The organism is Thioclava sp. DLFJ4-1, from assembly GCF_002020145.1.
In the GTDB taxonomy this organism is placed as follows: Bacteria; Pseudomonadota; Alphaproteobacteria; order Rhodobacterales; family Rhodobacteraceae; genus Thioclava; species Thioclava sediminum.
The window spans coordinates 389,646-442,902 of sequence record NZ_MPZT01000006.1; the positions used below are offsets into that span (position 1 = coordinate 389,646).

At 64.4% G+C, this 53,257-nt stretch carries 53 protein-coding genes and 1 riboswitch (1 of these 54 running past the window's edge); of the genes, 28 read left to right on the forward strand and 25 right to left on the reverse strand.

The genetic code is table 11. The annotated features are described in order from the left end of the window. Positions 1 to 2,060 carry the 3' portion of a translocation/assembly module TamB domain-containing protein gene (locus BMI85_RS19605; RefSeq protein WP_078602468.1) on the forward strand. 1,852 nt of this gene lie to the left of the window's left edge, so 2,060 of the gene's 3,912 nt are visible here — the last part of the coding sequence; its start codon lies off the left edge, out of view; it ends in the stop codon at positions 2,058 to 2,060. 44 nt (positions 2,061 to 2,104) lie between these two features. Here BMI85_RS19605 and BMI85_RS19610 read toward each other — a convergent pair whose 3' ends face one another. After that, a complete protein-coding gene (locus BMI85_RS19610) occupies positions 2,105 to 2,998 on the reverse strand; it encodes a YihY/virulence factor BrkB family protein (protein ID WP_078570556.1) in 894 nt (297 codons plus the stop codon). 319 nt (positions 2,999 to 3,317) lie between these two features. On the opposite strand from BMI85_RS19610, the gene BMI85_RS19615 reads away from it, so the two are divergent. The 4 genes from BMI85_RS19615 (at position 3,318) to BMI85_RS19630 (ending at position 8,496) form a co-directional block, all read left to right on the forward strand. Continuing rightward, positions 3,318 to 5,126 (forward strand): alkaline phosphatase PhoX, encoded by a 1,809-nt coding sequence (locus tag BMI85_RS19615; protein WP_078551082.1) that lies wholly within the window; start codon positions 3,318 to 3,320, stop codon positions 5,124 to 5,126. An 80-nt stretch (positions 5,127 to 5,206) separates the two neighbouring features. Further along, a complete protein-coding gene (locus tag BMI85_RS19620) occupies positions 5,207 to 6,841 on the forward strand; it encodes a hypothetical protein (RefSeq protein ID WP_078602469.1) in 1,635 nt (544 codons plus the stop codon). Positions 6,842 to 6,930: 89 nt separating this feature from the next. Beyond that, positions 6,931 to 7,710 carry a MipA/OmpV family protein gene (locus BMI85_RS19625; protein ID WP_078522741.1) on the forward strand — a complete coding sequence of 260 codons (780 nt, stop codon included), beginning with the start codon at positions 6,931 to 6,933 and terminating at the stop codon, positions 7,708 to 7,710. Positions 7,711 to 7,833: 123 nt separating this feature from the next. Beyond that, complete coding sequence (locus tag BMI85_RS19630) at positions 7,834 to 8,496, forward strand: CerR family C-terminal domain-containing protein (protein ID WP_168174820.1); 663 nt, start codon at positions 7,834 to 7,836, stop codon at positions 8,494 to 8,496. 51 nt (positions 8,497 to 8,547) lie between these two features. Here BMI85_RS19630 and BMI85_RS19635 read toward each other — a convergent pair whose 3' ends face one another. After that, positions 8,548 to 8,721 carry a DUF1328 domain-containing protein gene (locus BMI85_RS19635; protein ID WP_075776656.1) on the reverse strand — a complete coding sequence of 58 codons (174 nt, stop codon included), beginning with the start codon at positions 8,719 to 8,721 and terminating at the stop codon, positions 8,548 to 8,550. A 177-nt stretch (positions 8,722 to 8,898) separates the two neighbouring features. On the opposite strand from BMI85_RS19635, the gene BMI85_RS19640 reads away from it, so the two are divergent. The 3 genes from BMI85_RS19640 (at position 8,899) to BMI85_RS21500 (ending at position 10,815) form a co-directional block, all read left to right on the forward strand. Beyond that, positions 8,899 to 9,093, forward strand: a complete 195-nt coding sequence (locus tag BMI85_RS19640; RefSeq protein WP_093477206.1) for a PLD nuclease N-terminal domain-containing protein — start codon at positions 8,899 to 8,901, stop codon at positions 9,091 to 9,093. 109 nt (positions 9,094 to 9,202) lie between these two features. Then, on the forward strand, positions 9,203 to 9,622 hold the full coding sequence (locus BMI85_RS19645) for a phage holin family protein (protein WP_078541429.1): 420 nt from the start codon (positions 9,203 to 9,205) through the stop codon (positions 9,620 to 9,622). Beyond that, positions 9,619 to 10,815, forward strand: a complete 1,197-nt coding sequence (locus BMI85_RS21500) for a hypothetical protein (RefSeq protein WP_078602471.1) — start codon at positions 9,619 to 9,621, stop codon at positions 10,813 to 10,815. The genes BMI85_RS19645 and BMI85_RS21500 overlap by 4 nt, the downstream gene beginning before the upstream one ends. A gap of 169 nt (positions 10,816 to 10,984) precedes the next feature. Here the strand turns inward: BMI85_RS21500 and BMI85_RS19655 are convergent, their stop codons facing one another. Next, positions 10,985 to 11,182 carry a CsbD family protein gene (locus BMI85_RS19655; protein WP_078522745.1) on the reverse strand — a complete coding sequence of 66 codons (198 nt, stop codon included), beginning with the start codon at positions 11,180 to 11,182 and terminating at the stop codon, positions 10,985 to 10,987. Between the two features lie 158 nt (positions 11,183 to 11,340). Between BMI85_RS19655 and BMI85_RS19660 the strand changes: the two genes are divergently transcribed. After that, positions 11,341 to 12,402 carry an AI-2E family transporter gene (locus BMI85_RS19660; protein WP_078551086.1) on the forward strand — a complete coding sequence of 354 codons (1,062 nt, stop codon included), beginning with the start codon at positions 11,341 to 11,343 and terminating at the stop codon, positions 12,400 to 12,402. A 42-nt stretch (positions 12,403 to 12,444) separates the two neighbouring features. Here the strand turns inward: BMI85_RS19660 and BMI85_RS19665 are convergent, their stop codons facing one another. The 4 genes from BMI85_RS19665 to BMI85_RS19680 all read right to left on the reverse strand — a co-directional run bounded on the left by BMI85_RS19665 (position 12,445) and on the right by BMI85_RS19680 (position 16,659). Next, on the reverse strand, positions 12,445 to 14,016 hold the full coding sequence (locus BMI85_RS19665; protein ID WP_078602472.1) for a phospholipase D-like domain-containing protein: 1,572 nt from the start codon (positions 14,014 to 14,016) through the stop codon (positions 12,445 to 12,447). 62 nt (positions 14,017 to 14,078) lie between these two features. Then, positions 14,079 to 15,929, reverse strand: coding sequence for a sensor histidine kinase (locus BMI85_RS19670; protein ID WP_078602473.1), 1,851 nt, complete (start codon positions 15,927 to 15,929; stop codon positions 14,079 to 14,081). Further along, positions 15,926 to 16,516 (reverse strand): RNA polymerase sigma factor, encoded by a 591-nt coding sequence (locus tag BMI85_RS19675; RefSeq protein WP_078522749.1) that lies wholly within the window; start codon positions 16,514 to 16,516, stop codon positions 15,926 to 15,928. Before BMI85_RS19675 ends, BMI85_RS19670 begins: the two co-directional genes overlap by 4 nt. Further along, positions 16,513 to 16,659, reverse strand: coding sequence for a NepR family anti-sigma factor (locus BMI85_RS19680; RefSeq protein WP_078522790.1), 147 nt, complete (start codon positions 16,657 to 16,659; stop codon positions 16,513 to 16,515). Before BMI85_RS19680 ends, BMI85_RS19675 begins: the two co-directional genes overlap by 4 nt. Before the next feature lie 97 nt (positions 16,660 to 16,756). Here BMI85_RS19680 and BMI85_RS19685 point away from each other — a divergent pair, with 97 nt between their 5' ends. After that, on the forward strand, positions 16,757 to 17,554 hold the full coding sequence (locus tag BMI85_RS19685; protein WP_078522750.1) for a response regulator: 798 nt from the start codon (positions 16,757 to 16,759) through the stop codon (positions 17,552 to 17,554). Between the two features lie 94 nt (positions 17,555 to 17,648). Here the strand turns inward: BMI85_RS19685 and BMI85_RS19690 are convergent, their stop codons facing one another. Continuing rightward, entirely contained in the window at positions 17,649 to 19,547 is a 1,899-nt protein-coding gene (locus BMI85_RS19690) for a glycoside hydrolase family 15 protein (protein WP_143595193.1), read from the reverse strand. Positions 19,548 to 19,718: 171 nt separating this feature from the next. After that, the gene (locus BMI85_RS19695; protein WP_078602515.1) at positions 19,719 to 20,423 is read right to left on the reverse strand and encodes a GntR family transcriptional regulator; all 705 of its coding nucleotides are present in this window, start codon (positions 20,421 to 20,423) and stop codon (positions 19,719 to 19,721) included. Positions 20,424 to 20,790: 367 nt separating this feature from the next. Here BMI85_RS19695 and ehuB point away from each other — a divergent pair, with 367 nt between their 5' ends. From ehuB to BMI85_RS19730, 7 genes are all read left to right on the forward strand, one after another. Further along, a complete protein-coding gene (gene ehuB / locus BMI85_RS19700) occupies positions 20,791 to 21,633 on the forward strand; it encodes an ectoine/hydroxyectoine ABC transporter substrate-binding protein EhuB (RefSeq protein ID WP_078570546.1) in 843 nt (280 codons plus the stop codon). Positions 21,634 to 21,709: 76 nt separating this feature from the next. Beyond that, complete coding sequence (gene ehuC / locus BMI85_RS19705; protein ID WP_078551092.1) at positions 21,710 to 22,375, forward strand: ectoine/hydroxyectoine ABC transporter permease subunit EhuC; 666 nt, start codon at positions 21,710 to 21,712, stop codon at positions 22,373 to 22,375. Positions 22,376 to 22,378: 3 nt separating this feature from the next. Next, on the forward strand, positions 22,379 to 23,050 hold the full coding sequence (ehuD, locus tag BMI85_RS19710) for an ectoine/hydroxyectoine ABC transporter permease subunit EhuD (RefSeq protein ID WP_078602475.1): 672 nt from the start codon (positions 22,379 to 22,381) through the stop codon (positions 23,048 to 23,050). Then, on the forward strand, positions 23,050 to 23,865 hold the full coding sequence (gene ehuA / locus BMI85_RS19715) for an ectoine/hydroxyectoine ABC transporter ATP-binding protein EhuA (RefSeq protein ID WP_078522757.1): 816 nt from the start codon (positions 23,050 to 23,052) through the stop codon (positions 23,863 to 23,865). The genes ehuD and ehuA overlap by 1 nt, the downstream gene beginning before the upstream one ends. A gap of 102 nt (positions 23,866 to 23,967) precedes the next feature. Continuing rightward, on the forward strand, positions 23,968 to 25,014 hold the full coding sequence (locus BMI85_RS19720; RefSeq protein WP_078602476.1) for a pyridoxal-phosphate dependent enzyme: 1,047 nt from the start codon (positions 23,968 to 23,970) through the stop codon (positions 25,012 to 25,014). Beyond that, the gene (locus BMI85_RS19725) at positions 25,007 to 26,182 is read left to right on the forward strand and encodes a Xaa-Pro peptidase family protein (RefSeq protein ID WP_078602477.1); all 1,176 of its coding nucleotides are present in this window, start codon (positions 25,007 to 25,009) and stop codon (positions 26,180 to 26,182) included. Before BMI85_RS19720 ends, BMI85_RS19725 begins: the two co-directional genes overlap by 8 nt. Further along, entirely contained in the window at positions 26,182 to 26,895 is a 714-nt protein-coding gene (locus BMI85_RS19730; protein WP_078602478.1) for an aspartate/glutamate racemase family protein, read from the forward strand. Before BMI85_RS19725 ends, BMI85_RS19730 begins: the two co-directional genes overlap by 1 nt. A gap of 43 nt (positions 26,896 to 26,938) precedes the next feature. Here BMI85_RS19730 and BMI85_RS21220 read toward each other — a convergent pair whose 3' ends face one another. From BMI85_RS21220 to BMI85_RS19800, 15 genes are all read right to left on the reverse strand, one after another. Continuing rightward, entirely contained in the window at positions 26,939 to 27,103 is a 165-nt protein-coding gene (locus BMI85_RS21220) for a peptidase M23 (RefSeq protein WP_143595195.1), read from the reverse strand. Continuing rightward, a complete protein-coding gene (locus BMI85_RS19735) occupies positions 27,100 to 27,588 on the reverse strand; it encodes a hypothetical protein (RefSeq protein ID WP_078551097.1) in 489 nt (162 codons plus the stop codon). The genes BMI85_RS21220 and BMI85_RS19735 overlap by 4 nt, the downstream gene beginning before the upstream one ends. Positions 27,589 to 27,591: 3 nt before the next feature. Continuing rightward, a complete protein-coding gene (locus tag BMI85_RS19740; RefSeq protein WP_146673635.1) occupies positions 27,592 to 28,866 on the reverse strand; it encodes an agmatinase family protein in 1,275 nt (424 codons plus the stop codon). Positions 28,867 to 28,969: 103 nt separating this feature from the next. Next, the gene (locus BMI85_RS19745; protein WP_078602479.1) at positions 28,970 to 29,761 is read right to left on the reverse strand and encodes an ABC transporter ATP-binding protein; all 792 of its coding nucleotides are present in this window, start codon (positions 29,759 to 29,761) and stop codon (positions 28,970 to 28,972) included. Beyond that, entirely contained in the window at positions 29,758 to 30,570 is an 813-nt protein-coding gene (locus BMI85_RS19750; RefSeq protein WP_078522763.1) for an ABC transporter permease subunit, read from the reverse strand. The genes BMI85_RS19745 and BMI85_RS19750 overlap by 4 nt, the downstream gene beginning before the upstream one ends. A 56-nt stretch (positions 30,571 to 30,626) precedes the next feature. After that, positions 30,627 to 31,694 (reverse strand): putative urea ABC transporter substrate-binding protein, encoded by a 1,068-nt coding sequence (locus BMI85_RS19755; RefSeq protein ID WP_078602480.1) that lies wholly within the window; start codon positions 31,692 to 31,694, stop codon positions 30,627 to 30,629. A gap of 96 nt (positions 31,695 to 31,790) precedes the next feature. Then, positions 31,791 to 31,899: riboswitch (guanidine-I (ykkC/yxkD leader) on the reverse strand. 209 nt (positions 31,900 to 32,108) lie between these two features. Next, positions 32,109 to 33,326: an HlyD family efflux transporter periplasmic adaptor subunit gene (locus tag BMI85_RS19760; RefSeq protein WP_078602481.1), complete on the reverse strand. Its 1,218-nt coding sequence runs from the start codon at positions 33,324 to 33,326 to the stop codon at positions 32,109 to 32,111. 3 nt (positions 33,327 to 33,329) lie between these two features. Further along, the gene (locus BMI85_RS19765; RefSeq protein ID WP_168174821.1) at positions 33,330 to 35,693 is read right to left on the reverse strand and encodes an ABC transporter permease; all 2,364 of its coding nucleotides are present in this window, start codon (positions 35,691 to 35,693) and stop codon (positions 33,330 to 33,332) included. Between the two features lie 4 nt (positions 35,694 to 35,697). Beyond that, positions 35,698 to 36,402 (reverse strand): ABC transporter ATP-binding protein, encoded by a 705-nt coding sequence (locus BMI85_RS19770; protein ID WP_078602483.1) that lies wholly within the window; start codon positions 36,400 to 36,402, stop codon positions 35,698 to 35,700. A 139-nt stretch (positions 36,403 to 36,541) separates the two neighbouring features. Next, a complete protein-coding gene (locus BMI85_RS19775; protein ID WP_078602484.1) occupies positions 36,542 to 37,036 on the reverse strand; it encodes a hypothetical protein in 495 nt (164 codons plus the stop codon). 146 nt (positions 37,037 to 37,182) lie between these two features. Then, positions 37,183 to 37,569, reverse strand: coding sequence for a DUF302 domain-containing protein (locus BMI85_RS19780; protein ID WP_078602485.1), 387 nt, complete (start codon positions 37,567 to 37,569; stop codon positions 37,183 to 37,185). 28 nt (positions 37,570 to 37,597) lie between these two features. After that, a complete protein-coding gene (locus BMI85_RS19785; RefSeq protein ID WP_078602486.1) occupies positions 37,598 to 38,983 on the reverse strand; it encodes an MBL fold metallo-hydrolase in 1,386 nt (461 codons plus the stop codon). Positions 38,984 to 39,120: 137 nt separating this feature from the next. Next, positions 39,121 to 40,485 (reverse strand): HAMP domain-containing sensor histidine kinase, encoded by a 1,365-nt coding sequence (locus BMI85_RS19790; RefSeq protein ID WP_078602487.1) that lies wholly within the window; start codon positions 40,483 to 40,485, stop codon positions 39,121 to 39,123. Next, positions 40,485 to 41,150, reverse strand: a complete 666-nt coding sequence (locus BMI85_RS19795) for a response regulator transcription factor (RefSeq protein WP_078602488.1) — start codon at positions 41,148 to 41,150, stop codon at positions 40,485 to 40,487. Before BMI85_RS19795 ends, BMI85_RS19790 begins: the two co-directional genes overlap by 1 nt. Then, the gene (locus BMI85_RS19800) at positions 41,150 to 41,500 is read right to left on the reverse strand and encodes a PepSY domain-containing protein (RefSeq protein ID WP_078602489.1); all 351 of its coding nucleotides are present in this window, start codon (positions 41,498 to 41,500) and stop codon (positions 41,150 to 41,152) included. The genes BMI85_RS19795 and BMI85_RS19800 overlap by 1 nt, the downstream gene beginning before the upstream one ends. Positions 41,501 to 41,625: 125 nt before the next feature. Between BMI85_RS19800 and BMI85_RS19805 the strand changes: the two genes are divergently transcribed. The 8 genes from BMI85_RS19805 to BMI85_RS19835 all read left to right on the forward strand — a co-directional run bounded on the left by BMI85_RS19805 (position 41,626) and on the right by BMI85_RS19835 (position 47,320). After that, positions 41,626 to 42,096 carry a PepSY domain-containing protein gene (locus BMI85_RS19805; protein WP_078602490.1) on the forward strand — a complete coding sequence of 157 codons (471 nt, stop codon included), beginning with the start codon at positions 41,626 to 41,628 and terminating at the stop codon, positions 42,094 to 42,096. Between the two features lie 460 nt (positions 42,097 to 42,556). After that, positions 42,557 to 43,024, forward strand: coding sequence for a GNAT family N-acetyltransferase (locus BMI85_RS19810; protein WP_078602491.1), 468 nt, complete (start codon positions 42,557 to 42,559; stop codon positions 43,022 to 43,024). 168 nt (positions 43,025 to 43,192) lie between these two features. Next, on the forward strand, positions 43,193 to 44,080 hold the full coding sequence (locus BMI85_RS19815) for a LysR family transcriptional regulator (protein ID WP_078602492.1): 888 nt from the start codon (positions 43,193 to 43,195) through the stop codon (positions 44,078 to 44,080). A gap of 106 nt (positions 44,081 to 44,186) precedes the next feature. Continuing rightward, positions 44,187 to 44,810 (forward strand): NAD(P)H:quinone oxidoreductase, encoded by a 624-nt coding sequence (gene wrbA / locus BMI85_RS19820; protein WP_078602493.1) that lies wholly within the window; start codon positions 44,187 to 44,189, stop codon positions 44,808 to 44,810. Next, positions 44,810 to 45,448, forward strand: coding sequence for a DsbA family protein (locus tag BMI85_RS19825; protein WP_078602494.1), 639 nt, complete (start codon positions 44,810 to 44,812; stop codon positions 45,446 to 45,448). The genes wrbA and BMI85_RS19825 overlap by 1 nt, the downstream gene beginning before the upstream one ends. Before the next feature lie 12 nt (positions 45,449 to 45,460). Continuing rightward, entirely contained in the window at positions 45,461 to 45,610 is a 150-nt protein-coding gene (locus BMI85_RS21505) for a hypothetical protein (RefSeq protein WP_168174822.1), read from the forward strand. Between the two features lie 92 nt (positions 45,611 to 45,702). Beyond that, the gene (locus tag BMI85_RS19830; RefSeq protein WP_078602495.1) at positions 45,703 to 46,602 is read left to right on the forward strand and encodes an EamA family transporter; all 900 of its coding nucleotides are present in this window, start codon (positions 45,703 to 45,705) and stop codon (positions 46,600 to 46,602) included. Between the two features lie 25 nt (positions 46,603 to 46,627). Next, entirely contained in the window at positions 46,628 to 47,320 is a 693-nt protein-coding gene (locus tag BMI85_RS19835; protein ID WP_143595198.1) for a DUF4386 domain-containing protein, read from the forward strand. An 82-nt stretch (positions 47,321 to 47,402) separates the two neighbouring features. Here the strand turns inward: BMI85_RS19835 and BMI85_RS19840 are convergent, their stop codons facing one another. Next, positions 47,403 to 48,515: a zinc-binding dehydrogenase gene (locus BMI85_RS19840; RefSeq protein WP_078602496.1), complete on the reverse strand. Its 1,113-nt coding sequence runs from the start codon at positions 48,513 to 48,515 to the stop codon at positions 47,403 to 47,405. A 329-nt stretch (positions 48,516 to 48,844) separates the two neighbouring features. On the opposite strand from BMI85_RS19840, the gene BMI85_RS19845 reads away from it, so the two are divergent. From BMI85_RS19845 to BMI85_RS19855, 3 genes are all read left to right on the forward strand, one after another. Next, positions 48,845 to 50,221 carry an NAD-dependent succinate-semialdehyde dehydrogenase gene (locus BMI85_RS19845; protein ID WP_078602497.1) on the forward strand — a complete coding sequence of 459 codons (1,377 nt, stop codon included), beginning with the start codon at positions 48,845 to 48,847 and terminating at the stop codon, positions 50,219 to 50,221. Further along, positions 50,218 to 50,832, forward strand: a complete 615-nt coding sequence (locus tag BMI85_RS19850; RefSeq protein ID WP_078602498.1) for a glutathione S-transferase — start codon at positions 50,218 to 50,220, stop codon at positions 50,830 to 50,832. Before BMI85_RS19845 ends, BMI85_RS19850 begins: the two co-directional genes overlap by 4 nt. A gap of 175 nt (positions 50,833 to 51,007) precedes the next feature. Continuing rightward, a complete protein-coding gene (locus BMI85_RS19855) occupies positions 51,008 to 52,651 on the forward strand; it encodes an NAD(P)/FAD-dependent oxidoreductase (RefSeq protein ID WP_078602499.1) in 1,644 nt (547 codons plus the stop codon). The last annotated feature ends 606 nt before the right edge of the window (positions 52,652 to 53,257 follow it).

A 53,257-nucleotide genomic window follows, 5' to 3' on the forward strand; every position in this document is an offset into this window, starting at 1 on the left:
ATGACCTGTCGCTGCTGGGCGATCAATATGGCGGCAAGTTGGCCGCCGATGCGACTGTGACGCTGAATGGCGGCACCTATGGCGTGACGCTCAAAGGCACCGGAAATTCCCTCGCGATTGGTATCCCCGAGGTGGACCGCGCGCTGGCGGGACGGTCGGAGTTTTCCGTCACTGGCACCCGCAGCGATGCCAGCATGACGCTCGACTCGCTCGATGTGAAAACCGCGGCAGGCGAGCTGCAGGCGCAGGGCAATCTAGATGGCGACAAGGGCAAGGTGACCGCCCATCTCGACACCAAGGATCTGTCGGTGCTGGGCGCGAAATATGGCGGCACGCTCGTGGCCGACGCGACGGCGACGATGGATGGCGCGACCTATGGGCTGACGCTCGACGGCACCGGCAAATTCCTCGCCATCGGTCAGCCCGAGGCGGACAAGCTTCTGGCGGGAACGACGAACCTCTCGCTGCAGGCCAAATATGCGAACGGCGCGGTCGAAGTGCAGAACCTCGACCTGAAGAACCCGCAGCTCGACGTCTCCGCCAAGGGGACCGCGGGCGAGACCTCGCGCAAGGTCGACCTGAACGCGCGCCTCGCCAATGCCGCGCTGCTCGCGCCGGGCTTCCCGGGACCGGTGACGGTGTCGGGCACGGTCACCGAGGATGGCTCTGGGTATAATCTGAACCTCTCGGGCACCGGGCCGGGCGGCTTGGACGCGAAGGTCTCGGGGCGCATGGCGACGAATTTCGCCGATGCCGATCTCTCGATCACCGGGCAGGCGCAGACCGCGCTCGCCAACAGCTTCATCGAGCCGCGCTCGGTCCAGGGCCCGCTTAGCTTCGATCTGCGGATGAACGGCAAACCGGGGCTCGCGGCACTGTCGGGCACGGTGACGTCGAATGGCGCGAAGGTTGTCGCGCCCAATCTCGGCATGGTTCTGGAAAACGTCGACACGCGCGTGCAGCTTTCGAATGGCAGCGCGCAGCTTGGCGTGACCGGGCGGCTGGGCACGGGCGGGCAAATCACCGTCAACGGCCCGATCAACCTCTCCGCGCCCTATAACGGCAATCTGACGATCCGTTTCGACCGCGCGCGGCTGAAGGATCCCGAGCTGTATGACACGCGCGCCTCGGGCACGATCACGATGGACGGGCCGCTGACCGGCGGTGCGAAAATCGCCGGGCGCATCACGCTGAGCGATACCGAATTGCGGGTGCCCTCCTCGGGCGTCGGCGGCGGGGCTTCGGTCCCCGACGGGATCCAGCATGTCGGCGAGAGCGGTGCGGTGCGCGAGACGCTGAAGCGTGCGAGCCTGCTGAACAATGGCCAGAGCGATGCGAGCGGTGGTGCGAAGGCCTCCGGTCCGTCGTTCCCGCTCGATGTCACCATCGCCTCCGAACGCGGCATCTTCGTGCGCGGCCGGGGTCTGGATGCGGAGCTTGGCGGTTCGCTGAGGATCACCGGCACCACGGCGAACGTGATCCCGATCGGGCAGTTCTCGCTTGTGCGCGGTCGGCTCGACATTCTGGGCCAGCGCTTCACGCTCGATCAGGGCCGGATCGCGCTGCAAGGCGCGCTGGTACCCTATATCGACTTCACCGCGACGACGACGCAGGAAGATTACACGATCTCGATCAACATTCAGGGGCAGGCGAATGCGCCGCTGGTGACGTTCGCGTCCTCGCCCGACCTGCCGCAGGACGAGGTTCTGGCGCGGCTGATCTTCGGGCGGTCCATCGACAATCTCTCGCCCTTGCAGGCGGCGCAGTTGGCCTCGGCAGTCGCGACGCTCGCGGGCAAGGGCGGCGAAGGGATCATCGGCAAGCTGCGGAAGAATTTCGGGCTGGATGATTTCGACGTCTCGACCGATGCGCAGGGCAACACCCAGCTCAAGGTCGGGAAATACCTGTCGGACAATATCTATACCGATGTCACGGTGGGCGGCGACGGCACCTCGCAGATCAACCTCAATCTGGATGTGACCAAGAGCCTCACCGCGCGCGGCACCGTCGGCTCTGACGGCAAGAGCGGGGTCGGCCTCTATTTCGAGAAGAACTACTGATCCATAAGTTTCACTTCATTTCCGCGCCCGGAAATAAGTGAAACTTATGACGAGGAGGCTTCCTTGGCCTTAGCCTCGTCGTCGCCCTCAATCGCGTCGCGGAGTTTCTCTTGCGCGCGACGCTTGCGGAAGGCGGCGAGCTCTGCGTTCAGCGCGGCCCCCATCAGCACCGAAAAGGCGCTGAGATAGAGCCAGACGAGAAGCGCGATTACCGCCCCGATCGAGCCGTAGATCTTGTTGTAATTGCCGAAATTCGACAGGTAAAAGGTCAGCCCGATCGAGCTGAGCCCCCAGAGCGCCGTCGCCAGAACCGCGCCGAGCGTCAGGATCGGATCGCGCTTGCCCTCGGTATTTGGCCCGTAGCGATAGAGAATTCCGAGCGCGGTCAGCATCAGCAAAAGCATCGCCGCCCAAGGCAGACCCGAGAGCAGAATCTTGGAATATTCGTGGAAGGGCAGGAAGTTGATGGCGACGGGGACGACGACCACCGTCGCCATCGCGGCCAGCATCACGCCGACCAGCGCGATCGTCATCAGGTAGCCCATGATGAAGCTCCAGATCGTCGCGCGGGGCCGGGTGCCGTGGATCACGTTGAGGCTGAGCACCAACGCCGCGACACCCGCGCGGGCCGAGAACAGGGTCACGGCGGCAGAGAACATCACGCCGAGCCCGATTGTCGCGCGCGGCCCGATCAGCCAGTTCTGAATCTGGTCGTTGATCAGCGCATAGGCTTCGGGCGGGATGAAATCATCCGCCACGTTGAGATAGGTGCGGATCACGGTCGGATCGGCAAACGCGCTCCAGAGGGCGATGGTCGCGGAGATGCCGGGGAAGATCGCGAGCATGGAATAGAAGGCGACCCCCGCCGACACGAGGGTGATATTCGATTGGAACAGCCGCCCGAACAGGCTGACCGCGAATTTCGCCGTTTCTCTCACGCGCTACTCCTCGTTTCATTCACCATTGCTCAAGCCCCGCGTGATCGCAACGCAGGGTCCGCGCTTTGCTGAAAGCTGTTGCGTCTCAGGCGCTTGGCGCCGCGCGCGCCGGATCGTGTCTGTGCCAGACAGGGCCGGAAACACGAAAACATGCTGGAATAGGGTCTATTTTTGGCCAAGGCGCATATCAGTACGGGCCGAGCCACGCGCGCCCTCCGCCCGTGGTCGGGGCCAGGATCACGAAAGCGCCAGATTGTCACAAAAGGGAATCACTTCGCCGTTAGGAGCGTCGTGAACGCAACTAGCCAAGGGATCAGCCATGTCGCTTCGTACGACCCTCCTCCAAGCCACCGCTATCGCTGTGCTGCCGTTTGCGGCGCATGCCGGTGACATCTCTTTCTCGCCCGTTCCTTTCGCCAAGGACGACGCCGCCAAACGTCAGGCCATCGCCTCCGACACGGTCACCATCGACGGCAAGGATTACAAGATCGGCTATCACGTGATGGCGCGCTCGGGCGACAAGATCGGTGACAACACCTTCGCCCTGCTGACCGACAAGGACGGCAACCCGGTCAAGTCGGCCGACGGCTCCGAGCATATCTCGGACTCCGCCGATTTCACCTCGCTCCTCCGCCAGGGCGACAAGCTTTATTCGGTGACGCATTTTGAATCGCGCCCCGGTGCGATGTATCTCAGCGAAGTCGAGCAGGATGCGGACGGCAACCTGAAGCTGGTCTCCACCAAGCCGATCGACTTTTCCGAATATCACGGTCTCTGGGTGCCCTGCGCGGGGTCCGTGACGCCGTGGGAGACCCATCTGGGCTCGGAAGAATACCCGGCCGATGCGCGCGCGATCGAAGCGGCGACCTCGCTCGACGAGATCGACGATTACGACTTCCCGATGGTGCGCTATGCGGGCGTGAACCCCGAGGGCATGAGCCTCGAGCAGTTCCGCGACGCGTATAAGCCCTATCGCTATGGCTACCCGACCGAGATCACCGTCTCGGAAGACGGCTCGGCCAAGGCTGACAAGCATTTCGCGATGGGCCGCGTGGCTGTCGAGCTGGCCTATGTCATGCCCGACCAGAAAACCGCCTATATCTCGGATGACGGCACCAATGTGGGCCTGTTCCGCTTTGAAGCCGACACCGCAGGCGACCTGAGCGCCGGGACGCTGTACGCGGCCAAGTGGAACCAGACCTCGGCAGAAAATGGCGGCGCGGCCGATCTGGAATGGGTCGATCTGGGCCATGCCGACGATGCGACGATCCAGAAGGCGATCGAAGCCGGCACCCAGTTCTCGGATCTCTTCGAGACCGCCGAGATGGGCGAAGACGGTTCCTGCGCCGACGGGTTCTCTGCTTCGAACGCCGAAGGCAATCCCGAGTGTCTGAAGGTCAAGGACGGCATGGATGCGATTGCCTCGCGTCTCGAAACCCGTCGCTACGCTTCGATGAAGGGCGCCACGACCGAGTTCCGCAAGATGGAAGGCATCACCTACGATGCCGACAAGCATCAGATGTATCTGTCGATGTCGGCTGTCGAGAAGGGCATGGAAGACGGTGCCAAGCAGGATCTGGGCGGGATGAACGCGATCAAGCTGCCGAAGAACAAGTGCGGCACGGTCTACTCGCTCTCGCTGGACGACAAGTTCACCGCGACGAAGATGATGGGTCTGATCTCGGGCAAGCCGCTCACCGAAGAGCACAAGGTCAAAGCACAGGACGCAAGCTGCGATCCGGCCCATGACATGTGCGGCGACACGGCCGAGCTGAACAGCTGCGATATCAATGGCATCGCGAACCCGGACAACATCACCTACATCCCGGGCTACAACACGCTGATCATCGGTGAAGACACCGGTTCGGGCCACCAGAACGACGCGATCTGGGCGATGAACACCGACACCAAGGAGCTGACCCGCATCGTGTCGACGCCCTACGGTTCGGAAACCACCTCGACCTACTGGTACCCGAACGTCAACGGCCACGGCTACCTGATGGCGGTCATCCAGCACCCCTATGGCGAGAGCGACGAAGACAAGCTGACCGACCCGGCGCAGGCGCGTGCCTATGTGGGTTACGTCGGTCCGTTCCCGCAGATGGATGCCACCGCGAAGACCCAGTAACGGGCGCTCGCGAGACATTTCTGGCGAGGCCCGGCGGAGACCCGGGCCTCGCCTTTTCTTTCAAGACTGAGGACTGACGCATGCTGCGGATTTCGATTTTGGCGCTGCTGAGCACGACCACGATGGCGGGGGCGGTCGATCTGAAGACCACGGTGCTGGACAATCCGACGGCCTATATTCCTCCGCAATGCTATACCAAGACGGAAGACACGGCGGGCGAGGTGCATAACCCCTGCCAGACCTGTCACACCTATCCGCGGCATCCCAATTACGTGCGCGATGCCGATCTGCAGACCGAATATGCGTTTCCGGGACCTGCGCTCGAGAACCCGTGGCGCAACCTCTTCGTGGATCGCCGCGCCGAGGTGGCCGCGACCGACAGCGCGGAGATCCGCGCCTATGTGCGGCAGGACAATTACCACGATGCCGAGGGCGGGATCGCCTTGGCTAAGAGGCTCGCTGCTCCGCCTGCGGCGTGGGACGTGAACGGCAATGGCGAATGGGACGGCTACATCCCCGACGTGCAATTCACCTTCGACGAGGAGGGGTTCGACCGCAGACCCGATGGACGCCTGACCGGCTGGCGCGCCTTCGCCTATCAGCCGCTCCCCGGCACATTCTGGCCGACGAATGGCTCGACCGATGACGTGATGATCCGTCTGCCGGAGGCGTTCCGTCAGAGTGCCGACGGGGTCGAGGATGTCGTCACCTACAAGACCAACCTCGCGATCGTGCAGGCGCTGATCACCCGTGCCGATGTCGCGATCGAGCCCACCGATGAGGCCGCGATGGGCGTCGATCTGGACCGCGACGGGATGATGGGGCAGGCGGAGGTGGTGAAATTCGCCTTCGCGCCGCTCGACGGGATCACGATGCATTGGGCCGGGCGCGCGGGTGCCGAAGACGCTCAGCTTGCCGCGGGGCTTTATCCCAAGGGTACGGAATTCGTGCATTCGGTGCGCTATATCGACCCGACGCCCGCTGGCATCGAACTGGCGGCGCGGCTGAAAGAGCTGCGCTACATGGTCAAGACGGATTGGGAGAGCTATGCCGATCTGGAAGAGACCGCGCTGGCCGAATTGAAAGAAGACAGCGCCTTTCCCGACCGCACCAAGCAGTTCTTCGGCAGTTCCGAGACCGGCGTGCCCAACACGTTCGGCTGGCGGCTGCAGGGGTTCATCGAGGATGCGACGGGCGATCTGCGCCCGCAGAGCTTCGAGGAAACCGTGTTCTGTGTCGGCTGCCACGGCACGCTGGGCGTGAACGACGATTCCACCTTCGCCTTCGCGCGCAAGCTGGGGAAAAGCGCCTATCGCGGCGGCTGGTATCACTGGACGCAGAAGGGGCTGGCGGGCACGCCCGACCGGGTCCGCGCCGATGGCAGCGGCGATTACGCCCATTACCTGCACACCAACGGGGCAGGGGACGAGTTCCGCGCCAATGCCGAAGTTATCGAGGAGTGGCTCGAGGCGGGAAAGCTGCCGCCCGAGAAAGAGGCGGCTCTAGCCGAGGATATCGGCCCGCTGATCCTGCCCTCGCCTGAGCGTGCCGATGCACTGAATGCGGCCTACCGGATGATCGTGCGCGACCAGAGTTTCACCCAAGGCCGCGACGCGACGGTGGCTCCGGTCGACGGCACGGTCTGGCGTGAAGTGGAGCAGGATCAGCCCACAGGGATCGAGGAAATCGCCCAGCCGTGGTATAAGCGCCGCTAATCTGAACCAATCTGCGCCAGCCGATTGCGTTTTTCGCCGTCAATTGGCAGTGTTTGCGCAAATCGGTACATTTTTTCGGGAGCGCCATCATGGCAAAAGTCATCCGCCAACTTTCCGCAAGCGCCGCAATCGCGGTCGCTGCTGTCTGCACCGCCGCGAGCGCGCAGGCAGAAAGTGGCGTGACCTTCACCATCGGCGCGGGCGCACGCTATGCCCCGTCCTATTTCGGCGCGGATCATTACGACACCAGCCCCACTGCGAAGGTGAAGCTCAACAGCTTCACGCTGCAGGGGATGCGGTTCGGCTCGGACGATCCGAATTACGAAAAGCTCGGCCCGAACGTGCATGGCTCCTTCCGCCTCGTCGGCGGGCGTAATTCCAGCGATTATTCCGAGATCGCGGGTCTCGACGACGTCACCACGTCGCTCGAACTGGGTCTCGGGCTTGGCTATCAGGCGCCGCAATGGGGCGCTTTTGCCGATATGCGTTACGGCGTGGTCGGGCATAACGCCGTCGTCGCGGAAATCGGCGCCGACTGGAAACCGATCAAGACCGACAATTTCAAGCTGAGCATCGGGCCGCGCGTCTTCTATGGCTCGGGTCTCTACAACCGCACCTATTTCGGCATCAGCCCGTCGGAATCCACGGCGAGCGGTCTGGCGGCCTATTCGCCCGATGGCGGCCTCGTCTCGACAGGTCTGGAACTGTCGGCGACCTATCAGCTGGGCAATGACTGGGCGGTCGAGGGCAAGCTGAACTACGATCGCCTGCAGGGCGATGCGGCGGACAGCCCGATCGTGCAGCAAGGCTCGCGCGAGCAAAGCTCGGTTTCGCTGATGCTGACCCGCCGGGTGAGCTTCCCGTTCTGATCGGGCCAAAGCTTCCTACGAGACACGTAAAGCCAAGCCGCATGGGTCGCCCGTGCGGCTTGCTTTTTTCGCGCTGCGCCGCGCATGTTGGCGGCAGATTTCCTCTCCAGACGTGATGCGCCGATGACCCAGACACAGCCACCCGCCCGTGATCGCACCGCGCGCGCCCTGATTGAAGCCGGGATGCGCCTGTTCGGGACGAAAGGGTTCGCGGCCACCTCGACGCGGGAACTGGCCGAGGCGGCGGGCGCGAATGTCGCTGCGATTTCCTACCATTTCCAAGGCAAGGAAGGGCTGCGCCGCGCCTGCGCGTTGGAATTCGTGCGGCGCATGGAAGAGGTGATGCGGCCTCTTGGGCTCCCGGAGGCGCTCTCGCCCGAGGCGGCGGAGGCGGAGCTCAAGGCGCTGATGGAGGCGATGATCTCGCGCATCCTTACGCAGCCGGATGCGGCCTCGATGATCGGCTTCGTGATGCGCGAAGTGACCGAAGGCGGCGAGACGCTCGATATTCTTTATGACCGCCTGATTTCGATCGTGCATGGGCGGCTGCTGGGGCTTTGGGCGCGGGCGAGCGGTACCTCGGAGGACGATCCGGAGAGCGCGCTGCGGGTTTTCGCGATGATCGGGCAAGTGCTTTATTTCCGGCTCGGCGCGGAGGTCGTGCGCCGGAAGATGGGCTGGTCTGAAATCGGCGCGGCGGAGGCTGCGCAGATTTCCCGGGTCGTCACAGACAATCTGGATGCGATGCTGGTGCAGGCGCGCGCCAAGACCGCCCCCGACGCATGAAAAAGGCCGCCCCGGCGGGAGCGGCCTGAAATATTCCTAGCGTCTTCGCAGTTACACCGGCGGTTTGCCTTTTACCGCCCGGGCGACCATGGCCACCACGAACAGGATCAGGAAGACCACGAAGAGGATCTGTGCGATCCCGGCAGATGCGCCTGCGATGCCGCCAAAACCGAGCGCCGCGGCAATCAGCGCGATAACGAGAAAGGTCAGAGCCCAACCAAGCATGGGTATTCTCCTTCGGATGTTGCGTACATTAGCGCTGAGTGCTGCGCTTTCATGACATCCAAACGTGCCGTTTTCCCGAAAGTTCCATTACCCTGAGTCAGTAAATCCGCGGAACATCGTGCGCTTTCCGGCGTTTGGGCGGCGATTCACAACCTCACGAAAAAGGGAGATGGGGACATGGAAATGAATATGACGGGCCTCGGCGGCTTTTGGGGTATCTTACTTCTCGCACTTGATATCTGGGCGCTGGTCTCGATCGTCGGGTCGAATTCCAGCACCGGCAAGAAAGTGCTCTGGGCGCTTCTCGTCTTCTTCCTGCCGCTGATCGGTTTCCTGATCTGGCTGGTGGCCGGGCCGCGCGCCTCGAAGTGACGAAATCAAGGGGGGCGGCTGCGGAGAGCCTCAAGGAACCGCATTCCCCAACCCGCGTTGGAACCACAGAAATCGCGGCAAGAGGCCGTGACATGTTTGGGAGAGGTCGATGAGTTACCACGAGACCGAAGAACCTGACGGCCACGAGGGCCGGGGAACGGTGACCGATTTGCTGAACCGGGTGATCGAGCAGACGCGCGAGATCGCACGGACCGAGGCGGAATTGGTGCGCGCCGAAGCTGCCCATCGGGCGGGTCTTGCGCGCAATGCCGTCATTCTCGGCGCGGTTGCCCTGGTTTTCGCGCTCGGTGCGATCTTCCCCCTGACGCAATCCGCCATCTACGGGCTGGAATGGGCCGGCCTCGACCGGGGCCCCGCGACGTTGATCGTCGGCGTGGTGCTTCTGATCCTCGGCATCATCGCGGCGCTCATCGCTGCGTCGAAGCTGCGCAAAGTGTCGAGCCCACCCACCCGTCTCAAGGAAAACCTGTCTGCTGACGCGCAGGCGCTTAAGGAGAGCTTCAAATGACCGAGAAGAAAACCATTGAGGAAATCGAGAACCGTCTGCGCCAGGACCGTGCCGATCTCGCATCGACGCTCGGCGATCTGACCGGCCGCATCGCGCCGGACTATCTCTCCGATCAAGTGTCGCAAGTCGTGCGCGACTACGCGGCGCCGGCGGCGCGCAGTGCCGAACAGGCCGTGCGCAAGAACCCCGTGGCCTTCGCCCTCGCGGGTGCCGGTATCGCATGGTTCCTGCTGCGCCAGCGCAACTCCGCCACCGTCGAGGAAGAAAATCTCGTGGCCGATGCCGATCCGCTCGTGATGCCGAGCGAAGCGGGTGCCGATGGCTGGATCGACGAGATCGACACGCTGCGCCACGATGCGTCGGTGCGTCTCGAAGATCTCGAGGCTGAGCAGCGCAGCTCGACCGACAAGGCGCGCGACTTCGTCAAGGAGCGCTCCGAGGTGATGCAGAAATTCGCGAGCGACCTGCGCAACTCGCTGTCCTCGGGTCTGAGCGACCTCAATGAGGATGCGCGCGACCGCGTGGTGCGGGCCCGTGAAAGAGCCTATTCCGCCCGGATTCGCCTGCAGGACGGTGCGACCCAAGCCGGGTCGACGAGCAAGCAGATGGTCAAGGATCACCCGCTGATCGCCGCCGCTATCGGCTTCGCAATCGGTGCCGCGATCTTCAACGCGGTGCCCAAGCCGGACGTCAATGTCAGCCGCCGCAGCTTCGGCCCGCGGGCGAACCGTCTGTTCGACGAGGCCGAGCGCCTCTACCGCGACGAGAAGCGCCGCGCGGGCAAGGTTGCCGACCAGTTCACCGACGAACTGAAGCGTACCGCCCGCTCGGTGATGAGCTCGGCAGGTGACGAGGCACGCAGTGCTGCACGCGACTTCGGCGATCAGGCGATGGCCGCAGGAGAGCAGCTGATCGACCGCCTCTCGCGCCAGCTTGCAGAGGAAGCCAACCGCGCGCTGCGCGATGTCGGCCAGTCGCTGCAGAAAGGCGAAGAGGAAGTGCGCGCCGGGGCCGAAGAGGCCAAGGATGCCGCGAAGTCCAAGGCCGAAGAGGTCGCGTCCAAGGCTGAGGCGAAGACCCACGAGGCGGCCGAGAAGGTGAAGGCGAACCATTCGTCGTCGTCCTCCTCGTCCACGTCGAGCGCGTCCTCGACCAACCCGACGTCCTCGTCGGCGCCGAAAACCACCCACTGATCCGATCGGTGGACCTAATTGGAAAAGGCCGGGCCTCGTGCCCGGCCTTTTTGCTTGGCGGTCATGGCGCTCGCTGCCCGTGACCGACCCGCAAAAGGGAACCGGCGCCGCAATCTCTGCGACGCCGGTTTATGCTGTTTTACGCTGGAATAGGGTCTAATTCCGAAGATCAGACCGAGCTCGACCAGGTGTCGACTTCGCGCTCGGCGTCCTCTTTCGTCTTGCCGTATTTCTTCTGGATCAGGCCGACCATCTGCTCGCGATGGCCTGCGGCCTCCTCAAGTTCGTCGTCGGTCAACTCGCCCCAGTTCTCGCGGGCCTTGCCCTTCATTTCTTTCCAGCTGCCTTTAATCTGATCCCAATTCATGGCGTCACTCCTTTCAAGATGAAGACGCGGGTCTCGGCGTCGTCCATCAACGTTTCGCCGGGGGCGATGTTCCTGTGTGTGAGGGCGCAAAAACTCGGGAACTGCGGGGGCTCCAGCGGCGTTAGCTCGCGAAACCCAAGAGGGAAGTAATTCTCGAAATGCATCGCCTGGAGACCCTGTCGCGCATCGCCATGATCGCGATCGCTGTAATCGCTGTCGTGGCTGCGCTTAGCCAGGTGGAAAGCTTGCTTGCCCCCGTCGTGCTCGCGCTCGTCGTTGGGATCGTGCTTTCACCGATTTCCGATGCATGGGAGAAAAGAGGTCTGTCGCCTGTCTGGGGGGCACTTACCTCGCTCGTTATCTCTCTGATGATCGCCGTGTTGCTGGTTCTCGTGATCCAGCCGGTGATCGCGGAGCTGATGCGTCAGGCGCCGAAGGTGATGGACGACATGCGGTCCACCATCATTCATATGCGTCACATGTTCCAAGGTATTCAGGACGCCTCGAAGGAGGTGAGCGATGCGATCACGCCGGCAAAGGATGCCGCGCAGGATGGCGGTGGCAATGGCGACAAGAGCGCCGTGCCGGACGCCAAGGATCTCGTCATGCTCGCCCCGGCCATCATTGCGCAGGGGCTGATCTATATCGGGGCGCTGTTCTTCTTCCAGCTCTCGCGGACCGAGATTTACAACTGGATCGCGAAGCATCTCGCGGAGCCGGCGAGCCGCGGCGCCACCGCTGCCCGGCTGCGCAAGGCTGAGACGCGGGTGTCGCATTATTTCCTCACGATCACCGTGGTGAATGCCGGCCTCGGGCTGGCGGTGGGCGTCGCGATGCAGCTGATCGGGCTGCCGAATGCGCCGCTCTGGGGGCTGGTGGCCTTCCTGATCAACTATATTCTCTATCTCGGCCCTGCGGCGCTGATCATCGCGCTGGGATTTGCAGGCGTGGCGACGTTCGACGGGATCCGGGTGATCCTGCCGCCGCTGATCTACGTCATGCTCAACGCGACCGAGGCGCAATTCGTGACCCCGGCCGCAATCGGGCGGCAGATGCGGCTCAATCCGCTTCTGGTCTTCCTGTCGCTGACCTTCGGGATCTGGCTCTGGGGGCCGCTGGGCGGGATCGTGGCGATTCCGCTGCTGCTCTGGGCGTTGGTGCTGACCGACAGCCTGCCGGATCCGAAATCCGAGGCGGAGCAGAAGCTCGAAACCAACTGAAAAGCGAACTGATCCGGCGCGGCCCTTGGCTGCGGGTGCGGATCAGACCATCTCTTCCGGAATGAACGGCAATTTGCGCGCAATTTTGCGTGCGGCTTCCATGTCGTAAGGGAGCACGAAGCCCTCCCGGTCCTCGGGAGCTTTGGTGCCGTTCGCACGGGCAAGCTCGGACCAGGCCGAGACCGCGCGCGTCGGGTCGAAGAACGCCTCTTCCGGCGCGGGCGGCAGCCAATGGCGCATCAGGCGACGGCGCATGGCCGGGATGCCGTCGTTACGGCGTAGATAGACGCCCGCCTCGCTGTCCCAGTGCAGCGACCGTCCGTTGAGGTTGGCCGAGGTGATCAGCGCCGCGTCCTCGTCGAAGATCGAGACTTTCGCATGGACGTAGATCAGCGGCGCGCCACCGGTGCGCATCGCCCCGTCATCGTCGGGAGCGGCGAGGCGCGGCTCCGCCGGGCAGCCGATGAACAGGCGGCTGCCGAAGGCTTCCCGGATCGTATCCAGCGCGCGGACCTGAAGATACTCGCCATAGCGCACGTCGCTGGTCGGGCGGTCGGCCAGCATCAGCGTCTCGGGCACGGCGGGCAGCATCAGGATCAGGTTGAGATTGGGGTTCTCGCGCGCGGCGCGGGCCAGATGATTTGCGAGGTTGCGCGAGCGGAAGAACTGGCTTTCGAGATAGATCAGCTTCTGCGCGCGCGCGATCAGCATCTCGTGCGCGTTCTCGATCTCGGTCCGATAGAGCTTCGGCCCGATCCGGAGGGTCGCGAATTTGCGCCGCTGCGAGATCGTGCGGAGCAGGCGACGCGGCGGCTTTGCGAGTTTGTCGCCGGCACAGCTTTCGTGGAAGGTTTCCAGATGGGCCTTCGCCTCGGCGACCACGGGGCCGGTCATCATCAGCTGCACATCGTGCCAGGTCATCTCGCCGTCGCGCTCGTGGAGGGGCGTGTCGAAGCGGCGGTTGTCGAGATCCAGCCCGCCGATATAGAGCTTCTTGTCGTCGAACACGGCGAGCTTCTGGTGATGCGTCGCCGGGAACAGTTTCGGCGGCGCGCCGCGGAACTTGCGGTGAATTTTCTTGTCCGATCCGGCCTTGAGATATTCCCGCAGCCCCGGCATGTCGCGCATCGCCGTCAGCCGCTTGGCCTCGTCCATCTCGTTGAGCCAGCTCGCATGGTTGCCGAGCTTGTAATAGACATAGGGCCAGAAGATCGTGCGCGGCAGGATGCCCGATTGCGCCGGATGCATCAGCGCGCGCAGCCGCAGATTGGCGTTCGGCCCGGCCAGTTCGCGCGCGGCGCAGAACATGCGGATCGACGACCACGTCATGCGGTGCAGCTCGGGCTTGGCGCAGGGGTCGAAGTCGGTCAGGTCGATCTGCATCGCCACGCCACGTTTCAGCAGGTGGATGATCAGGTCGAACCAAGTCGCGCCGATGGCGCGCCCGCGATCCGATTTAAGCTTCGTGTTGAGGTCAAAGACGCGGAAGGAGCCGTGGATCGAGTGCCGCGAGTCGAGGAAGGCATCCTCGAGCACGGGATAAGCCTCGGCTGCTGTCAAAAGCAGTCTGACGCGGCTCTCGGCGTGAACTCCGGCTTGTTTAAGACGTTCCATGCGGCTCGTTTTTTCTGAACGGCCGCGAAGGTGACCAGAGGTCGCCGCGGCAGGTATCTCACTCAATTGCTCTCTTCAGAAACTGTTTCGTGTTTCCGAGATTTCAAGCGCTCTTCGTGACGCAATTCGCTCTCGACGAGGGGGCGCAATGTGAAGTCCGCATTGAGCAGGTATTCGTCGTCTGTGGTCTCGATCTCGATCGTGCCGGAGAGCTGTTGCACGAAGGCGTTGACCAGTTGCGACCCCAGCCCGGTACCGTCCACAGCCTCCAGCGGCGGGGCGTCCGTGTCGACGGTATTGCGCACGCTGAGACGCGCCTGCATCCCTTCGAGCTTGTTCAGCGAGATGTCGAGTTTCGGTTCGCCGTCGCGGGCGGAGGCGTATTTCATTGCGTTGGTCATCGCTTCGGTAAGCAGAAGCGAAAGCGGCACGGCCTGATCGGGCGTCAGGTGAATGTCGTCGATATGGCAATCGACCGAGACATGGCGCCCCGGCCCGGTCGCAAGGCGGGTGATCTGGCGCACGATATCGGGCAGCAGCTCCTGCGCGCGGATATCGGTGAGCCCGGAGGTCTGGTAGAGGCCGCGGTGGATCGTCGCGAGCGAGATGACCCGCTCCTGCAGCGATTTCATCAGCCCTTTGGCTTCGGGCGTGCGCGCCTGCCGCATCTGCATGTTGATGATCGAGGCGATGAGCTGGAGGTTGTTCTTCACACGGTGGTGGACCTCGCGGAGCAGCACTTCCTTGTGGTGCACCATGTCTTCCAGTTCGGCCTCGTCATGCAGGATGGTCTCGGTCATCCGGTCGTAGGCTTCGGCGAGGTCGCGGATTTCCGAAGGGGCCGTCGACAGGTTGAGATTACCCACGATCCGGCTGCCGGTGGCGAAGCTGGTGATCGCGCTCGACAGTTTGCGGACGTGGCCGATGACCAGTTTCTGCATTGCGAAATAGGCGACCAGAAGGCTCGCCATCCACATCAGCGCGGGGAACAGCACCGGCGAGATATCGGCAAAGGGGCTCAGCGCGGAGGCCGCCTGCGCGGGCCAGCTACCGAGTGCATAGAGTTGGTCGGGGACGAGTTCGACGACGGAATAGACCCGCTCTATTCCGAGGTTGGAATCCCCCGAGAAGGTGACCGCGCCATTGCCGGCCAGCAGTTTCAGGGAGCGGTCGACGGGCAGGTGCGACTGGGTGTTCGACAGCCCGTCCGAGGAGGTCAGGATCGTGCCCTCGCGGTCGAAGGTCATGATCACCAGCGGCCGATCGTCGGCGAGCTTCGGCCCGTCCTTCGCCAGCGAAAGCGAGGAGTGGCTCATCGAGATCGCGATGATGCCGATATGATCGCCCGCTGCGTTGTAGACGGGATGGGCCACGCCCAGAACTGAGGTGCCCGACACCGGCGCATCGCGATTGACGTAGAAGCTGGTGCGATCCGCGGTCATCATCCTCTCGAAGATGTCCTGACCTTTGAAATCGTAACTCTTGCCCGAGTTCGAGCAGCTCATCTTGCCGCTGTCGGGAATGAAGGCGACCAGCGAGAACTCGGGGAAAGCGCCCGAGATCTGCCGCATCCAGTTCGAGCAGGCCTCGTCACTACCCACGAGCGGCTGGACGGTGCTGGCAAGGACGCGGGCTGCATCCTGCGCGTGCTGGATCACCCGCGTCTCGCCTGCGACGGCGCGCATCGTCTCGCCCATCAGGGCAGCCTCGGAGCGCGCCTGCGCTTCGCGAACGACCGAGGTCGATTGCAGCACGGCGATGATCAGCAGGGGAAAGAGCGCGACGGCCAGCATGAAGGCCAAGCGCACGCCGAGCCCGTCAAAAAAGGGAATGACGCCCCGTTTCCGAGCTTGAAACGGGGCGTGGTCACTGTAGTGCTCGTCGTCTGCCGCTTTCGCGGCTTCCGAATTCATGCGGCGGCAACTCCGGATTTGCCCATCACGGCCAGCGAATTTCGATCCGAGCCGGACAGAATGTCTTCACCTTCTTCCAGCCCGAGCATCTCCGCAAGCCGGGCGCGGGCTCGGTTGGCACGACTTTTCACCGTCCCGACTGCGACGCCCATCATTCCGGCGGCTTCCTCGTAGGAGAAGCCCGAGGCGCCAACGAGGGTTAGAACCTCGCGGTGTTCGGGGCTGAGCTGATCGAAGGCCACGACGAAATCGTTCATCGCGAGACGTCCGTCATGCGCAGGTTTCTCGTAGAGCGAAGCCGCGTGGATACCCTCGGGGTCTGCAACCTCGCGCTTACGCTTTCGGCGGTCCGAATAGAAGGTATTGCGCAGGATCGTGAAGAGCCACGCACGCAGGTTCGTGCCGCGCTCGAATTTCTCGATATTCGACCACGCCTTGACGATCGTGTCCTGCACGAGGTCGTCGGCAGAGGCCGAATTCCGGGTCAGCGACAGGGCGAAGGCGCGCAGGGCTCCGAGATGATCGGGCAGTTCCTCACGCGGATCGCGGGCTTCGGTAGACGAGTTGGCTTTGGAGGACGAAGTCATTTTTCGCCCTCCTTCGCCTTGAGTTGCGCCAGCAAGTCTTTGAACCGATCTGGCACTTCTTCCTGAAGCGCCTCCTCATAAACCTTCTTCAGGTTTTGATTGATCTGGTCCCTGATACTGGACTTAGGCTTTTCGTCTGCCATATCACTATACATCCGGTTTCGATCCCACTCATTTTGCACGGAACCGAACGCGGGGCCAGAGAGTTTGGTTCCCGAAAAAACGCAAAAGGGGGTTTTCATGTCCGAAGACATCGCCGGCACCATCGGAGCCAACCTGCCGTATCTGCGGCGCTACGCCCGAGCCCTTACCGGCAGCCAGGACAGCGGCGACAGATATGCCGCGGCTACGCTCGAGGCCATACTCGAAGACACGACGCCTTTCGAGAATAACGATCCGAAGCTCGCATTGTTCCACGCCTTCCATCTGGTCTGGGCCTCCGCCGGTGCGCCGCTGGGCGAGCCGGACAACCGGCTGTCGGCACGCGCGCAGGATCACATGTCGACACTGACGCCGAACACGCGCGAGGCACTTCTGCTGCACTCGATCGAGGGTTTCCGCGTCGAGGAAATCGGGACGATCATGCAGGTCGACACCGACGAGGCGAAGGAACTGATCGACATCGCGATCCGCGAGATGGAAACCTCCGTCGCGGGCAAGGTGATGATCATCGAGGACGAGGCGATCATCGCGATGGATATTCGTGCCATCGTCGAGGATATGGGTCACCAGATCACCGGTATCGCCCGGACCCGGACCGAAGCGGTGGAGCTTGCTTCGACCGACAAGCCCGACCTGATCCTTGCCGACATTCAGTTGGCGGATAATTCCTCGGGCATTGACGCGGTGAACGACATTCTCGCGCAGTTCGGCAACGAGCTGCCCGTGGTCTTCATCACGGCCTTCCCGGAGCGTCTGCTGACCGGCGAGCGGCCTGAACCCGCCTTCCTGATCACCAAGCCCTATACCGAGAGCCAGGTGCAATCGGCGGTGAGCCAGGCCATGTTCTTCTCCTCCACGGAGACGCTTGCGGCGTAACGGCGGGATCACGCGAAACACAGGAAAAAGGCGGCTCCGGGGATCGGGGCTGCCTTTTTTCACATGCGGGTCGCGCGGTTTTTTTTGAAGACGGTCAGCCCTTCACGGCCGAACGATAGGCGCTGATCGCCGCGATCATCCCGGCATGGGACAGGCCTTGCGGGAAGTTGCCCAACTGCGCGCCGGTCTCCGGGTCGTGTTCCTCCGCCATCAGGCCAAGATCGGTCATGGCTTTCAGCATCCCCTCGATCTGGGTCTTCGCATCGTCGATCCGCCCCGCCCGCACGAGGTAATCCGCCGCCCAGAAGCCGCAGGCGTTGAAATACCCCTCGACGCCAGGCAGCCCGTCTTCCCGCAGGTCGTAGCGCCGCAGATGGACGCCCGAGCCCAGCCGCTCGCGGATCGCGGTGTAGGTCGCGGCCATCTTCGGATCGTCCGCGGCGATCACCCCGATACGCGGCATCAGCAGAACGCTCGCATCGAGCCAGTCCTCGCCAATCGCGCCGGTGAAGGCGCCGATCTGCTCATTCCACGCCGCGTCCCGGATCAGTGCCTCGATCGCGGCGCGTTCGGCCTTCCAGAGCTTTGTGTCGGCATCGATCACACCGCGCTCGACCAGCGCGATCACCGCGTTCAGCGCGCCCCAGCACATCGCCTTGGAATAGGTGTGGTGGCGGCGCGGATCGGGCATTTCCCAGATCCCGTTATCGGGCCGGGTCCATTGCGAGACCACGACATCCGCGAAATTCGCAAGCCGGATACCTTCGCCGGGATGCAGCTCGCCGCCCGCTTCGACATAGGCGCGCGCGGCCATGATCATCGAGCCGTACGCATCGAGTTGCAGCTGCGTCGCAGCGCCGTTGCCCAATTGCACCGGGGCCGAGCGGCGGTAGCCTTCGACCGTCTGCAGTTTCTGCAGGGATACGTCACTGTCGCCCCGCACCGTGTAGAGCGTGCCCAGCTCTGGCGCCGTTTCGCGCGTGGCCGCCATCAGCCAGCGGAAGAACGCGTCGGCCTCTCCGGTCAGGCCCTGATCGAGAAAGGCGTGCAGCACGAAATACGCATCGCGCAGCCAGCAATAGCGATAGTCGTAATTGCGGATGCCGCCGACCACCTCCGGCAGGCCCATCGTCGGTGCGGCGATCACGGCGCCGGTGGGCGCGTGGATCAGCAGCTGCAGTGCCATCAGCGAGCGTTTGAGCGGCCCGGAGAACGGCCCGTCGCCGAAATCCGTCTTGGACTGCCGTTTGCGCCATGCCTCGCGGGTCGCGGCGAGCGCCTTGTGGGCCGCGTCCATTCCCCCGACATGGCCGTGGCCGCCTTGGGTGATCGTGAGGGTGACGTAGCCTTCTTCTCCAGCGGCGAGCGTGCCGCGCCCGTTGAGCCGGCCAGAGCCTTCGATTTCCAACTCGATGGAGCTGTCGATCAGGACGATGTCGCCGTCTTGGGTGAATTGCCAGCTGCCCGGGCCGCGGCGGATGAAATCGGGGGTGTTCAGCGCGTAATCGCAGCGTGGGGCGATGCAGATTTCGACCTCCGCCGCGCCTTCCTGAGCTTCGATCAGCCGCACGACGGAGCGCCCGAAACTCGCCGCTTCTTCGAGCGAGTCCGGGAGGTTCATGAAGTCGGTGACCTTGAGTTGGCCGCCCTCGGTCGGGTGGGTCGTGGTCAGGATCGGGCCGTAGTTTTCATAGGCGCGTTCGGGGGTGGTTGGGCGGTCGGCATCCGGCACCGGACCAAGGTAGAACGTCCCGCCGCGAAACTGGTCGAGCAGCCGACCGAAGACCGGATCGCCGTCGAAATCGGGGCCGCAGAGCCAATCGATCGCGCCGTCGCGGGCCACCAGCGCCGCCGTGCGCGTGTCCCCGATCACCGCGTAATCGCCAATCGGGAGATAGCCCCGGCGCCCTTCGAGAAAGCGCAGCGGCGGGCTGTCCGGATCGGGCGTGGTCTTCGCGGATCGGTCGGCGGAAGGGTGGGTGAGATCGGTCATGGAATGCATGTCCTTCGTCGGCGCCTCCGGGCGTCGCCCCCGGAGACAATCACATCCCTCTCAGTGATCGAACGGACCCGCCGCGCCGCAGTTCCTTGAACAAACCGTGTGCGTTCGAGAGCCGCGCGTGGGGTAAGCCCGGTCACGGAGGCTGCGGCCTCCAGTCGTCCGCTAGGGCGCTTTGATCAGGACGGGCATCCGCGCGAAGCTCATGGAGATATGGCCGCGCCGCATATGGCCGAGCGCATCGAGATCGCCGAGCCGCAAGGCGCGCAGGATGTCGCGCAGCTCGTCATTGTAGATCTCGATCTCCTGCATCAGGTCGATCTGCGAGGCGGTGACCTGCTGCAGCCAGATCCGGGCCGTGCGGAAATACAGCGCCTCCGACATTTCCCTCAGCGGCGCATTCGCGGTCAGGTCCAGCAGGCAGAGGAAGGTATCGCGGTCCAGCTCGGCGAAAGCGCGGGCGGTGGGCGCATCGACAAGGGCGCGGCCGCGTTCCTGAAGCTTGACGAAAGACGCGATCAGCGCGGCGCTTGGCGGCACCGGGTCGAGCGTGGTCTGCAGCACCGTGAGCTCGCGCCGCAGCCGGAAGACCTGAGCCAGTTCGGTGTAATCGACATCGGTGACGAACGTGCCGACCCCATGCATCGAGCGCAGCAACCCGTCATCCTCGAGCCGCGCCAGCACCCGACGCAGCGGTGTCCGCGAGATGCCGAATTCGGACGCCAGCGCGGTTTCCGACAGGCGCATGCCGGGCGGGTAGTCGAGCAGGCAGATGCGGCTACGGATTTCGGCATGGATGAGATCCAAGCGGTCGCGGCCACGCAGTCGTTCCGGTTCGGTTTGCCGGTGGGGCAGGGGTATCTCGTTCATCGGGTTTTGTCGTCTCTTCGCGCGAAGGCCATGATCGGCGGCGGCGGCGCGCAGGTCAATCTGCTTCGTATCAGCTGCCCAAGGCGGATTTTGTCCGCACATACGGAGTTTCATTGCGTAGCGTAAACCGCGCGAGGCGGCAGCGAGGGCCGGCGCAGGTGCAGATGCGCGCCGTTTCCCTCCTCAAAGCTCCGGCATTGGTGCACAACATATGCGCGCAGCCCACTTCGAGCACACGATATCTGTCTGGCAACCCTGTATAATCAATGTGATCTGCTTGACACTCCCCGGAATCTCATAGGTGTTGTGTACATCAAGCGCGGAAGGCTTTCGGCTTTCCGTTAACAAGAGCCAACAGGAGAGACGCATGAAATCGATTTGGAAATCTGTCGCCGCTGCCGGTATGGGCCTCGCGATGAGCGCCACCGCCGCACTGGCCGGACCCCTGATGGACCGTATCAATTCGGGCGAGCCGATCCGCATCGGCTTTGCGAACGAAGTTCCGTGGGCCTATCCGGGCGAAGACAACAAGCCGCTGGGCTTCGTGAACGCCTATGTTCTGGGTGTGCTCCACGAGATGGGCTATGACAACATCACCCCCGTCGTGACCGATTGGGGCGGGCTGATCCCGGGCCTCAACGCGAACCGCTTCGACATGGTCACCGGCGGTCTCTACATCCTCAACTCGCGCTGCCAGAACGTCGCGTTCTCGGAGCCGATGGCGAAGGTGGGCGATGCGTTCATCGTGCCGAAGGGCAACCCGAAGGACCTGAACAACTACGAGCAGGTCGCCAAGGCTGGCGCGACCTTCGTGACGGGTGCGGGCTACAACCAGGTGGAATCCGCAGCCAAGGGCGGCATCGAAGACAGCAATGTCATGACCGTGCCGGGTCCGACCGAAATCCTCGCCGCCGTGAAAGCGGGTCGTGCGGATGCAGGTGGCGTGACCTACTTCACTGCGCAGAACCTCGCCAAGCAGTCGGACGGTTCGGTTGAAGTGTCGGACGTGAGTCAGCTGCCGGAATGGACCCAGAACTGGGTCGGCATCGGCTTCCGCAAGGCGGATCAGGACTTCGTCGACAAGTTCAACGAAGCTCAGAAGAAGTATCTCGGTTCGGACGCGATGATGAAGGCTGTCGAGGAATACGGTTATTCCAAGGACAACCTGCCGGGCGACAAGACTTCGGCTGAAGTCTGCAAGATGCGCTAAGCGCAACTGCTGAAGACATGGACGGGCCAGCGCATGGCCCGTCCATTTTGACATTCACCGCCGGGGCGGGACGGGAATGAGTTACATAGAATTTTTGAAAGAATACGGGCCGCGCTTCTGGGACGGCACGCTCGTGACGGCGGGGCAGTTCTTCCTAGCCTCCGCTCTGGCGATCGTCATCGCGCTTGTTGCCGGGCTTATGAAGCTTTCGCGCAACGGGCTGATCCGGGGCATCGCCGTCGTCTATATCGAAATTTTCCGCGGCACCTCGTTGCTGGTCCAGCTGTACTGGATCTTCTTCGTGCTGCCGCTGTTCGGGCTGACGCTGCCGAAATTCACCGCAGGCTTCGTCGCGGTGGGCATGAACCTTGGCGCTTACGGCGCCGAACTGGTGCGCGGTGGTATCCAATCCGTGCCGAAAGGGCAGTGGGAGGCGGCCTATGCGCTGTCGATGAGCCCGATGAGGCGGATGTGGCGGATCATCCTGCCGCAGGCGTTCGTCAACATGCTGCCGCCGTGGGGCAACCTGCTGATCGAACTGCTGAAGAACACCGCGCTGGTCGCGCTGATCTCCGTGTCGGACCTGATGTTCGAAGCGAAGCAGATCAACGGCTCCACCTTCCTCTCGGCGCAGACCTTCGGCACCGCGCTGATCATCTACTACGTCTTCGCGCGCTTCATCGTGACGCCGTTCATGCGCTGGCTGGAGCTGGTCATGCGGCGCAAGCTGGGGAGGGCCTGATCCATGGGGTTCAACTGGAACTGGGAATTCACTTGGGAAATCCTGCCCAAGCTGATGCATGCGACGCTCAATACGCTGATGGCGGCGGGCTTCGGCTATGCCATCGCGGTGGTGCTGGGCATGGTCTTCGCGCTGGCCCAACGCACGCCCTACTGGGCGCTGACCAAGGTCGTGCGCGAATTCATCGAGTTCATCCGCTCGACGCCGCTGATCCTGCAGATCTTCTTCGTCTATTACGTCGGCCCGCAATTCGGCCTGAAACTGGGGCCGTGGACGGCAGGCATGATCGCGATCGGTCTGCACTATTCGGCCTATCTGTCGGAGGTCTATCGCGGCGGTCTCGACGCGGTGCCGAAAGGCCAATGGGAGGCCTGCACCGCGCTCAACATGTCGACCCGCGACACCTATTGGCGCATCGTCATCCCGCAGGCCATTCCGCCCGCGCTGGCGGGGATGGGCAACTACCTCGTGGGGATCTTCAAGGATACGCCGATGCTCTCGGTGATCGGGGTGGCCGAACTGATGCACACCGCGAATGCGATCGGCTCGTCGAGCTATCGCTATCTCGAACCCTATACGCTGGTGGGGATCATCTTCCTCGCCATCTCGCTTCCCACCGCTGCCCTGATCCGCGTCTTCGAGGATCGCGTGCGGCGTAAACTCGGATTGAAATGATGGAAGACCTTTCGAACTATCCGCTCGAACTGACGGGCGACAATGTGCCGATGGTGCGGTTCCTGAAAGTCACCAAGCGCTATGGCGATCTGGTGGTGCTCGACCAGCTCGATCTCGACGTGGCCGAGGGGGAAATGGTCACGATCATCGGCCCCTCCGGCTCGGGCAAGACGACCGTGCTGCGGATGCTGATGACGCTCGAGACGATCAACGAGGGCGTGATCTACGTGGACGGCAAGCCGCTGACCCATATGGAGAAGAACGGCAAGCTGGTGCCCGCAGACCGCAAATATCTGCGCAAGGCGCGCAGCCAGATCGGCATGTGTTTCCAGCATTTCAATCTCTTCCCGCATATGACCGCGCTGGAGAATTGCATGGAAGGGCCGGTGCAGGTTCTGGGCATGAAGAAGGCCGAGGCGCGCGAACGGGCCGAGGAACTGCTGGAGCTCGTGGGCATGTCCGACAAGCGCGACCAACACCCCTCGCGGCTCTCGGGCGGGCAGCAGCAGCGCGTCGCGATCGCGCGCGCGCTGGCGATGCGCCCCAAGGTGATGCTGTTCGACGAGGTGACCTCCGCGCTCGACCCAGAGGTGATCGGCGAGGTGACCAATGTGATCCGGTCGCTCGTGGAGAAGCACAATCTGACGATGCTGATGGTGACGCACCAGATGGGCTTCGCGAAGGACATCTCGGATCGGGTCTGCTTCTTCTTCGACGGCAAGATCGAAGAGCAGGGCGCCCCCGAGGATCTGTTCGGCAACCCGCAGAAAGAGCGCACGCAGCAATTCCTCTCGGCGGTGAAAGAGGCCGACTGACGCGCCTCACGATTTCGCGCAATGGCCTTTCTGAAAAGGTCATTGCGTGCGCGGACGTCTCGTTGCCTTATGGGCCTGCTTCCATCGCAGCGAGGGGCCGACATGCCGATCATCATAGACAATCCCTGGCGCGGTGACGGGCTCGATCCGGAGGGTGTTCAGCCCATCGCGGATGCCTCGGGCGTGGCCCGCCTGCTCGCCCAATGTCCGGCCCATCGCGAGACCCCGCTGCGTGCGGCGCCCGAGATTGCGCAGCTTGCCCGGGTCGGCAAGGTCTGGATCAAGGACGAGCGTGAGCGCATGGGGCTCGGCAGCTTCAAGGCGCTGGGCGCGGTCCATGCGATTGCCCGGGAGGCGGCGGCGCGGGCCGAAGGCGACGACCTGCAGACGGCCCTCGCCGGTGAGACCTATGTCGCGGCCAGTGCGGGCAATCATGGACTGTCGGTCGCAGCAGGTGCGCGGATATTCGGGGCCCGCGCGATCATCTATCTGGCCGAGACCGTGCCCGCCGCCTTCGCCGCGCGGTTAGAGGCACGCGGGGCCGAGGTCGTGCGCGCTGGCGCGGAGTATCAAGCTAGCATGGAGGCCGCCGAGGCGGCCGCGGCGGAGAACGGCTGGACGCTTCTGTCGGACAGCTCGTGGGAGGGCTATGTCGACCTGCCGCTGCGGGTGATGGAGGGCTACACCCAGCTTGCCGCCGAGGCCGTCGCGCAGATCGACGCGCCGCCGACGCATATTCTTTTGCAGGCCGGGGTGGGCGGTCTCGCGGCCGCCGTCGCGGCGCATGCGCGGCTCGCTTGGGGCGACGGGCCTGAGATCATCGTGGTCGAACCCGATGCGGCGCCTGCGCTGATTGAGAGCATTCGCGCAGGGCATCTGGTGAGCACGGAAGGGCCGGTTTCCGCGATGGGGCGGCTCGATTGCAAGACGCCCTCGATGGTGGCGCTGGCGAGTCTGTCGCGCGATGCGGATCGCTTCGCCACGATCACCGAAGCCGAGGCGCAGTCCGGCGTCGACATCCTCGCGGAGCACGGTCTGGCCACGACGCCTTCGGGTGGGGCCGGGCTGGCGGCTCTGCTTGCCGGGCTGTCGCTGGGTCCCGAGGCGCGCGTGCTGGCGATCCTAAGCGAAGGCCCGGAAGATGGCTGAGCGCTCGCTCATCTTCCCGGCGGAGGAGTATCGCACCCGCGTCAGCCGACTTCAGGTCGAGATGAGCGCACAGGGTCTGGATGCGCTGTTCCTGACCTCGGCTGCGGATATCTTCTACGTCACGGGCTTCCTGACTCGGTTCTGGGAAAGTCCCGCGCGCCCGTGGTTCGTGATCGTTCCGGCCATCGGTGCGCCGGTCGCGGTGATCCCCTCCATCGGGGCGGAACTGATGGGCCGCACATGGATGACGCAAGTTCGCACTTGGGAGGCACCCGATCCGACGGATGACGGGGTGAGCCTGCTTGCCGAGACGCTCTGCGATCTGCTGCCCGACAGCGCGCGGATCGGGGTGCCGATGGGGCTGGAGACGCAGCTGCGGATGCCGCTCGCGGATTACGCGCGGCTCGGGGAGCGTATCGCGCCGCGGCGCTTCATCGACGGCACCGCCGCGATCCAGCGGGTGCGCGAGATCAAGAGCACGGCCGAGATCGAGAAAATCCGCACGGCCTGCGCCATCGCGGGTCGCGCTTTCGACCGTGTGCCGGAATTCGCGGGGCAGCGGCGTCCGCTCGACGGGATATTCCGTGCCTTCCAATCGGCGCTTCTGGAGGGGGGCGCCGACTGGGTCAGCTATGTCGCCGGGGCAGCGGGGCCGTCGGGCTATGACGATGTGATCTCGCCTGCCGGGCCCGAGCCGCTGCAGGCGGGCGATGTGCTGATGCTGGATACCGGCGCGGTGCGCGACGGGTATTTCTGCGATTTCGACCGCAATTTCTCGGTCGGCCCGGCGTCGGATCCTGTGCGGCGAACTCATGCTGCGCTCTGGGAGGCGACCGAGGCGGTGATGGGGCAACTGCGGCCCGGGATGCGGGCGAATGATGCGCATCGTCTGCTGGTCGAAGGGCTGTCGGCGCGCGGTGTCGCGGCGGGTGGTGGGCGTCTGGGCCACGGGCTGGGGATCACGCTGACGGAATGGCCGTCCTTCACCCCGCGCGACGACACGGAACTGCGCGAGGGCATGGTGCTGACGCTGGAACCCGGCGCTTGGGTCGAGACTGCGGATGGCCCGCGCCGCCTGTTGGTCCATGAGGAAAACATCGTCCTGCGCGCGACCGGGGCGGAACTGCTGTCGCCGCGTGCGCCCGAAACCCTGCCGGAGCTGAGCTGATGGCCGATTTCCCCTATCGTCTTCGCGAAGACGCCACGCCAACGATGGGGCTGATCGTGCTGCGCGTGGACGAGACCATCGAGGATGAATTCCGCCGCTACATTCCGCCGGGCGATGCGCGGATGCATGTCACGCGCGTCCATTCGGGCGATGACCTGACCCCGTCGAGCATCGCCGAGATGGAGCGTGCGTTGAGCGGCGCGGCGGAGCTGCTGCCGCCTGCGGCGAAGTTCGATGTGGTGGGCTATGGCTGCACCTCGGGCGCAGCGCTGATCGGGCCGATTGAGGTACGGGCGAATGTCATGGCGGGGGTGACGACGCGGCATGTGACCGATCCGCTGAGCGCCGCGCTGGCGGCGATCTCAGATCTGGGGTTGGAGCGGGTGGGCATCGTCTCGCCCTATGTCGCCTCGGTCGCGGAGCCTTTGCGGACGGCCTTCGTCGCCGCGGGGATCACCGTTCCAGCGACCCTGTCTTTCGGCGAGGAGGTGGAGGCGCGGGTGGCGCGGATCGACCCGGCTTCGATCGCGGAAGCCGCGCGGAGCCTAGCAGGGCAGGCCAAGCTGGACGGGATTTTCCTGTCATGCACCAACCTGCGCACGCGGGGGATTTTGCCGGAGCTGAAAGCGGAGCTTGGGATGCCGGTGCTCAGCTCAAATCAGGCGCTGGCCTGGCATATGCGAAAGCTCGCGGGGCTCCGGGTGCCGGAGTGAACAAGGCGCCCGTCGGGGCGCCTTGTTGGGTCGTTTCGAAAAATCAGCGGCGCGATCTGACGAATTCGACGATGCCATAGACCGCGAGGGCGGCGACGCCGACGATCAGCATCGGCTCGACACCGTGGGTATGGAATTGCGTGCCGGAATGCGCGAGGGCCGGGCTGGCGAGCGTTGCGCCCAGAAGCGTTGCGAAGCTGGTCTTCATTGGTCGATCTCTTTCTTGCGTTGGGTGAGGAAGTCGCGGATGTCGAGGACGGATTTCTCGTCCATCGACACGTAGATCAGCGACATGTTGGTGCGTTCACGGACCATTTCGCCCGGGAACGGAAGGTAGGACAGTTCGCGCGAGCCGAAGGAGGGCGAGGCGGTGCCCACCTGCCATTCGGTCTTGAGCTCCACATCCACGAGTTTCAGCGACTTCGGCCCCGTGGACGAAGGACGCTCGAAGGGGACGCCCGCGAGCTTGAGATAGCTCGTCTTGTCGGAGGCCTGCATGAAGCCGTCGATGAACTGCGTGGCCAGAACCTGCAGGTCCGCCGCCTCGTCCTCATGATGCATGTGGCTGTGCAGATGCTCGCCATGGGCGTGGTTGTGGCCATGCCCGTGATGCGCGTGATCATGGGAATGCCCGTGGCTGTGCCCGTGATCGTGGTGGTGATGGTGCCCGTGAGGGGCGTGATCATGCGGCATGGCTCAGCCCACCTTATGCGGTTCGGAATTCGACCAGCGCTTGCCCTCAAACTCGCCATGGGGCAGCGACACGGGCTTGTCGATATGCTTGCGATGCGCGCCCAGCTTGCCATTGGCCACCAGCGAGCCCAGCACATCCACGATCACCCGCGTACCCATCAGCGCGGTGATGTCGGACACGTCATAGGGCGGCGCGACCTCGACCAGTTCCATCCCGCAGATGCCTTCGGCGGCGATACCCGAGGCCAGCGCCAGCGCCTCGCGCGGCAGGAAGCCACCCGGTTCGGGCCAGCCGGTGCCGGGCACGAAGCCGCAATCGATGGAGTCGATATCGAAGGACATGTAGACCATGTCGACGCCGTCCCACGCCATCTCCAGCGCCATCTCGATCGTCTTGTCGATGCCCATCTTCTCCATGTCGCCCATGGTGATGATGTTGGTCTCACGCTCGCGTGCGACCTTCACCGCCTCGCGCGGGACCTGCCAGCCGCCGATGCCGATCTGCACGAGGTTCTTCGCGGGCACGTTGGGCAGGTTGGTCGAGTGGAACCACGGCGTGGTATGCATCCGCTCGTCGAGGTCTTTTTCCTGAATGTCGGCATGGCGGTCGAAATGGACGATGCCGATCTTCTTCGAGGTGCATTCGGCGATGCCGCGCACGCAGGGAAAGCCGATCGAGTGGTCGCCGCCGATCATGATCGGGAGCGAGCCCGAGGAGAAGACGTGGCTGACCGCGCGGCTGATCTGGTCGAAGCTCTTCTCGATATTCGCCGGGATGGTGAACACGTCGCCCGCATCGCAAAGCGTCATCTGCTCGCGCAGGTCGACGCCGATCTCGTAGTTGTAAGGCGTGTAGAGCGCGGAGATCTTGCGCACGCCCTGCGGCCCGAAGCGGGTCCCCGCGCGGTAGGTGGTGCCGCCGTCGAAGGGGATGCCCAGCACGGTCGCGTCGTAATGCGAGACCTCCAGCACGTCCTCGGCATAGGGCGCTTTCAGGAAGGTGTTGATGCCCGCGTAGTGCGGCAGCTCGCCGCGTGCGAAGGTCGGGATCGACTTGTCCTCGATGCTGTCCGCGCCGGTCAGACCCATGCGCAGCGCCCAGCGGCGTTCCTCGTCCCAGCGGCCCTCGGGGAGTTCCGCCTCTTTGCGCATCGCCTTCCAGCCGGCGAGCTTGGTCAGGTCCGGGTGGTGCTGGCGGCGCTCGCGCAGGGCATGCGCCGCGATGGCCGCTTGCGGGTGGTGCGGGCGCGATCGCCCGCCTGGCAGGTCATGGAACATCTCTGTCTCCAATCTATCGAAGCCCCGGATCGGGGCAGGCTGTCTGGACCTTGGCGGCGGCCCGCGCGCGGGGCCCAGCGGCGCGCGCGGTGAAACTTTGATCTCAGTCCGGCAGGGGCGCGGGTTCGCCTTGCGCGGCCAGAGACGGGATCGTGTCGAGGATGTGCTGATACGGAATGCCGTGATCGCGGGCGTCGAAATCATAGGTGATCGTCGCGCCGTAACGTTCGGGATAATCCGGATCCCAGCGGGTCTTGTCGAACACGAGAACGCGGTCGCCCAGCTTGAAGCCCTCGCCCAGATCATGCGTGACCATGAAGACGGTCATGCTGGTCTCGGCGCGCAGCTGCGTCAGGAACTCATGCATCGAGAGCCGCGTGCCCGGATCGAGCGCGCCGAAGGGCTCGTCGAGCAGCAGGATGCGCGGGCGTGCATGCAGCGCCTGCCCGATGGCGAGGCGTTGCTGCATCCCGCCCGAGAGGGTCGAGGGGTAGTTCTTCGCCACATGGGCCAGCCCGATCCGTTCGAGAACCTCATCGGCGCGCGCCCGGGCCTCGCGCAGCTTCGCGCCGCGAAACCAGCCCCAGCCTTTCGGGAAACTCTCGGCGGCGACGATGTTGTCGCGCACGGTCATATGCGGGAAGACCGAGTATTTCTGAAACACCACGCCGCGCTCGCGCCCCGGTTCGCGCGCAGGCGTGCCGCCATCGACGGTGATGCGCCCGCGCGTGGGCGTCTCGTCGGCCAGCAGAAGCCGCAGGAAGGTGGATTTGCCGCAGCCGGATGCGCCGACGATCGAGACGAACTCGCCCTCGGCCACGTCGAGATTGACGCGTTCGATGATCGGACGACCGTCGTATTCCTGGAAGACATCGCGGACGGTGACGAAGCTCATAGCCCACCTCCCAGCCACGGGAAGGCTTTGCGCGAGAGCGTCTTGAGCGCGAAGTCGATTAGGAAGGCGAGCAGCGTGATCCAGATGACGTAGGTCAGGATGATATCCATCGCGAGGTAACGCCGGACGAGGAAGATGCGGTAGCCAAGGCCGACCTCGGCCGCGACGGCTTCGGCGGCGATGAGGAACAGCCAAGCCGCGCCGAGTGACAGGCGGATGGCCGCGATCAGGCGCGGCAGGATTTGCGGCAGCACCACGCGCAGCGCGATCACCCAGGTGGAGGCCCCCAATGTCTGCGCCTTCACGATCTCTTCGTGCGGAATGTCGAGCACCCGCTGCGAGAGGTCGCGGATCAGGAAGGGCGTGATGCCGATGACGATCAGCACGATTTTCGAAGTCTCGCCCAGCCCGAAAACGATGAAGAGGATCGGCAGCAGCGCCAGCGGCGGCACCATCGAGAGCACCGCGACGAAGCTGGACAATCCGCGCCGGACGTAAGGCAGCAACCCGATCCCGACGCCGACCGTCAGGGAGATCAGCGCGCCGATGCCGACACCGAAGGCCAGACGCCGCAGGCTCGCGAAAGTATCGGCCCAGAGGAGGATTTCGCCGGTGCGTTTGTTCGGCTCGGTGAAGAGCCGCCCGGCGGTGTTCATGATAGTCTCGGGCGCGGGTAGAAGCTTGTCTTGCGGGTTCGCCGCAAGCCGGATTTCCGAGCCGATCCAATAGGCGATCAGCACCGCCACGAAGGGCAGCGCGGCCAGCAGGATGCCGGTGGGCCGGGTCGGATGTCGGTTGAGCAGACGCATGGGCGCTTTCGGCAATTGTCGGAAAAGGGCCCGGCCCGAAGGCCGGGCACGTCAGATCAAAGCGCGCCGTCGGCCGCCATTTGCATGTAGGTCGTGTCGAAGCGCAGCTTCACATTGCCTTCGTCGCCCGTGACTTTGCCGTCGGGATACTCGACGCCTACGAAATCGGCCGAGGGCGCATCGACGCCAAGGATGCCCTTGTCGAACAGGAAGTTCGCGACCGTCGTCATGGTCTCGGGCATCTCGGCGCTCGAAGCCTGCTCGACCGCCTTGGCCGGATCGTAGAACATCGCCGTCGCGGCGAGCTGGGCCTTGTAGCCCTCAAGATCGGTGCCGGCGGCTTCGGCCATCGCGGTCAGGGCCTCTTCGTCGCCTGCGGCCATCTTCGACATGACCTCATACCAGGCGCCGACCACGGCCTTGCCGAAATCGGGATTGTCCTTGAGCGTCTCGGTATTCACCACCATCAGATCGAGGATCTCACCCGGGATCTGCGAGCTGTCGAAGAGCTTGTTCGCATCGGGGTTGGTGTCGAGGATTTCCGACACGAGCGGGTTCCACGTCACGACCGTCTCGACCTCGGGGGTCGCGAAAGCGGCGATCATGTCGGCGTCGGAGGTGTTCACGACACCGGCCAAATCCTTCTCGGCCAGCCCGGCCTTGTCGAGCGCGCGCGCCAGCAGGTAATGCGAGACCGACAGCTCGACGAGGTTCACCTTGGTGTCCTTCAGCTCCTCGATCGAGGTCGCTTTCTTCGAGATGATCGCGTCATTGCCGTCGGAATAGTCGCCGACGATCAGCGCGGTCGTGTCGACACCGCCGCCCGACGGGATCGAGAGCGTGTCCATGTTGGTCGCGGAGACGCCGTCGAAGCCGCCCGCGGTGTATTGGTTGATCGATTCCACGTAGTCGTTGATCTGAACGATATCGACGGTGATGCCGTATTTCTCGGCCCATTTGTCCATGATCCCCGAGCTGTCCAGATAGCCCCAGGGCATCCAGCCGGCATAGATCGACCATGCGAGTTTGAAATCGGTTTTCTGCTCGGCCATCGCGGGCGAGAGAGAGGCGGCGAGAACGCCCAAGCTGAGGGCCGTGGCGGACAGGAATTTCGTTCTGGTCATGGTCTTCCCCGTTGGCATGCGTCCCGCCTTTTTATGGCGTAGAGGCCGACCCGCTGGCGGAACAAGAGATGAGGCGCGGGTCAGACCTGCGCAGTAATCTCCCGGGATTTTGGCCCGCCGTGTGCCCGCACGGAATTTGCCGCGTGGGTGGCACTTCTCGGACCAGACCTGCCTTATCGGCAACGGAACCCTAAGCGCCCTGCACCCTCATTCGGGCATGACCTTGGTGCGTTTCCAAAGGTGGAGAGGGGGCAAAAGCCGCCTCGATTGCGCCCCGCATGGCATTTGGGCGCAAAAAACTCTCAAGTGATGGTTTTTTGAGCGTCGCCCCAAGCATATTTGATCGGTTGGTGCCCTTTTCGTGCGGCTTCGTGATTCCTCGCGAGGTGGTTGGGGCGGGGCATGAGGCGCAGCTCAACCGCCGGATCGGGCCTCCACCGGTGCGCCGTCTTCCAGCGTCTCGACCGGATAGAGTACAACCTTGTCGCCCTCGCTCAGACCGTCCTGAAGCTCGGCATAGGTGCCGTTGTCCGTCCCGATTTTCACGTTCACTTCCCGCGCGCGCCCGTCCTCGACCTTGAAGACGGCCCAGCCGGTGCCGCGCCGGAACAGGGCGCTCGACGGGACGCGCAGCGCGTCGGGGTTCTGCCAGACCACGATCCGGGCGGTCACCTGAAAGCCGTGGCCCAGACCGGCCCGCTGTGCGGCATCGCCGGTAAAGGCGATGACCACGCCGACGCGTTGTTCCTCGACGCCCAAGGCGGAGACCTTCGTCGTGCCCGAAGGATCGATGCGGGCCACCTTGCCCTCGAGTACATCCGGCCCGCCCCAATCGGTGATCTCCACCGGATCGTTGAGGCGCACGCGCACCGCGTCACGCGACAGAAGATCGGCCACCACTTCGAGCCCCTCCGAGATGTCGCCGATCTCCATGATCGGGGAGCCCGCAGAGAGCACGGTCTCGTTTTCCTGCAGGATTTGCAGCACCGTTCCGGTCGCGGGGGCATAAAGCGGGATCGGCTCGACCCCGTCGCTGTTGTTCGCGGCGGCGTCGTTCTGCAGCACGGATTTCGCCGAGGCCAGCGCCGCCTCGCGCATCGCGATGGCAGCTTTCGCCGCGGCTTCCTGCGCGGCGGCGTAATCGGCATTGATCTGATCGCGGTCCAGCTTGGACTGGCTGATCGTGCCGGAAAGCGCGAGCCGCTGCGACCGCGCGAGATCGCTATCGGCCTGTTCGCGCATCGCGACGGCGGCGCGGTAATCGCCCTCGGCGGCGCTCAGCGCGGCTTGAGCCTCGGCCAGCGCGGCCTCCGCCTGCGCCCGGCTGCGCGCATCCAGCACGGCGGGCAGGGCAGGGCGCATCCGGGCGACGACCGTCTCATTCGCGACGACATGATCGCCGACATGGATATCGAGCCGCTGCAGCCTGCCGCTCACCGGGGTCGAGACCGTGTAGCTTTCGCTGACGCGGGTCCGGCCATCATCCTCGATCACGAGCTTCATCGGACCGCGCGTGACCTCGCCCATATCGACGGTCTGCGGCTGCGGCCAAAGCAGCGCGGCAATTGCGCCCGCCGCGATCAGGCCGATCAGGATGAGAATGAGCCATCTGGTCCGGGGTTTTGGTGTCACGGGTCAGTCCCTCGCCTTGAGCGCCGAAATCATGTTCAACCGATCCAGCGCGCGGCGCAACATCAGGATCGAGGCCAGCGTCGCCGAGACCACGACCAGCACCGCCGTCGCGATGCTGGGCAGATCGAAGCTGACGCTGACCCGGTAGAGTTCATTGGAGAAAACGCGTGCGATCAACTTGGCAAGCGTCCAGCCGAACCAGATGCCGACCGGGAGCGCGCAGGCGACCAGCACCGTGATCTCTCCGGCCAGGATCAGCGTCACCTCTCCGCGGGTGAAGCCAAGGACGCGTAGGCTCGCCAATTCATGCGCGCGTTCGGCGAATGCGTTGCGCGCGGCGTTGTAGACGATGCCGAAGCTCAGCACGAAGGCGATCGCGCCGAAAACGAAGCGCATCTGGCCCGCGCCCTCGTCGGCGATTTCCCGGAACGCCGCCAAGCTGTCGGATTTGATCGAGACGCCCGCGACCTTGGGGCGCTCGCGCAGCTCGTGCAGAAGCTCCGGCGACGGGGCGCCCTCGGTGCGGATCGAGACCGAGGTGATCCGGTCCGCCTCGCCGACGGCCCGGGTCAGCGAGTCGAGGCGCATATAGGCCGGAGCGCCCAGCAGGGTGTCGGAGATCGCCGCGACCGGCAGCGAGAGGGTCCGCTTGCGGCCTTCGGTGACTTCGGCGGTGAGGTTTTCGCCCGGCTGAAGTTTCAGCACATCCGCGAGCCCCCGCGAGATCACGACTCCTTGCGCGGGCAAGGCGATCGGCTCCAGATCGGGCCGCAGCGCGCGGTTGAGCTGCGCATCCTCGGACAGGCCGGTCAGTTCGCCGCGATGGGTGATGACGCCGTTACGGAAGAGGACCGGCACGTAGCGCGTCGGCTCGGCCTCCAGCACGCCGGGCAGGTGCGCGATCTCATGTGTCACATCGCGCGAGACGGGATGGATGAAGCTCACCGTCGCATCCGAGCGGTCGGCAAAGCCGAAGGTGACATCCATCGTGTGATCGAAGCCCGAATAGATCATCAGCATCGCCATGTTCAACGCAAGGCCGGCGGCCACGCCAGCGACCGTGCCGAGGCTGCGTACAGGTTGCCGCGTGATCTGGCGCAGGATCATCCGCCCCGGTTGGTCGAAGACCTTCGTGACGGTCGCGAGGAAGCCGACGCGGCCATGGGTGAAATCGGGCGGGGCTGGGGGGCGCATCGCCTCGGCGGGCGTCAGGCGGAACACCGTGCGCAGCGCAATCGCTGCACCGAGCGCGGCGGCGAGCAGCGAGAAGGCGAGGCCCCCAGCGAAGGGGCCGGGATGCATCGAGAAGACGAGATAGGGAAATTTGTAGAATTCCATGTAGAGCCCGGTGATCGAGCGCCCCAGCATCACGCCCAGTGCCGATCCGAGCAGCGCGCCCGCAAAGGCGATCATCAGCGCCATTTCGAGGTAGTGCCCCGCGATCTCCGCCCCGCTATGGCCGAAGGCTTTCATCAACCCGATCTCGCGCCGCTCGGCCTGCACGATCCGGGTGATCGTGACATTGAGCAGGAAAGCCGCAACGGCGAGGAAAATCGGCGGCAGAAACACCCGCGACTGGCGCAGGCCTTTGAGTTCTTCCTCGATGAAGCGCGCCGAGGTCTGCTGGTCCTGCACATAGCCCGCGCCGCCGCCATAGGGCGCCATCAGCCGGTCGAGATCGGCGAGCACCGCCTTGCGGGGCCGCTCCCGCGTGGTGAGCGCCAGCACCTCGTTGAACGCGCCGTCGAGATCGAGAACGGCGGCAGCGGCCTTACGCTCCATCCAGATCACGGCGAAGCGGCCATCGGTCGGGAAGAATTCGCCCGGCGCGGGCATGAACAGAAACTCCGGTGCACGGGCGAAACCGACGACCTGCAGTTTTTGGTGGCGGCCCTCGACGGTGACGCCGAGCGTATCTCCAAGCGCGATCCCGCGTGCGGCTGCGAACGTGTCGAGCAGCACGACCTCGTCGCTGCGCCCGGCGATGGGCTTGCGTCCCGCCGTCATCAGGATGCCATTGAGCCCCGCCGCACCGGGCAGCGACAGGATGCGCGCCTGCACCGGCTCGCCGCCGTCTGCATCGATCCGGCCGAAGCCGCTGATACGGCCTTCGGCGGCCAGCACGCCGGGAATGGCGTTGACCTGTTCCATCATCGAGCTGGGCGCGCGGGTGAGCGGCTCGAAAACCTGCGCCAGCCGGTGCCGCTCGAAATAGGCGTCGCGGGTGACGGTGAGCGTATCGGTCAGGCCCGCCATCATCACCTGCACCATCACGCCCAGAGCGACGACCGCCGAGATCGCCAGCGCCTGCGCCCGGATGCGCCAGAGGTCGCGGAACAGCTTGCGATGGAGGACGGTCAGGGCCATCGGCTCACCATTCGATCTCGGCAGGATCGGCGCGGGTCTCGTTGACGATCGTCTCGCGCAGCTGGCCATCGGTGAAATGCAGCACGCGATGCGCCATCGCCGCCGTCGCCGCCGCATGGGTGACGATCAGCACGGTGGTGCCCAGCTCGCGGTTCACATCGTCGAGTACCTGCAGCACGCGCCGCCCCGTCGTGCTGTCGAGCGCGCCGGTCGGCTCGTCGCAAAACAGCACCGCCGGACGCTTCGCGATGGCGCGCGCGATGGCGACGCGCTGCTGCTCGCCGCCCGACATCTGCGCCGGGAAATGGTCGAGCCGTCCCTCCAGCCCCACCAGCCGTAGCGCCTCGCCGGCATCCATCGGGTCATGCGAAATCTCGGTCACCAGATCGACATTCTCGCGCGCGGTGAGGCTGGGCATCAGGTTGTAGAACTGGAAGACGAAGCCGACATGGCTGCGCCGGTATTGCGTCAGCGCGCGGTCGGACATCTCGGTCAGGTTCTGATCGCCGAACCACGCCTGACCCGAGCTTGGCCTGTCGAGCCCGCCGATGATGTTGAGAAAGGTGGATTTGCCGCTGCCCGAGGGGCCCAGCAGCACGACGACCTCGCTGCGCGGAATTTCCAGCGTCACCTCTCGGAGCGCGTGAACCGCGGCAGGACCTTCGCCGTAGGTCTTCGACAATGCTTCGGTGCGAAAGGCAGGCTGCACGCTCGGCCTCTTGAGATAGATCGGGCAGAGTGCCCAATCCGGATCAGATCACAGCTTCTTCAGGCAGTCAAAATTTGTCGGCTCTGGCGGGGAGTTGAGCGCTTCAGGGTGACCCCGACGCATCGAGTCGCAGGCGTCGTCAGGTGCTGAGGCTGTGGAAGAAGAGGTCGATTTCCAGCGCCAGTCCGAACTCGAATTCAGCCAGTTCGGGGTGGGTCCATTCGTGCTGTTCGAGAAGGTCGAGAAAATCGCGCCGTTTGCGCTCGTCGCTCGCATCCAGCGACAGGGTCTCGGCGGCGTGCAGCAGGTCGATCCGCTTATGGACTTCGCGCATGGCGGAGAAGGCCTCCATCATAACCGGCATCAGGCGCGGCTCGCTCTGCCAGGTTTGCCCGCCGAAGACCTCTTGCACGACACGGTTGCCGGAGCCGAGGCAGTCATAGGCGACGCAGCCCGCCATCCCTTCCTGCGTCAGCTTGTCGTGGATCGAGCAGTCATGCCCACAGAGATGCCGACAGGGCTCGCCGGGGTTCTTGCTGAAGGCGAAATCCTTGCCCTTGTCGAAGGCCAGCACCAGACAGCACAGGGCTGCGCATTGGGAACAGTCGGTCTTGAGACGATCGGTCTGGGACATTCTGGCCTTCGCTTAACGGGACCTCGCATGGGAGGTCGTCCGGCCGTGATATCCCGCAAAACGGCTCTCGAATGCAAGGGCTGCGCGGGACGCGTGTGCGGGTGCCCCGGCAGCGGAGGAGGCCTCGCTGCCGGGGTCATTCCAGCTCAAAGGGCTTCAATCGCCTTTGCCAGCATGTCGCGCACTTCGCCCGCGACCGACTTGAGCTGCGGGTTGTCGATCGCCGTCATCGAGGCCTGCGGATCGATCGCGCAGACGAGGATGTCCGAACCGTCCTGCCGCAGAATGACGTTGCAGGGCAGCATCGCGCCGACATTCGGCTCCAGCTGGATCGCCTGATGCGCCATCTTCGGATTGCAGGCGCCGAGGATCAGGTAGCCGGGCATGTCCGCGTCCAGCTTCTTCTTCATCGTGCCCTGCACGTCGATCTCGGTTAGCACGCCGAAGCCCTGTTCCTTGAGGGCCTCGCGGGTCCGGGTGTCGGCCTCTTCCAGCGTGGTATCGGTGAGGCGTTTGTCGATGGTGTAGCTCATGGTGTTGGCTCCTTGAGTTGAAAGCGGTTCAGGTTTCGACCGGGTAGTCCTGCGCGGACCATGCGCCGAAGCTGCCCGGTACGGCGGAGACGTTCTTGAACCCGGCGCGGTGCAGCAGGCTCGCAGCGACGCTGGCACGGTAGCCGCCCTGACAATACACCGCATAATCGGTCGAACGGTCGAGCTGGTCCATCTCGTCTTCGAGCGTGCCGAGGAAATGGTGGATCGCGCCGGGGATATGGCCGCCGTCCCACTCCTCATTCTTGCGCACGTCGAGCGGGGTCAGATCGCTGCCCTTCAGCGCCTGCACCGTGACCTGCGGGATATGCGCGAGCGGTCGCCCGGAGGTGCGCCACGCGGCGATGCCGCCGTTCAGGTAGCCCGCGAATTTCGTGAAACCCACGCGCCAGAGACGCAGCACGGCCTCGTCGATGTCGGCAGCTTTTTCGCTCACAAGCGCGATGGGTTTGTCGGGATCGAGCATCCATCCGGCCCAGACCGAGAGGATCGGCTGCAGCCCGATGTTGATCGAGCCCTCGATAAAGCCGCCGCCGAAGGCGAGCATGTCGCGGAGATCGACGAGCTGCACGTCATTCTTGGCGATGAGCGCCTCGAACTCCTCCGGCGTCTTGCCGATGCAGCGCGGCAATCCGTGCATCACCTCGGGGCCCGCCGCATTGACCTTCTTGAGGCGCGGGTAATGCGTGGGCACCGGCGGGGCGTCCTTCGTCATCTCGTCCTTGAAGGCCTGCAGATCGGTGATCTGGACATATTTATTATGGGCTTTCTCATAGGCGATGCTCGTAGACATCCGGTCGCCGATATTCGGCCCGCAGGCCGAGCCCGCGCCGTGGCAGGGGTAGACCAGAACGCCATCGGGCAGCTGCATGTAGAATTCCTGCGTCGTGCGGAAGAGCGCCTCGGTCAGTTCCTCGGTCTTGTCGTCGCCCAAGAGGTCGGGCCGACCGACCGAATCCACGAAGAAGGAATCGCCGCTGAGCACGCCCCACGGGTCGTCATTGTCCTTCTCGTAGAGCAGGAAGGAGACGTGTTCGGGCGTGTGCCCCGGCGTGTGCCGCGTCTCGAGCGTGAGCTGGCCGAAGGTGAATTTGTCGCCATCGCGGATGCCCTCATGCGCGAAGTCATATTCGGCGCCGCCTTCGACGCTGACGCAAAGCTTGGGCGTGCCATCCAGCCGGTCCACCAATTCGCGCGCGCCCGACAGGAAGTCGGCGTGGATATGGGTCTCGAACACATGGGTGATCGTCAGGCCGAGCGCCTTGGCGCGCTCGATATAGATATCGCAATCCGGGCGGGGATCGACGACCGCGGCGGTGCCGCTGCCGGTGTCGCCCAAGAGGTAGGAGCACTGTGCGATCCCTTCAGCAAGGATCTGTTCAAAACGCATGGTCATGTCATTTGCCTCCGAATTTCCGTCAGCTCGGGATTGCCGGAGAAATGCGCCGCGATCGATTCATGTTCCAAAACTTGAATATGTAGGCAGGACATCGCTCATAAACGATGCGTGAGGATGATGCCCGTTTCTGGTGTTCAGGAGCGGCGCGTGCCGGGGACGTCAGCGCGGGCGTCCGGAAGGATCAGGGTCACACGCAGCCCGGTCTCCGCATTCGCGATGCTCAGCGTGCCGCCGACGGCCTGCGCGATCTCGGCGCTGATCGACAGTCCCAAACCATGACCGCTTTCATCGGCGCGCGCGCCGCGTTTCTGAAGATGCTCGATGCGGTCTGCCGAGATGCCGGGGCCATCGTCCTGCACGTCGATGGCGATCAGCCCCTCGCGGCGGCTGGCGCGGATCGTGACCTGCGATGTGGCATGGCGGCTGGCATTCTCGATCAACGCCCCGAGTGCTTCGGCAAGATCACTGGCGTCGAGCGTCACCTGTAGGTCCTCGGGCACGGCGATGTCCCACTCCACCGCGCTGCCCGTGGGCGTGCGCCGGATCACCGAGACGATCTGCTGCACGACAGGAGCCACCGTGGCCTTGTCTTTCACGACGCGCCCCGCGAGGCGCGAGCGGGTCAGCTCGCGATCGACATGGCGGCGCATCGCTTCGGCAATTTCCTCGATGGCGGCGGCGGGCTCGGTCTGGCCGGTCTGGCGCAGCCGGTCCGCCTCGCCCATCAGCGCCTGCAGCGGGGTCTTGAACCCATGCGCGAGATCGGCGGCGCGGTGGCGCGCGCGGTCCAGCTCGGCCTCGCGGGCGTCGATCAGCGCGTCGACCTCATTCGCGAGGGGCTGCACCTCTTTCGGGAAATCGCTGCCAAGCCGCCGCTGTTCGCCCGAGCGCACGGCGAGCACGCGGCGCCCGACTTCCGACAAGGGCCGCAGGCCGAAGAAGAGCTGAACCCATCCGGCAACGATCAGAGCGGCTGCGAGGATCGCGTTATAGGGCAGCAGTTCTTTCAGAAAATCGTTGCGCGCCTGATCCAGATCGACCGTCGTCAGCGCGACTGCCGCGCGCACTTGGCTCCCGCCCAGCGAAGGCGGCAGCGTCACGCTGCGCTCCAGCGTCAGAAGGGTGTCGCCTGCCTGGTCGGGCAGACGATGCACGTGGATATGTCCGTCGGGCAGCTCATCGGGCGGCAGAGGCAGCGCGTAATCCCAAAGCGAGCGCGACCGCAGCAGCGTGTCGCCGAGGTCGATCTGCCAATAAAGCCCGCTGAGAGGTTGATCGAAGCGCGGATCGGCGGGCGGCGTCTGCAGCGCCAGCCTCCCGTCGGCATCGCGTCCGAGCGCCGCCACGACCTGATCGAGCTGCACCGACAGTTCGGCCTCGGCCCGGCGCTGAACATGGGCGGCAAACAGTGCCGTCAGCGCGGCGGAGGCAATCGCCAGCGCCAGCACCACCGCGAGCGCGCCGCCAAGCGCGAGCCGGAGGCGCAGCGACAACCGCATCACGCGCCGCCGCCTTCGAGGAAATAGCCAAAGCCGCGCCGCGTGCCGATCACGCCGGGGCCGAGTTTGCGGCGTAGCCGCGCGACGAGCGCCTCGAGCGCATTGGCCTCGCGCGAGTCGTCGTCGCCGTAGAGATGTTCGAGCAGTTCCGTCGGCGGCACGACGCGGTCGCGATGCAGCATCAGGTAGGAGAGCAGCCGGAATTCCAGCGCCGTCGCCGCGATCGGCACACCGCGGATAGATACGCTCATCCGGTTCGCGTCGAGCGTTAGTTCGCCCACACTCTGGTTCGCCGAGGCCCGCCCCGCCGAGCGCCGGATCAGGGCGCGCGCACGGGCGACCAGCTCTTCCATGCGGAACGGTTTGGGGAGGTAGTCATCCGCGCCCGCGTCGATGCCTTCGACCCGCTCGGTCCAGGCGCCGCGCGCGGTCAGCACCAGCACCGGCATTTCGCGATCATTGGCGCGCCATTTCTTGAGGATGCTCAGCCCGTCCATCTTCGGCAGGCCCAGATCGAGAATGACGAGGTCGTAATCTTCGGTATCGCCCAGAAACCACGCATCGAGTCCGTCCGCGCAGGTCTCGACGAGAAATCCCGCCGCCTCGAGCGCAGCCTTGAGATCCGCCGCGATCCTCTGGTCGTCCTCGACCGCCAATACGCGCATTACTTGTCCCCGTCGCGCTCGCTGTCTTCGGGACCACCAATCGGCAAACCGGTCGCCGCGTCAACCTCAAGCTCGATGATCCGGCCTTCCGGGGTGATCAGCTTGAGTTCGTAGACATAGTGACCGTCATCCGATTCGAGATCCAGCTTGATGACGCGGCCGCCGAAACGGTTGCGCACGCCGCCGAGGATTTTCGACAGCGGCAGAATCTCTTCGCGCTCGACCGCGCTGCGCGCCCGGTCGTGATCCGAGCCGCCTCGGCCCGAGCCGCCGCCGCCGCCCGCGCGATCGGCGAGGGCGGGCGTGGCCGTGGCCAGCGAAAGAAGGAGGAGGGTCGTGAGCGTTTTCATGCGGCTTTCCTAGCGCAAACAAGCTGACAGAACGCTGACAAAGCCCGTCAGTACGGCGTCAGAGTGATTCTGCCAATGTCGTCTCATCCGGGCAACTCGCCCCTATCCGATCACAGGAGTTAAAGATGAAACGCACTCTTCTCTTCACCGCCGCCCTCGGTGCCGCTGTCGGCGCATTCAGCCTCGGTGCCGCACAGGCGCAGGGTCTTGGTGGCAATGGGAATGGTGGCGGCGGGCAGTCGGGCGGTCAGGTCATGCTGCCGCAGAAGAATGCCACGCAGACCAAGTCCCAGAACCGCGAGACCTACGAATACCGGAACGAATATCGCAACTCGTATCGCAATGGCGAGTCCGAGGGCGAATACGGCATGCCGTCGAACTACCGCGAGGAAGTTCGCAACATGAATCAGGCACGCGAGCAGTGGAAGAAGGTGGACGAGGTCGCCAGCGACCTGCGTGCCGAGGGCTACCAGATCAGCAAGATGGAGATGGAGCGCTACAGCTACGAAGCCAAGGTCCGCGATCGCGACGGTCGTCGGCTTGAGTTGAAGCTCGACCCGGTGTCGGGCGAGATCATCGGCTCCGAGCTGGACTGATGAGCAAAGGAGCGGCCAGTCGGGTCTGAGGCCCTTTCGTCCGCTTCGGATACTGAGGGCTGGTGGCGGGATTCGCCACCGCCCACCTGACACTCGAGTTGAGTGTCCTACATTTGGGAGGCGTGCACCTCGCGGGCCTCTCCCATCACGAAAACCTCGCGAGAGCCATGGTCACCGGCCGCAAACAAGCCTGACCTGAGCCGCGGGGTATCGAGCGAGCTTTGTTGTGCCGTCCCCACACCCCTCACAAAGCTCGCTCGATTATTCTCCAAAGCTCCGAAATGGTGAATATTCGAGCGCCGCTATCTGCTGGCCCGCCGCTCGGGCCTGCCCGCACCGTGGACATGGACGCAGTTGCGGGGCACCCTCCGGTTGACCCGCACTGGACTTCTGTGTCAGGCACGCGACCTTTCATGAGGACCCTCGGCGCACGTGCCGGGCCCAGCCGAAGGAAGGACATATGGCACTTACCCTGCGCCGCAACCGCGACCGCGATCTGGCACCCTTGGCAGCAATGCTTTCGGACGCCGAAATCCCGCTGCTCAATCCCAATGCGAAAGTCCCGTTCGACGAGATGGAATGGCATCAGAAGTGGCTCGGAGACCGCGAGGATGTTTCCTTCTACCTGCAGGATGCCGCGGGGCGAGACGTGGGTTTCTTCGCGCTGCGTGAGGGTGTCGGGCCGGAAGTGCGGCACCTTACCTATGTCTATCTCATCGAAGAAGTACGCGGTGGTGCCGCTGCGGAGCTTACGAGCCATGTGGAGCAGGCGGCGCGCGACCTCGGGGCGCTGACCCTGACCTTGAAGGTGGAAGTCGACAACGCGCCAGCCCACAACGCCTATCTCTCGGCTGGCTATGAGGAGCTGTCGCGGCGGCAGGGCATGGCCACGATGCGGCTGGATCTGGAGGAGCGGCCCGCCGAGTGAGCGGGCCCTCTGGTCGCAGCCTTGGGCCGCGTTTCGGAAAGTCGGTCCAATCCCCGGCGATGAGCCCTGCGGCTTCGGCGCTTGCTGAAGCTCTCGGGGAGAGCGTTCGCGTGGCGCGAAATTCGTGCTATTCGGAGCGCTACCTGACCGCCCCGAGGGTTTTCCGAAATGGACAAGCTTTCCGTCATGCAAGCCTTCCGCCGCATAGTCGAGCGCGGCAGTTTCGCGCGCGCGGCGGAGGATCTCGGGGTGTCGCCCGCGCTTTTGAGCCGCGAGATAAAGCTGCTGGAAGAAAGCCTCGGGAGCTCACTGCTGACACGCACGACGCGCTCGATGTCTCTGACCGATGCCGGGCGGCTCTACTACGACGAGGCGAGCGGTATCCTCGACGCGGTGACCTCGGTCGAGACACGTATCCGCGACGGGGCCGGGGCGGTGCGCGGGCATCTGAAAGTGAACGCCTCGAGCTCTTTCGGACAGACGGTAATTTCCCCGATCCTGCCGGAGTTTCTGGAGGCGTATCCCGATCTGCGGCTGTCGCTCTCGCTCGATGACCGAGTGGTCGACATGGTGGAGGGCGGCTTCGATGTCTCGATCCGCATCCGCCCCGCGATGCCGGACTCGGCTCTGGTCGCGCGCAAGATCGGCACCATGCGGCAGCGCATCTTCGCCGCGCCTGCCTATCTTGCCCGAGCTGGGACGCCCGAAGGGCCGGAGGATATCGCGGGGCATAGGGTCATCGGCTTCCTGCTGGCCGACCATCTGACGAAATGGGCGCTGCACGGGCCGTCCGGGGCCACCACGCTAGATCTCGATCCCGCCATTCGCGTGGGCAACAGTCTCGTGCTGCGCGACCTGCTGATCGCGGGGCAAGGCATCGGCACCTTGCCGGATTTCGTCTCGAACGAGCCAGAGAGGCGCGGCGATCTGGTGCGCTTCCTGCCCGAGTGGGAACTGCCCGCGCCGGAGATTTTCGCCGTGACCGCCTCGCGGCTGGGCATGGATGCGAAAGTGACGGCGTTTCTCGATCACCTGCGGTCGGCGATGGAAGCCTGACATTCTTCAACCGGCGTAAAGAGTGATTTGCGCCTCGGCCGCTTATTCTGGCGCGGCTGATCCGCGATCTTCTCAGGCAACGAAACCCATGCCCTGAGAGGATCAAATGACCCGCGTTCTCGTTCTTTATTACTCCAGCTACGGCCATGTCCGCACGCTCGCCCAAGCCGAAGCGGAGGGGGCGCGCAGCGTGCCCGGCACGCATGTCGATCTGCGCCGCGTTCCCGAAACCCTGCCTGACGATATCCGGCAGAAGGCTGGCTTCGCCGCCGACGACACGCCCGTCGCTAGCCCCGCCGATCTCGAAGCCTATGATGCGATCATCTTCGGCACGCCCACGCTGTTCGGGATGATGGCCGGGCAGGTGAAGTCCTTCCTCGATCAGGCGGGCGGACTCTGGGCGCGCAATGCGCTGGTCGGCAAGGTTGCCGCCGTGTTCACCTCGACCGGCTCGCAGCATGGCGGGCACGAGGCGACGCTGCTTTCCACGCAGATTCCGCTGCAGCATTTCGGGATGCTCATCGCCGGGATGCCTTACACTTTCGCTGATCAGACGCGGGCGGACGGGATCGTCGGCGGTGCGCCCTACGGCGCTGGAACGATCGCCGGGGCGGACGGGTCGCGGAGACCGACCGAGACCGATCTCGCGGGCGCACGCTTCCAGGGCGCCCATGTCGCGCGCATCGCGGCGCGGTTGGCAGGAGCCGCTCTGAACGAGGAGGCCGCGTGATGCCCAAGCTCACCATCGATTTCTTTCACGACGTGGTCTGCTGCTGGTGTTTCAACATCTCGTCGCGGATGCGCAGCCTCGCCGCCGAGTTCGATCTCGACATCCGGCATCGCACATTCGTCCTGCAGGCAGATCGCGCCGAAATGGCCACGCGCTGGGGCTCCCCCGAAGCCGCCCGCGCGACCATCCTTGGGCATTGGGCGGTCTGCAGAGAGGTCAGCGACCGGCCCGAGCTTGTCGATATCGAGGCTATGCGGGCCGCTGATTTCGACTATCCCCACGGGATGACCGCCGCGCTCGGATGCAAGGCCGCAGAGGCGCTGGGCGGGCAGGACGCCCATTGGGAGATGTTCGACCGGTTGCAGCGCGCGCATCTCACCGAGGCCCGGAACATCGCCGATCCGGTCATCGTGCGCGACGTCGCGCGAAGCCTCGGGTTCGAGGCGGCGGCCTTCGCAGAGGCGTTCGACGATCCGGCCACGGCGGAGGCTGTCGAAGCCGATCGGCAACGCGCCCGTGCCCTTCAGGTCCGCTCCATTCCGGCTCTGATCGTCCGGGAAACCGGCGCGCGGCTCTTGAACGGGACGCGCGACGACCTCGCGACACAGCTGCGCAGTTCCCTGAAACTCGTCGCCTGAGGAATGCCCCTGATGAAGATCCGTTTTTTCTTCCGTGGTCTCCGGCATCGGCGCTTCCATCCGCGCCGCGTGCCGCGCGATCTCTCGCCTCATCTGATGCGCGATATCGGGCTCGAGCCTTGGCCCGAGCGCCCCTGTCTCTCGCCGCGCCACTTCCGCTGAGCAACCCGACCGAAGGCGCCAAAGGCACCTTCAAGCGGTCCGCCGATACCGCCCGCGAAAGCCCAGTCTTCGCCCTGAATACGAGTCACCCGATGCCACGTACCACCGATATATTCCTCACGGCGCTCGCCCCGGCTGTCTGGGGGAGCACCTATCTCGTCACCACCGAGGCGCTGCCCGCTGGCTACCCCATCACGCTTGCGGCCCTGCGCGCCTTGCCTGCGGGGCTGTTGCTGCTCGCGCTCACGCGGTCGCTGCCGCCGCGTGCATGGCTTGGCCGCACCTTCCTCCTTGGCAGCCTGAACTTCGCTCTGTTCTGGAGCCTTCTCTTCGTGGCGGCCTATCGTCTGCCCGGCGGGGTCGCGGCGACGCTCGGCTCGCTTCAGGCGATGATGGTCATCCTCATGGCGCGCGGCTGGCTTGGCACGCCGGTGCGTGCCGGGGCCGTCACTGCTGCGGCGACGGGTGTGCTGGGCGTCGCGCTTCTTCTGCTGGGGCCGGAAGCCGCGCTCGATCCCGTGGGTGTTATCGCCGGTATTGGCGGGGCCGCGTCGATGGCGGCGGGCACCGTGCTGAGCCGAAAATGGCAGCCGCCTGTCTCGGCGCTGAGTTTCACCGGCTGGCAACTGACGGCGGGTGGGCTGGTCCTGCTGCCACTGGCTTTGATCGTCGAGCCGTCCCTGCCGCCGCTGACCGCGCTTAACCTGTCGGGTCTGATCTGGCTTGGCCTGATCGGGGCGGGCGCGACCTATGCGATCTGGTTCCGGGGCATCGCCCGTCTCGAGCCCGGCGCGGTCTCAATGCTGGGGATGATGAGCCCGGTCACGGCGGTCTCCCTTGGCTGGCTCTGGCTGGGGCAGGGCCTGTCGTTGCTCCAGATGAGCGGCGCAGCTATCGTTCTGATCTCGGTCTGGGCCGGGCAGCGCGCGAACCGTCCGCGCGGGCCGGGCACCTTCCGACCCACGGTCGTGGCGCAATCGAGAGCGGCGTGAGCGTCAATCAACGGAGGACTTCCGCGTGGCCCAACTTTCCCTGACGGACGACCTGATCCGAAAGTCGCGCCTCGCCGGGCTGCTATATCTCATCATCATTGTCATGGGGCTCGGCGCCGAACTTGGCCTGCGCGCTCCTCTGATCGACCTTTCAGATGCCGCGGGCACGGCCGCAGCGATACTGGCGGCGCCGGGCCAGTTCCGGCTGGCGATTATCGCTGATCTCGTGATGGCGCTGAGCGATGCGGGGCTTGCCGCCTTGCTTTACCTGATTTTTCGCAGCGTCGCTCCGGGTCTTGCCCTATCGGCGATGGTGTTCCGGCTGATTCAGGCGGTCCTCATCGCGGCAAATCTGATGGCTTTGCAGACGGCCTGGCTGCTTCTGTCAAACGCACATGATCTGGCCGACGCCCAGTCGCTGGCGCTGATTTTTCTCGAGCTGCATGGCCATGGCTACGATCTCGGGCTGGTCTTCTTCGGTGTGAACAGCCTGATGATGGGCGCGCTGGTCTGGCGCTCGGGCCTCTTCGCGAAAGCCTTCGGGGTGGGGCTCGCGTTGGCCGGTCTGGTCTATCTGATTGGCAGCGGGATCCGGTTTCTCGCCCCCGACCTCTCATCGGCTTTCGCCCCGGCATACGGGGTGACGATCCTCGCAGAGACTGCGTTCTGCCTCAGATTGCTGTTTCCGCCGCGTCGACACGGGCGGAGCGCGAGCTGACTCTGGTCTAGCCCAGCGACTGTCGGTTCGTCAGAGTCCGGAGCGGCCCGGATCCGTTCCGAGCCGCTTCGGCGATGAATCATCAGGACCAGGGGGTCACGAGGTATTTCTCCCCGGTCTTCATCTTCCGGTAATCGGTCACGGCTTCCTTCGTCAGCATCTCGTCGAGATTGACGCGCGTCTTGTAATGGCTGGCGAAGGTGGTGGTGAGATTGTCGCGCACGCGCTTGCGCATGCGGCCGACGGTTTCTTGCCCCGCCGCTTGCAGGAACGGGAACAGCAGCCAGCCCGACAGCGTCCAGCCGAAGCCATAGCTCGGGGAAAGCGTCGTCGGGCCGGTGTCGAGCCGCCCGTAGATGAACATCCGCTTCGGCTGGTTCGAGCCGTAGCGCGAATATTCCGTCATCCGGCTCACCGCGACCTGTTCCATCGCCTTGAAGGCGTTGTCGACCGCGTGGCCGCCGCCGATCGGATCGAAGCCGTAGAAGGCGCCGGTGTCGTCGATCGCGGCGCTGAGCTGCTCCATGAAGTCATCCTGCGACGAGTTCACGACATGGGTGGAGCCGATCTTCTGGAGCAGATCGACCTGATCGTCCTTGCGCACGATATTGACGAGACCGAGCCCGTCCTCCTGACAGATGCGGGTCAGCATCTGGCCGAGGTTCGACGCCCCGACCGTGTGCAGGATCGCGTCCTGCCCGTCCATCTTGGCGTTCTCGGCGAACCCCAGCGCGGTCATCGGATTGACGAAGGCGCTCGCGCCCTCCTCGGAGGAGTGATCGCCCAGCGGCAGGCACATCTGCGCGTCGGCGGTGCAATATTGGCTGTAGGCGTTGCCCGGCACGCAGGACACGCGTTGCCCCATCAGCGCCTTGGCCGCGTCGCTGTCACCGGTCGCGACCACGGTGCCCGCGCCCTCGTTCCCGGCGGGTAGCTTAAGGCCGTGCCGCGCTTTCGAACCCGCGTTGAACGGCTCGGGCATCTTGGCCACGAATTTGCCGGGGGAATATTCCGCGTTCTCCATATCCGCCGCGCCGACGAGGATGGCGAGGTCCGACGGATTGATCGGAGCCGCTTCCATCTTCACGAGGACTTGGTTGCCGGTCGGATCGGGGAAGTCCACGTCCTCGATCGCGACGGTGAGCGTACCGTCTGCCTCCAGCGTCGTGAACAGTTGCTTGCCAGTGGTCGCCATGTCGATCTCCAGATTTGAATGTCGTCGGGAAGAGGTTGGTTCACGCCCAGAGATTTCCGAGGGCGCGCTTGCATTGCCAGATAGAGCGCCCTGCGTCCGAGGCGACCGCAAAGCGTGCAGCGAAAAGGCGCGCGGCTACGTTCCGCTGCGTCGTTTTTGGGGGTGTCGGGGGTGTGGCACTGCACGGGAGGGGTAGGGTCGGTTTAGGGACAAGTTTTCGTGGTCAGCAGTGACCGTTTCGCGGGCCGAAAGACGCCGCGTTACCGTCGCGGGCGCTGGAACTCCTCGACTGCGGTGCAAGTTTCCCTGGTGAAATCGAAGGAGTTCTCATGTCCACGATCACCACCACCAACCCTGCGACGGGCGAGACGATCCAGACCTATCCGCTGATGTCCGAGCAGGAGGCCGTCGAGAAACTCGAGGCCGCGCAGTCCGCTTTTCTGGAGTGGCGCAAGCTGTCCCATTCCGAACGCGCGCCCTACCTGACCAAGATCGCCGCGAAGCTCCGCGAGAATGCGGAGGAGCTGGCCGCGCTGATGACGCGCGAGACCGGCAAGCTTCTGAAGGACGGCAAGGCCGAGGTCGAGATCTGCGCCGCGATCTTTGAATATACCGCGAAGACCGGGCCCGACGCGCTGGCCGACGAGGAACGCACCCACGGCGCGAGCGGATCGCGTGGTGTGGTCACCTATCAGCCGATCGGCGTGATCTACTCGATCCAGCCGTGGAACTTCCCGCTCTATCAGCCGGTCCGTGTTCTGGCGGCGAACCTGATGGCGGGCAACGCCTGCGTGCTCAAACATGCGAGCATCTGCACCGGCTCCGGGCTGCGCCTGCGCGAGCTGTGCATCGAAGCCGGGCTGCCGGAGGATCTGTTCCAGGTCATCCTGATCGACCACGAGACCAGCGACAATCTGATCGAGCATCCGCTCGTGCGCGGTGTGACCCTGACCGGCAGCGACGGCGCAGGTCGGCATGTGGGTAGCGTGGCGTCGAAGGCGCTGAAGAAGACCGTGTTGGAGCTGGGCTCGAACGATGCCTATCTCGTGCTGGAAGATGCCGATATCGAAACGGCGGTGAAATTCTCGCTGATGGGGCGGCTGTATAATAACGGCGAGACCTGCGTCTCGGCGAAGCGCTTTGTCGTGGCGGACAAGGTCTATGACGCCTTCGTCGAGGCCTTCGTGGCGCAGATGAAGGCAGTGAAGATGGGCGATCCCACGAAAGACGACACCCAGCTTGGTCCGCTGTCCAGCGAGGATCAGTTCGAGACGGTGAAGGAGCAGGTGGAGCAGAGCCTCGCCAAGGGTGCAAAGGCGCTTTGCGGTGGCGAGGCCCCGGGCGGCACCGGCGCCTATTATCCCGCGACGGTGCTGGTCGACGTGACCCCTGGCATGCCCGCCTATGATGATGAAATCTTCGGTCCCGTCGCTGCGGTGATCCGCGCCAAGGATGACGAGGATGCGATGCGCATCGCCAATGATAGCCGCTATGGCCTTGGCGGTGGGATTTTCAGCAAGGATGAGGACCGCGGCCTCAAACTCGCCCGCGATCACTTCGACACGGGGATGGTCCGGATCAACTCTTTCGGGACCGCCGATCCGAACATGCCCTTCGGCGGGGTGAAGGATTCGGGTTACGGGCGCGAGCATGGCGGCTTCGGCATGAAAGAATTCGTCAACGCAAAAGCGGTGTTCCTGCCATGATTACCCTCCACGCTCTGCACTATTCCCGCGCGACCCGGGTGCTGTGGCTGCTCGCCGATCTTGGCGAGCCCTGCCACCGGGTCGATTATCAGCGCACCGAGAATTTTCGCGCGCCGGAGGCCCTCTCCCGGGTTCACCCCTTGGGCAAGTCCCCGGTGATCGAGGACGGCAATCGGATACTCGCGGAGTCCGCAACGATCCTTCGCTACCTCGTCGCGAAATACGGCGACGAGACCCACACACCGCCGCGGGGCACTCCGGAATTCTGGCAACATGAGGAACTCCTCGATTACGTCGAGAGCTCCTTCGCCGAGGTCGCGCTGCAGGCGATTTTGCCAGCCTTCCGCGACAAGCCCGTCCCCGCTCAGGCGCAGGCGGCGCTTGATGCCCATCTCAATTTCATCGCGCGGGCGATCGGTACCGGGCCTCTGCTATTTGGCGACAAGGCGATGCTGGCCGATATCCAGATGTCCTATATCATCGCCTTGTTGGCGCGGTTCGATCTGCTCGCGGATCATCCGAAAGTTGCGGCCTATTGGGCGGCGCTGCGAGCGCAGCCGGGATACATCGCCGCGACGGAGGCCGCCGGCCCGATGGCGCCTCCCGGGTGAGAGCCGCCGCGGATTTCGCTGCGGTGACTCGGGCTTGAAAGGCCGGATCGATCTGGTCAACCCGCCGGCCCGAGCGCCGGCGGAATGCCTGCTTGCAGACCCTGATATTCTCGTAGAGGTCTTCTTTACCGCATCCATCGGGTTGCGGTGACGACTGGCGGAGCAGGAGACAGCCATGCAGCAATTGACAGCCTTTGGACCGGATTTCCCCTTTTCCTATGAGGACTGGATCAGTCATCCCGCGGGTCTCGGCACGCTTCCCAAAGACATGCTGGGCGCGCCAGTCGCCATCATCGGTGCCGGAGCGGCCGGGGTAATCGCGGCCTACGAATTGATGAAGCTGGGTCTGCGGCCCGTTGTCTACGAGTCCTCTCAGTTCGGCGGGCGGCTACGTTCGCAGAGTTTCGAAGGAACGGATGGGGTCGTGGCGGAGCTTGGCGGGATGCGCTTCCCCGTCTCCTCACGTGGGTTCTACCACTATGTCGATCTCGTCGGATGCGAGAGCCGACCCTTTCCCAACCCGCTGACGCCCGCCGCTGGGTCAACTGTCATCGAGCTTGAGGGCCAACGCCATTTCGCCCGCAGCCTCGGAGACCTGCCCGAGCAATACCATCAGATCGCAGAGGCCTATGATGAGGCACTCCGCAGTCAGGCGGCTTTCCCCGATCTGCAAGCCGCGGTGCGCGCCAAGGACATTGAGGCCATCAAGGCGATCTGGGATCCGCTCGTCCAAGACTGGGACGAACGCACCTTCTATGATTTCGTGGCCCATTCGGACGCGTTCCAGAAGCTCGATTTCTCGCACCGGGAGATTTTCGGTCAGGTCGGCTTCGGCACCGGCGGCTGGGACTCGGACTTCCCGAACTCAATGCTGGAGATCCTGCGGGTGAACCTGCTCGGGCTCGACGACGATCAGCGCTACATCGTGGGCGGGGTGGAAACTGTCCTGCATCGCCTCTGGAACGCGGCGCCTGCCTGCGCGCATTGGCCGGAGGGCACGACGCTCGCGAGCCTGCATGGCGGTGCGACGCGCAGCCGGGCGACCGCCCTGAGCCGGGCAGGCGAGATGATCCGGCTTCGCGACCAGTGGGGCAACGAGGACGACTATGCCGCGGTCCTCGCGACCTGCCAGACGCACCTGCTGACGACGGCGATCGAGACCGAAGAGGATCTGTTCGATCAGAAGATGTGGATGGCGCTCGACCGGACCCGCTACATGCAGGCCGCGAAAACCTTCGTCATGGTCGACCGGCCGTTCTGGAACGACATAGATCCGGAAACCGGCGAACCGCTGATGTCGATGACGCTGACCGACCGGCTGACGCGCGGCACCTATTTCTTCGATAACGGACCCGACCGGCCCGGCGTGATCTGCCTCAGCTACGCCTGGATGAGCGACGCGCTCAAGGTGCTGCCGCTCAGTGCGGAGCGCCGGGTAGAGCTATCGCTGCAGGCGCTGGGCAAAATTTACCCCGGCGTCGACATTGCCTCGCATATCCGAGGCCAGCCGATCTGCGTGAGCTGGGAGGCGGACGAAAACTTCCTCGGGGCCTTCAAGGGCGCCCTGCCGGGTCACTATCGCTACAACCACCGAATCTATGGCCACTTCATGCAGCAAGGCATGGCGGCAAGCCAGAAGGGCGTTTTCCTCGCAGGGGACGGTGTAAGCTGGACCCCCGCCTGGGTCGAAGGTGCGGTGCAGACGTCGCTCAATGCGGTGTGGGGGATCATGACGCATCTCGGGGGCAGCAGCCCCGCGGCAAACCCCGGTCCCGGCGATCTCTATCCCGAGCGCGGGCCGATCAGGTTGGCCGATTGATCCAAAGGGCCCACGCGGCATGAGTGTCATGCGCCGTGGGTCAGGTGTTCTGTTCTCAGGAAGAGGCCGCCACTGGGGATGCGCGCCGACCAATAGACCCTGAGCCTAGGCTTGGCTCGGCGTCTTCATTGCATTTATGGCTATTCGATTCCGTTCATTTCGCTGGTGACTCGGGCGGTTTGGGGCGCTGCCCTTGGGGCATGGTCCTCAGGAGGTTTCGCGGGGTGGGGTGATTTGCGCAAGATTCTTCCCTGCGGTGGTTTGGTGTGAATTGGGTGCATTTGCGGCGGTGTTGAAAGCGTAGCGATTTCAGTGTGTTGCGTTGTTCTTTCGAGAAAAGTGACAGTTTTTCGAAAAAGGCACTTGCGACTCCGCGGAGTGATCCGTAAATACCGCCTCACCGAAGCGGCACACACCGCAACGGGGCGCCGGAAGGGATCGCAAGAGACTGAAGGCGAAGGAAATTTTGGAGATACGGTTGGCAGGCGGCGCCCCAAGGGATTGAGGCGAGGCCGGTTGATTTTGTCTCCGCGCTCTTTGACATTGATAGATATCTGAAGAGATATGCGGGCGGTTTGGTCGATGATCGATGCGGACCGGAGCATA

Coding starts and splice junctions, on each gene's coding strand:
- BMI85_RS19615 (WP_078551082.1), top strand. CDS start 3,318: ATGTCGCTTCGTACGACCCTCCTCCAAGCCACCGCTATCGCTGTGCTG.
- BMI85_RS19620 (WP_078602469.1), top strand. CDS start 5,207: ATGCTGCGGATTTCGATTTTGGCGCTGCTGAGCACGACCACGATGGCG.
- BMI85_RS19625 (WP_078522741.1), top strand. CDS start 6,931: ATGGCAAAAGTCATCCGCCAACTTTCCGCAAGCGCCGCAATCGCGGTC.
- BMI85_RS19630 (WP_168174820.1), top strand. CDS start 7,834: ATGACCCAGACACAGCCACCCGCCCGTGATCGCACCGCGCGCGCCCTG.
- BMI85_RS19635 (WP_075776656.1), bottom strand. CDS start 8,721: ATGCTTGGTTGGGCTCTGACCTTTCTCGTTATCGCGCTGATTGCCGCG.
- BMI85_RS19640 (WP_093477206.1), top strand. CDS start 8,899: ATGGAAATGAATATGACGGGCCTCGGCGGCTTTTGGGGTATCTTACTT.
- BMI85_RS19645 (WP_078541429.1), top strand. CDS start 9,203: ATGAGTTACCACGAGACCGAAGAACCTGACGGCCACGAGGGCCGGGGA.
- BMI85_RS21500 (WP_078602471.1), top strand. CDS start 9,619: ATGACCGAGAAGAAAACCATTGAGGAAATCGAGAACCGTCTGCGCCAG.
- BMI85_RS19655 (WP_078522745.1), bottom strand. CDS start 11,182: ATGAATTGGGATCAGATTAAAGGCAGCTGGAAAGAAATGAAGGGCAAG.
- BMI85_RS19660 (WP_078551086.1), top strand. CDS start 11,341: ATGCATCGCCTGGAGACCCTGTCGCGCATCGCCATGATCGCGATCGCT.
- BMI85_RS19665 (WP_078602472.1), bottom strand. CDS start 14,016: ATGGAACGTCTTAAACAAGCCGGAGTTCACGCCGAGAGCCGCGTCAGA.
- BMI85_RS19670 (WP_078602473.1), bottom strand. CDS start 15,929: ATGAATTCGGAAGCCGCGAAAGCGGCAGACGACGAGCACTACAGTGAC.
- BMI85_RS19675 (WP_078522749.1), bottom strand. CDS start 16,516: ATGACTTCGTCCTCCAAAGCCAACTCGTCTACCGAAGCCCGCGATCCG.
- BMI85_RS19680 (WP_078522790.1), bottom strand. CDS start 16,659: ATGGCAGACGAAAAGCCTAAGTCCAGTATCAGGGACCAGATCAATCAA.
- BMI85_RS19685 (WP_078522750.1), top strand. CDS start 16,757: ATGTCCGAAGACATCGCCGGCACCATCGGAGCCAACCTGCCGTATCTG.
- BMI85_RS19690 (WP_143595193.1), bottom strand. CDS start 19,547: ATGACCGATCTCACCCACCCTTCCGCCGACCGATCCGCGAAGACCACG.
- BMI85_RS19695 (WP_078602515.1), bottom strand. CDS start 20,423: ATGAACGAGATACCCCTGCCCCACCGGCAAACCGAACCGGAACGACTG.
- ehuB (WP_078570546.1), top strand. CDS start 20,791: ATGAAATCGATTTGGAAATCTGTCGCCGCTGCCGGTATGGGCCTCGCG.
- ehuC (WP_078551092.1), top strand. CDS start 21,710: ATGAGTTACATAGAATTTTTGAAAGAATACGGGCCGCGCTTCTGGGAC.
- ehuD (WP_078602475.1), top strand. CDS start 22,379: ATGGGGTTCAACTGGAACTGGGAATTCACTTGGGAAATCCTGCCCAAG.
- ehuA (WP_078522757.1), top strand. CDS start 23,050: ATGGAAGACCTTTCGAACTATCCGCTCGAACTGACGGGCGACAATGTG.
- BMI85_RS19720 (WP_078602476.1), top strand. CDS start 23,968: ATGCCGATCATCATAGACAATCCCTGGCGCGGTGACGGGCTCGATCCG.
- BMI85_RS19725 (WP_078602477.1), top strand. CDS start 25,007: ATGGCTGAGCGCTCGCTCATCTTCCCGGCGGAGGAGTATCGCACCCGC.
- BMI85_RS19730 (WP_078602478.1), top strand. CDS start 26,182: ATGGCCGATTTCCCCTATCGTCTTCGCGAAGACGCCACGCCAACGATG.
- BMI85_RS21220 (WP_143595195.1), bottom strand. CDS start 27,103: ATGAAGACCAGCTTCGCAACGCTTCTGGGCGCAACGCTCGCCAGCCCG.
- BMI85_RS19735 (WP_078551097.1), bottom strand. CDS start 27,588: ATGCCGCATGATCACGCCCCTCACGGGCACCATCACCACCACGATCAC.
- BMI85_RS19740 (WP_146673635.1), bottom strand. CDS start 28,866: ATGTTCCATGACCTGCCAGGCGGGCGATCGCGCCCGCACCACCCGCAA.
- BMI85_RS19745 (WP_078602479.1), bottom strand. CDS start 29,761: ATGAGCTTCGTCACCGTCCGCGATGTCTTCCAGGAATACGACGGTCGT.
- BMI85_RS19750 (WP_078522763.1), bottom strand. CDS start 30,570: ATGCGTCTGCTCAACCGACATCCGACCCGGCCCACCGGCATCCTGCTG.
- BMI85_RS19755 (WP_078602480.1), bottom strand. CDS start 31,694: ATGACCAGAACGAAATTCCTGTCCGCCACGGCCCTCAGCTTGGGCGTT.
- BMI85_RS19765 (WP_168174821.1), bottom strand. CDS start 35,693: ATGGCCCTGACCGTCCTCCATCGCAAGCTGTTCCGCGACCTCTGGCGC.
- BMI85_RS19775 (WP_078602484.1), bottom strand. CDS start 37,036: ATGTCCCAGACCGATCGTCTCAAGACCGACTGTTCCCAATGCGCAGCC.
- BMI85_RS19780 (WP_078602485.1), bottom strand. CDS start 37,569: ATGAGCTACACCATCGACAAACGCCTCACCGATACCACGCTGGAAGAG.
- BMI85_RS19785 (WP_078602486.1), bottom strand. CDS start 38,983: ATGACCATGCGTTTTGAACAGATCCTTGCTGAAGGGATCGCACAGTGC.
- BMI85_RS19790 (WP_078602487.1), bottom strand. CDS start 40,485: ATGCGGTTGTCGCTGCGCCTCCGGCTCGCGCTTGGCGGCGCGCTCGCG.
- BMI85_RS19795 (WP_078602488.1), bottom strand. CDS start 41,150: ATGCGCGTATTGGCGGTCGAGGACGACCAGAGGATCGCGGCGGATCTC.
- BMI85_RS19800 (WP_078602489.1), bottom strand. CDS start 41,500: ATGAAAACGCTCACGACCCTCCTCCTTCTTTCGCTGGCCACGGCCACG.
- BMI85_RS19805 (WP_078602490.1), top strand. CDS start 41,626: ATGAAACGCACTCTTCTCTTCACCGCCGCCCTCGGTGCCGCTGTCGGC.
- BMI85_RS19810 (WP_078602491.1), top strand. CDS start 42,557: ATGGCACTTACCCTGCGCCGCAACCGCGACCGCGATCTGGCACCCTTG.
- BMI85_RS19815 (WP_078602492.1), top strand. CDS start 43,193: ATGGACAAGCTTTCCGTCATGCAAGCCTTCCGCCGCATAGTCGAGCGC.
- wrbA (WP_078602493.1), top strand. CDS start 44,187: ATGACCCGCGTTCTCGTTCTTTATTACTCCAGCTACGGCCATGTCCGC.
- BMI85_RS19825 (WP_078602494.1), top strand. CDS start 44,810: ATGCCCAAGCTCACCATCGATTTCTTTCACGACGTGGTCTGCTGCTGG.
- BMI85_RS21505 (WP_168174822.1), top strand. CDS start 45,461: ATGAAGATCCGTTTTTTCTTCCGTGGTCTCCGGCATCGGCGCTTCCAT.
- BMI85_RS19830 (WP_078602495.1), top strand. CDS start 45,703: ATGCCACGTACCACCGATATATTCCTCACGGCGCTCGCCCCGGCTGTC.
- BMI85_RS19840 (WP_078602496.1), bottom strand. CDS start 48,515: ATGGCGACCACTGGCAAGCAACTGTTCACGACGCTGGAGGCAGACGGT.
- BMI85_RS19845 (WP_078602497.1), top strand. CDS start 48,845: ATGTCCACGATCACCACCACCAACCCTGCGACGGGCGAGACGATCCAG.
- BMI85_RS19850 (WP_078602498.1), top strand. CDS start 50,218: ATGATTACCCTCCACGCTCTGCACTATTCCCGCGCGACCCGGGTGCTG.
- BMI85_RS19855 (WP_078602499.1), top strand. CDS start 51,008: ATGCAGCAATTGACAGCCTTTGGACCGGATTTCCCCTTTTCCTATGAG.